The 57,671-nt window shown below is 48.4% G+C and carries 43 protein-coding genes, 1 tRNA gene, 1 other RNA gene and 6 pseudogenes (1 of these 51 running past the window's edge); 27 read left to right on the top strand and 24 right to left on the bottom strand.

The features are described 5' to 3' along the window. On the top strand, nt 1-448 hold the final stretch of the coding sequence (locus tag ATN88_RS00400; RefSeq protein ID WP_067409806.1) for a sigma-54-dependent transcriptional regulator. It extends 992 nt beyond the left edge of the window; the window shows 448 of its 1,440 coding nt (coding positions 993-1,440); its start codon lies beyond the left edge, outside the window; the stop codon is at nt 446-448. A 31-nt stretch (nt 449-479) separates the two neighbouring features. Here the strand turns inward: ATN88_RS00400 and ATN88_RS00395 are convergent, their stop codons facing one another. Beyond that, nucleotides 480-1,424, bottom strand: coding sequence for an NAD-dependent epimerase/dehydratase family protein (locus ATN88_RS00395; RefSeq protein WP_067409804.1), 945 nt, complete (start codon nt 1,422-1,424; stop codon nt 480-482). A 360-nt stretch (nt 1,425-1,784) separates the two neighbouring features. Between ATN88_RS00395 and ATN88_RS00390 the strand changes: the two genes are divergently transcribed. The 17 genes and pseudogenes from ATN88_RS00390 to ATN88_RS00320 all read left to right on the top strand — a co-directional run bounded on the left by ATN88_RS00390 (nt 1,785) and on the right by ATN88_RS00320 (nt 20,046). Further along, on the top strand, nt 1,785-2,801 hold the full coding sequence (locus ATN88_RS00390) for a glycosyltransferase family 4 protein (RefSeq protein ID WP_067409802.1): 1,017 nt from the start codon (nt 1,785-1,787) through the stop codon (nt 2,799-2,801). A 200-nt stretch (nt 2,802-3,001) separates the two neighbouring features. Next, nucleotides 3,002-4,156 (top strand): glycosyltransferase family 4 protein, encoded by a 1,155-nt coding sequence (locus ATN88_RS00385; RefSeq protein WP_232312642.1) that lies wholly within the window; start codon nt 3,002-3,004, stop codon nt 4,154-4,156. Nucleotides 4,157-4,256: 100 nt separating this feature from the next. Continuing rightward, nucleotides 4,257-4,613, top strand: a complete 357-nt coding sequence (locus ATN88_RS26350) for a hypothetical protein (protein ID WP_232312641.1) — start codon at nt 4,257-4,259, stop codon at nt 4,611-4,613. A gap of 5 nt (nt 4,614-4,618) precedes the next feature. After that, nucleotides 4,619-5,392 carry a glycosyltransferase family 4 protein gene (locus ATN88_RS00380; protein WP_232312640.1) on the top strand — a complete coding sequence of 258 codons (774 nt, stop codon included), beginning with the start codon at nt 4,619-4,621 and terminating at the stop codon, nt 5,390-5,392. 2 nt (nt 5,393-5,394) lie between these two features. Beyond that, nucleotides 5,395-6,093 carry a lipopolysaccharide biosynthesis protein gene (locus tag ATN88_RS26345; RefSeq protein WP_232312639.1) on the top strand — a complete coding sequence of 233 codons (699 nt, stop codon included), beginning with the start codon at nt 5,395-5,397 and terminating at the stop codon, nt 6,091-6,093. Beyond that, nucleotides 6,068-6,817, top strand: coding sequence for a lipopolysaccharide biosynthesis protein (locus tag ATN88_RS26340; RefSeq protein ID WP_232312638.1), 750 nt, complete (start codon nt 6,068-6,070; stop codon nt 6,815-6,817). Before ATN88_RS26345 ends, ATN88_RS26340 begins: the two co-directional genes overlap by 26 nt. Next, the gene (locus tag ATN88_RS00370) at nt 6,814-7,650 is read left to right on the top strand and encodes a hypothetical protein (protein ID WP_067409800.1); all 837 of its coding nucleotides are present in this window, start codon (nt 6,814-6,816) and stop codon (nt 7,648-7,650) included. The genes ATN88_RS26340 and ATN88_RS00370 overlap by 4 nt, the downstream gene beginning before the upstream one ends. Further along, complete coding sequence (locus tag ATN88_RS00365; protein ID WP_067409798.1) at nt 7,634-8,170, top strand: hypothetical protein; 537 nt, start codon at nt 7,634-7,636, stop codon at nt 8,168-8,170. The genes ATN88_RS00370 and ATN88_RS00365 overlap by 17 nt, the downstream gene beginning before the upstream one ends. Beyond that, entirely contained in the window at nt 8,167-9,153 is a 987-nt protein-coding gene (locus ATN88_RS00360; RefSeq protein WP_067409796.1) for a DUF4114 domain-containing protein, read from the top strand. Before ATN88_RS00365 ends, ATN88_RS00360 begins: the two co-directional genes overlap by 4 nt. 266 nt (nt 9,154-9,419) lie before the next feature. Then, nucleotides 9,420-11,243: a glutamine--fructose-6-phosphate transaminase (isomerizing) gene (gene glmS / locus ATN88_RS00355; RefSeq protein WP_067409793.1), complete on the top strand. Its 1,824-nt coding sequence runs from the start codon at nt 9,420-9,422 to the stop codon at nt 11,241-11,243. 5 nt (nt 11,244-11,248) lie between these two features. Continuing rightward, nucleotides 11,249-11,977 (top strand): acyltransferase, encoded by a 729-nt coding sequence (locus ATN88_RS00350; protein WP_067409790.1) that lies wholly within the window; start codon nt 11,249-11,251, stop codon nt 11,975-11,977. Beyond that, the gene (locus ATN88_RS00345; RefSeq protein ID WP_067409788.1) at nt 11,967-13,091 is read left to right on the top strand and encodes a glycosyltransferase family protein; all 1,125 of its coding nucleotides are present in this window, start codon (nt 11,967-11,969) and stop codon (nt 13,089-13,091) included. Before ATN88_RS00350 ends, ATN88_RS00345 begins: the two co-directional genes overlap by 11 nt. Further along, on the top strand, nt 13,088-14,521 hold the full coding sequence (locus ATN88_RS00340) for a Wzz/FepE/Etk N-terminal domain-containing protein (protein ID WP_067409786.1): 1,434 nt from the start codon (nt 13,088-13,090) through the stop codon (nt 14,519-14,521). The genes ATN88_RS00345 and ATN88_RS00340 overlap by 4 nt, the downstream gene beginning before the upstream one ends. Before the next feature lie 58 nt (nt 14,522-14,579). Next, the gene (locus tag ATN88_RS00335) at nt 14,580-16,940 is read left to right on the top strand and encodes a hypothetical protein (RefSeq protein ID WP_067409783.1); all 2,361 of its coding nucleotides are present in this window, start codon (nt 14,580-14,582) and stop codon (nt 16,938-16,940) included. A gap of 159 nt (nt 16,941-17,099) precedes the next feature. After that, a complete protein-coding gene (locus ATN88_RS00330) occupies nt 17,100-18,179 on the top strand; it encodes a glycosyltransferase (RefSeq protein WP_067409781.1) in 1,080 nt (359 codons plus the stop codon). Continuing rightward, nucleotides 18,172-19,370: pseudogene (locus ATN88_RS00325) on the top strand (glycosyltransferase family 2 protein). Before ATN88_RS00330 ends, ATN88_RS00325 begins: the two are co-directional and overlap by 8 nt. A gap of 46 nt (nt 19,371-19,416) precedes the next feature. After that, complete coding sequence (locus tag ATN88_RS00320) at nt 19,417-20,046, top strand: sugar transferase (protein ID WP_198158299.1); 630 nt, start codon at nt 19,417-19,419, stop codon at nt 20,044-20,046. Between the two features lie 57 nt (nt 20,047-20,103). Here ATN88_RS00320 and ATN88_RS00315 read toward each other — a convergent pair whose 3' ends face one another. Next, nucleotides 20,104-22,074: an amidohydrolase gene (locus ATN88_RS00315; RefSeq protein WP_083539378.1), complete on the bottom strand. Its 1,971-nt coding sequence runs from the start codon at nt 22,072-22,074 to the stop codon at nt 20,104-20,106. Between the two features lie 119 nt (nt 22,075-22,193). Here ATN88_RS00315 and ATN88_RS00310 point away from each other — a divergent pair, with 119 nt between their 5' ends. Continuing rightward, entirely contained in the window at nt 22,194-23,084 is an 891-nt protein-coding gene (locus ATN88_RS00310; RefSeq protein WP_067409776.1) for a LysR family transcriptional regulator, read from the top strand. An 85-nt stretch (nt 23,085-23,169) separates the two neighbouring features. Here ATN88_RS00310 and ATN88_RS00305 read toward each other — a convergent pair whose 3' ends face one another. Beyond that, nucleotides 23,170-24,378, bottom strand: a complete 1,209-nt coding sequence (locus ATN88_RS00305) for a NupC/NupG family nucleoside CNT transporter (RefSeq protein WP_067409773.1) — start codon at nt 24,376-24,378, stop codon at nt 23,170-23,172. Nucleotides 24,379-24,918: 540 nt separating this feature from the next. Here ATN88_RS00305 and ATN88_RS00300 point away from each other — a divergent pair. The 6 genes and pseudogenes from ATN88_RS00300 to ATN88_RS00275 all read left to right on the top strand — a co-directional run bounded on the left by ATN88_RS00300 (nt 24,919) and on the right by ATN88_RS00275 (nt 29,856). Then, a complete protein-coding gene (locus tag ATN88_RS00300) occupies nt 24,919-26,907 on the top strand; it encodes a type VI secretion system Vgr family protein (protein ID WP_067409771.1) in 1,989 nt (662 codons plus the stop codon). Then, nucleotides 26,907-27,482, top strand: a complete 576-nt coding sequence (locus ATN88_RS00295; RefSeq protein WP_067409769.1) for a DUF6931 family protein — start codon at nt 26,907-26,909, stop codon at nt 27,480-27,482. Before ATN88_RS00300 ends, ATN88_RS00295 begins: the two co-directional genes overlap by 1 nt. After that, nucleotides 27,479-27,778, top strand: a complete 300-nt coding sequence (locus tag ATN88_RS00290) for a PAAR domain-containing protein (protein WP_067409766.1) — start codon at nt 27,479-27,481, stop codon at nt 27,776-27,778. Before ATN88_RS00295 ends, ATN88_RS00290 begins: the two co-directional genes overlap by 4 nt. Before the next feature lie 45 nt (nt 27,779-27,823). Further along, on the top strand, nt 27,824-28,444 hold the full coding sequence (locus tag ATN88_RS00285; protein WP_067409763.1) for a LysE family translocator: 621 nt from the start codon (nt 27,824-27,826) through the stop codon (nt 28,442-28,444). A gap of 159 nt (nt 28,445-28,603) precedes the next feature. After that, a pseudogene (locus ATN88_RS00280) lies at nt 28,604-29,448 on the top strand (enoyl-CoA hydratase/isomerase family protein). A gap of 162 nt (nt 29,449-29,610) precedes the next feature. Further along, nucleotides 29,611-29,856 (top strand): YdcH family protein, encoded by a 246-nt coding sequence (locus ATN88_RS00275; RefSeq protein WP_067409761.1) that lies wholly within the window; start codon nt 29,611-29,613, stop codon nt 29,854-29,856. Nucleotides 29,857-29,919: 63 nt separating this feature from the next. Here the strand turns inward: ATN88_RS00275 and ATN88_RS00270 are convergent, their stop codons facing one another. The 19 genes and pseudogenes from ATN88_RS00270 to ATN88_RS00185 all read right to left on the bottom strand — a co-directional run bounded on the left by ATN88_RS00270 (nt 29,920) and on the right by ATN88_RS00185 (nt 54,266). Continuing rightward, nucleotides 29,920-30,633, bottom strand: coding sequence for a protein kinase domain-containing protein (locus ATN88_RS00270; protein WP_232312637.1), 714 nt, complete (start codon nt 30,631-30,633; stop codon nt 29,920-29,922). Further along, nucleotides 30,630-33,712, bottom strand: a pseudogene (tssM, locus tag ATN88_RS00265) (type VI secretion system membrane subunit TssM). Before tssM ends, ATN88_RS00270 begins: the two are co-directional and overlap by 4 nt. A 379-nt stretch (nt 33,713-34,091) precedes the next feature. After that, a complete protein-coding gene (gene icmH, locus ATN88_RS00260) occupies nt 34,092-35,237 on the bottom strand; it encodes a type IVB secretion system protein IcmH/DotU (protein WP_067409758.1) in 1,146 nt (381 codons plus the stop codon). Between the two features lie 6 nt (nt 35,238-35,243). Continuing rightward, nucleotides 35,244-36,529, bottom strand: a pseudogene (gene tssK / locus ATN88_RS00255) (type VI secretion system baseplate subunit TssK). Between the two features lie 36 nt (nt 36,530-36,565). Continuing rightward, nucleotides 36,566-37,057 carry a type VI secretion system lipoprotein TssJ gene (gene tssJ / locus ATN88_RS00250; protein ID WP_067409756.1) on the bottom strand — a complete coding sequence of 164 codons (492 nt, stop codon included), beginning with the start codon at nt 37,055-37,057 and terminating at the stop codon, nt 36,566-36,568. 1 nt (nt 37,058) lies between these two features. Next, a complete protein-coding gene (locus tag ATN88_RS26335; protein ID WP_232312655.1) occupies nt 37,059-38,072 on the bottom strand; it encodes a type VI secretion system-associated FHA domain protein in 1,014 nt (337 codons plus the stop codon). 12 nt (nt 38,073-38,084) lie between these two features. Continuing rightward, nucleotides 38,085-38,771, bottom strand: a pseudogene (locus tag ATN88_RS26330) (ABC transporter substrate-binding protein); the annotation flags it as partial. A 39-nt stretch (nt 38,772-38,810) separates the two neighbouring features. Continuing rightward, on the bottom strand, nt 38,811-39,941 hold the full coding sequence (locus ATN88_RS00240) for an ABC transporter substrate binding protein (RefSeq protein ID WP_067409924.1): 1,131 nt from the start codon (nt 39,939-39,941) through the stop codon (nt 38,811-38,813). Next, nucleotides 39,941-42,157: an MFS transporter gene (locus tag ATN88_RS00235; protein ID WP_067409753.1), complete on the bottom strand. Its 2,217-nt coding sequence runs from the start codon at nt 42,155-42,157 to the stop codon at nt 39,941-39,943. The genes ATN88_RS00240 and ATN88_RS00235 overlap by 1 nt, the downstream gene beginning before the upstream one ends. Further along, nucleotides 42,154-43,320, bottom strand: coding sequence for an ATP-grasp domain-containing protein (locus tag ATN88_RS00230; RefSeq protein WP_067409750.1), 1,167 nt, complete (start codon nt 43,318-43,320; stop codon nt 42,154-42,156). The genes ATN88_RS00235 and ATN88_RS00230 overlap by 4 nt, the downstream gene beginning before the upstream one ends. A 96-nt stretch (nt 43,321-43,416) precedes the next feature. Further along, nucleotides 43,417-46,029, bottom strand: coding sequence for a type VI secretion system ATPase TssH (gene tssH, locus ATN88_RS00225; protein ID WP_067409747.1), 2,613 nt, complete (start codon nt 46,027-46,029; stop codon nt 43,417-43,419). An 11-nt stretch (nt 46,030-46,040) separates the two neighbouring features. Next, nucleotides 46,041-47,021: a type VI secretion system baseplate subunit TssG gene (locus tag ATN88_RS00220; RefSeq protein ID WP_067409745.1), complete on the bottom strand. Its 981-nt coding sequence runs from the start codon at nt 47,019-47,021 to the stop codon at nt 46,041-46,043. After that, nucleotides 47,003-48,774 (bottom strand): annotated as a pseudogene (gene tssF / locus ATN88_RS00215) (type VI secretion system baseplate subunit TssF). Before tssF ends, ATN88_RS00220 begins: the two are co-directional and overlap by 19 nt. Nucleotides 48,775-48,778: 4 nt before the next feature. Beyond that, complete coding sequence (tssE, locus tag ATN88_RS00210; RefSeq protein WP_067409743.1) at nt 48,779-49,201, bottom strand: type VI secretion system baseplate subunit TssE; 423 nt, start codon at nt 49,199-49,201, stop codon at nt 48,779-48,781. Continuing rightward, on the bottom strand, nt 49,198-50,550 hold the full coding sequence (locus tag ATN88_RS00205) for a type VI secretion system contractile sheath domain-containing protein (RefSeq protein ID WP_067409922.1): 1,353 nt from the start codon (nt 50,548-50,550) through the stop codon (nt 49,198-49,200). Before ATN88_RS00205 ends, tssE begins: the two co-directional genes overlap by 4 nt. 51 nt (nt 50,551-50,601) lie before the next feature. Then, entirely contained in the window at nt 50,602-52,083 is a 1,482-nt protein-coding gene (gene tssC / locus ATN88_RS00200) for a type VI secretion system contractile sheath large subunit (protein WP_067409740.1), read from the bottom strand. Then, nucleotides 52,083-52,592 (bottom strand): type VI secretion system contractile sheath small subunit, encoded by a 510-nt coding sequence (tssB, locus tag ATN88_RS00195; RefSeq protein ID WP_067409737.1) that lies wholly within the window; start codon nt 52,590-52,592, stop codon nt 52,083-52,085. Before tssB ends, tssC begins: the two co-directional genes overlap by 1 nt. Nucleotides 52,593-52,661: 69 nt before the next feature. Further along, the gene (locus ATN88_RS00190; protein ID WP_067409734.1) at nt 52,662-53,180 is read right to left on the bottom strand and encodes an Hcp family type VI secretion system effector; all 519 of its coding nucleotides are present in this window, start codon (nt 53,178-53,180) and stop codon (nt 52,662-52,664) included. 33 nt (nt 53,181-53,213) lie between these two features. Beyond that, nucleotides 53,214-54,266, bottom strand: coding sequence for a type VI secretion system protein TssA (locus tag ATN88_RS00185; RefSeq protein ID WP_067409732.1), 1,053 nt, complete (start codon nt 54,264-54,266; stop codon nt 53,214-53,216). A gap of 835 nt (nt 54,267-55,101) precedes the next feature. Between ATN88_RS00185 and ATN88_RS00175 the strand changes: the two genes are divergently transcribed. Further along, entirely contained in the window at nt 55,102-55,701 is a 600-nt protein-coding gene (locus ATN88_RS00175) for a hypothetical protein (protein WP_067409728.1), read from the top strand. 195 nt (nt 55,702-55,896) lie between these two features. Here the strand turns inward: ATN88_RS00175 and ATN88_RS00170 are convergent. Together ATN88_RS00170 and ATN88_RS00165 are read right to left on the bottom strand one after the other, a co-directional pair. Further along, a non-coding RNA gene (locus tag ATN88_RS00170) (RtT sRNA) lies at nt 55,897-56,042 on the bottom strand. A 44-nt stretch (nt 56,043-56,086) separates the two neighbouring features. Beyond that, a tRNA-Ser gene (locus tag ATN88_RS00165) sits at nt 56,087-56,177 on the bottom strand. 258 nt (nt 56,178-56,435) lie between these two features. Here ATN88_RS00165 and dcm point away from each other — a divergent pair. Next, on the top strand, nt 56,436-57,389 hold the full coding sequence (gene dcm, locus ATN88_RS00160) for a DNA cytosine methyltransferase (RefSeq protein WP_067409725.1): 954 nt from the start codon (nt 56,436-56,438) through the stop codon (nt 57,387-57,389). Nucleotides 57,390-57,671: the final 282 nt, after the last annotated feature.

Below are 57,671 nucleotides of genomic sequence, written 5' to 3'. Positions count from 1 at the left end.
CACGTACGCACAAGAAGAAGGGAAACGCTTCACTCGCTTTTCACCCGAAGCTGAAGTCGTGCTTCGTCACTACCCTTGGCCCGGCAACGTTCGCCAATTGCAAAATGTCATTCGCAACATTGTGGTATTGCATGACGGTGACACTGTAAGTATCAAACAACTGCCACCACCGCTAAATGAAACGCTCAGCGATCAGGAAATAAAATCACTGTCTTTCGCAGCAGCTCCGCCTCAGGTTGAGCAATATATAAGTGACAGTGACGATGAAGACATGGTACCGAGTGATATACCTTCTGACATCCGCCCTCTTTGCGATATTGAACGTGAGGCCATTCAGCGTGCCATTGAGCACTGCGATGGCAATGTATTGAAGGCAGCGGTACTGCTTAAAGTCAGCCCTTCCACGCTTTATCGGAAAAAGCAGGCTTGGGAAACCGACGAGGCTTAACAGAAAAATCCCCTCTTCCGAGGGGATTTTCTTATCCAGCATCTCTGTTAGGGCTACCGCCTGTGATGATGTAATCCATGAGCTCTCGCAACCCTTCCGTGACGCTCGTCTCTGCCACCAGCCCCAAATCTCTTGATGCTCTGGCCGGGCTACCAATCGACATACGCACATCACCACGTCTTGCTGGCAAGTGCTCCATGTTTAAGCTCGCTCCCGCAATGGAGGACATGATGCAAGCAAGCTGGTTGACCGACATCGCCTCTCCTCGGCAAACATTGAAGACTTCCGGTGACACTGACACTTTTTTCATCGAGGCACGTAAGAAGCGCACCACGTCTGATACGTAAACGAAGTCTCTTGTTTGTTCTCCATCCCCGTAGATTGTCAGTGTTCGGTTGTTCAGCACTTTATTGGCGAAAATCGAGATAACGCCTGAATAGGGCGAACGAGGATCTTGTCTCGGACCAAACACATTGAAAAAGCGCAGTCCTGTAGTTGGTACGCCATGAACAAGGCTTGCCACGCGACCGTGAAGCTCAGTACCAAGTTTGTCTGCACCATAAGCGGTGAGCGGGCGAACCGTCGACCGCTCTGACAATGGCGTATCAGCGTTATCGCCATAGACTGCGGCAGATGAAGCATAAACGACCGGTGTTTTGTTTTTCTTCGCAGCTTCGAACACCCGAATGCTGCCCGTTTGATTAATGTCGTGCGTCTCAAGCCAACACTCATTAGATCGCTGAACGGAAGACACGGCAGCGAGATGGAAACAGCCGTCGATGCCTTCCATGGCATCTTCGACTACGCCGGGAATGCAAATGTCGGCGATTCTGACCTCACAATGGCGAGGAACATTCGTTCGCACACCCGTGGAAAGATTGTCTACAACTCTGACGTGGTGACCTTCAGCTAAAAGAGATTCGACCAAGTGAGAGCCAATAAAGCCGCAACCACCAGTAACTAAATAACTTGCCATAGACGCCTCGATAATTTGTAGAGTTCTAGCGTCCACCAAGCAAATACATTGCCAACAAACCTAAATAACAAAATAAAATCTAACTTATCACTTTAATTTCAGTCAGATAGAACTCTCACCAAACCCTGCTACGCTTCTTACATAAAGAAAATGCGAATAAAAGATAAAGTCAGCACATATAGATTGTCAGTGGCACATTCATTCTGATTCTCGGAATGAACAATGTGCCTAAGCGTATTCTCAAATTGACGAATTTATTCTTCATTTTCAGGGATTACCTGCGTTCAAACCTGACTAAAAAGATTGGCACTATCTTTGCTGGTTATCTAACTCGTTGTTCATTTTTTCTTGGGAGGCGTTATGGCAAAGCGTTCGTCAAAAATTTGGATTGTGTTAGATAGCAGCGGATTTGGTGGTATCGAATCTCACGTTGAACAGCTTGCACTGGGACTGAGTCAGTCGGACAACAGCGTGAGCGTTGTTTTTATCCAAAACTATGGCCAACACCCCTTAGAGAAAAGACTTCAATTGCAAGGTGTCGATTGCCTCGTCTTGGATGGCCGGATGGTATCACTGTGGCAGGCTATCAAAACCTACAAGCCTGACATCATTCACACGCACGGTTATAAAGCAGGCATTCTTGCCCGCCCTATGGCTCGCCTAATGGGTATTTCATGCGCTAGCACGTTCCACAGCGGCGAAAAGAAAACGGGCCGATTACATTGGTACGATTGGCTCGACAGAAATACTGCATTTCTGGCTAACCACGTTTACGCGGTCAGCACACCGATTTTAGACACCCTCCCCTGTCCAGCAACGCTGACAAACAACTTTGTCGATACCAATCAACTCCAACCTTCACAAGGCGACAAGATTGCGTTTGTTGGCAGATTAAGTCATGAGAAAGCACCAGAACGCATGCTCACACTGGCCAAACGCTTTCCGCTGATGCAATTTGATATTTTTGGCGACGGCCCGCTTCGCGAGAGCCTGGAATCTGAAGCAACAGAAAATGTCACTTTTCATGGCGCACAAGACAACATGCGTGAGGTTTGGCCGCAGATTGGCTTACTTGTTATCCCTTCTCGTGCGGAAGGTCTTCCTATGGTGGCACTCGAAGCCATGGCGCGCGGTATACCAGTCGCTGCATTTAATGTCGGAGGACTCGGCACGCTCATCGAGCACGGCAAGAATGGTTGGTTACTTGAGCCCAATAATATGGACGCGTTGATCGAATCAATATCGACATGGCGCAACAGCAATGAACGAGACAGACTCGATTGGCGTGACAGTGCTATCGACACCATAGAAACGCGCTTTTCTGCAAAAGCTGTCGTTCCTCTTCTTTTAAAAGACTACGCCATTTTTGCAAAGTGACGGTGACCTTGACTTGCATAATGACAAACCGTCTCAAATTCCCACGTGCCACATAGTGTTCTGAATAGGTAAACCAATACTAATCAATCACTTGAAAGTGTGGCACAGTCTTTGCTCCTCTACTGCTACTATTATGAAATAGGTTTCATCTCACGCAACGAAAACCAAGATGAAACCAATAAAAACATCAGGGGGCGGTTATGAACACAACAACGATAAAAACACAAAACAACGCAAAAAATGTTCTGTTTGTTCACTATGGCGACAACTGGATTCGAGGTAGCGAACGCTGCCTTATTGACCTGCTTAAGCACATCAACAAAGACTGTTTTTCTCCGGTGCTTTGGTGCAACAGCGAGCTACTCGCTCAAGAGGTCAGAATGTTGGGCATCACTGTTTACGTTAGCGAGTTCCCGCTGCTGTTCGGTGAGAGCCACCCACGATTTGATTTTAAAGGGTACAAGCAGCTTGTCCGTGAAGGTCAACGTATTGTTGACGCACACAATATCGAACTGATTCATTCAAACAGCGGTGCGCCGTCTCAGTGGATGAACTTGGTTGCTCGTAGTCGCAAACTGCCATTGGTTCTGCACCTTCACTCTCGCTACCCTCTCCGCGACAGAATCACGCTCGGTCTGCACCATGCAAGCATGGCAGTCGGCGTTAGCCAACCTGTTGTCGACCAACTCCTTACCGACGGTGCAAACGAAGAACGCTGCCGCGTTATCGCAAACGGCATTGACACTGAAAGACTGCTTGATCAACCCGTCGAAGATATTCGCAAATCTCTCAATATTCCAAGCGACGCATTTGTGGCAATGAGCGTTTGTTCTCTCATCGAGCGCAAAGGTGTCGATCTTTTGATTGAAGCTTGCCGCAAGCTTCGCTCAATGCGCCTGCCGATTCATTTCGTCGTTATTGGTGAAGGTGAAGCGCGTGAAGCACTGGAACAGCAAATTGCAGACAACCAATTGCAAAGTCATGTTCATCTGATTGGCGAGCGCAGCAATGTCGTTGGTTTGATGCGAGGCAGTGCTGACATTTGCGTTTCTGGTGCTCGCGAAGAGGTCTTCGGTCTTACCCTTGCAGAAGCAGGCCTTGCTGGCCTTCCTGTTGTCGCACCCATGGTTGGCGGTATTCCTTCTGTTATCGACAACAATGTCACTGGCAAGCTGGTGAAAACTGAAGACGCTCATGCGATCGCGCAGGCTATCTATCATCTTTACGTTAACCAAGATCAACGCATTGCGATGGGACGTGCTGGATACAACCGCATGATGAAAAACTTCACTATCGAAGCACACACCGCGGCGTTTGAAGCCTTTACCAATCGCTACTTGCAGACCCAGCAATGAACGCTCGCTGGCTGAGCCACTGGCAAGTGGTACCGCCTGTCAAAGCATCGTTCAAGTTTGTTCAACGTTACCGTGCTGCTAACCAGCAGGAGGTCGCATTATGAGCAAGCTTAATCATATCCTCATCCTCGACCCTATTGCCTTTGCAGGTGGGTCGAAAGTTTCGACCAAGCATGTGCTGAGCCAATTGGAATCGAAAGACGCACGCGTCACGATTCTTACGGCGGACCCCAAAAGTTGGGCGCAATCTCAGGCTTATGTAAAACCTCTGCATATGCCAGAAAAGCTGGAGAAAGCCGAGCAAGGCCTACTCTATTTTGCTCGCCACGTTGTTATCGCTCTGCAACTCATGTGGCTCCGCCTGTTTATCGGAAAGATTGACACGGCACTCGCGGCATCAGGTCCAGGTGTTGACCTTGCCTCTACTTGGTCAAACCGCTGTTTGGCTACAAACTGATCCAGATGATCCACGGACCCGTCGCGCTTTCTCGCACCATAGGAAGATGCTTGATAGCCGCAGACAACGTGTTTTATCTTGCCTCGACACAGGCATCGTTGGAAAAAGCGTTAGCGGCAGCAGGACACGGTACAGATGTTGCCAACTATGCGCAGTTCCAGACGTTCAAAAATGGTTTGCCGAAGCATGAATGGCCATCGCCATGTCAATACGACTACTCCGTTGTGTTTTGGGCGGCATCGCTACTCAAATGGAAAGGATTGGATGTGCTGGTTCGTGCTATCAGCAGCATCAAACCTTCCATGCGTCCAGAAACACACGTTTGCTACATCAAGCCACAACAAAACAATTTGCCCGTTAGCGAAGCCCCTCAACCTATTAACAAAGTGTTCTGGCACCATGCACCAGAAAACCTTGACCACATTCGCGCCGGTGCCAATGTGTTCATTTCTACCAGCACGAAAGAACCGTTTGGTCTCTCTATTCTGGAAGCCATGGCTGCGGGCATGTGCGTCATTATCCCCGCTGATGGTGCGTTTTGGGATCAACAACTGACTGACGGCGTGAACTGTATTAAGTACACACCAAACGATGACAAAGCACTGGCCGACGCGATTCTCCTAGCCCAAGGCAACATGAATTCCGTTAAACGCATGGGAAAAGCGGTAGCGACTATTGCACAAAGCTACCGTGCAGAGATTTGTTTCTCGGCTATCTGCAGCGCGCTGATGTCTGAGCCAGCTTCCGCATTGAACAGCGTGTCAGGCGAGAGAGCGTAATCATGAAAAAAATGACATCCGCTCTCAGTCAAACCCTACTGTACGGAAGCAGTATTGCTCTGATGAAAGGTATCTCTTTACTGATGTTGCCTTTCATCACGCATTACCTCCCCCAAGCAGAATTCGGCAAACTTGAAATTGTCAGCAGTATCGCAGCACTCGGCAGTATTCTCGTGGGTCTGGGTTTGGAAGATGCACTGTATCGCTTTGTTGGTGGTTGTCAGGACAGCAAAGAACGTAAAACCATGGCTGCGCGCATCTTTACTTTAACCGTCATCGTGGGTGCGTTGCTCATCCCGATAAGCTGGATGCTAGCAGCTGTCCTTCACAGCTATGTTCCGGGCGGATTAACAACGTACCAGATCCAACTTGTGCTTTTGATGCTGGCTTTGGAAGCTGTATCGCCGTTCCTCTTGCTGGCTTCGCATGCAAAACCACGCAGTGGCTTTCTTCTCTGCCGCCGTTGGTCGTGCACTCTTCCAAGCCGCTTTAACCATCATCTTCCTCCTGATGGGGCGCGGCATCGATGGTGTGTTGGAAGCGGGTGTGATTGCCGCGATTACTCAAGGCGCGTTTCTTGGATTCCTGCAAATCAAAGATACTGGGCTGTCTTTTTGCAAAAGCATCGCGAAGCAATCTCTCATCTACAGCTTGCCAATCATGGCGAGCGGTTTAATGGCGTTTACTTTAAATGGTCTTGACCGTTGGGTGCTTGCTGAAGTCGCCACGCTTGAAGATGTGGCGCAGTTTGGCGTTGCGGCCAAGTTTGCACTGGCCGTTGTCCTGCTGCTTCAACCATTTGGCATGTGGTGGATGCCGAAGCGCTTTGATGTCCTGTACGGCGAAAACGGTCATCAGGAAGCCACTCGCTTTACCAGCTATGGCTTAGTTGGTGCCATGGTGATCGCGATAGGCGTAGCCTTCGCGGCACCTATCGCTATCGATGTGTTATTGCCAGAGAGCTATCAGTTTGCAGCCAAACTTACCGCCGTTTTAGTTGCAGCTGCGTTGTTTAAAGAAATGGCAGAGCTTGTCAATTTGGGGACCTACGCAGGCAAAACCTCCTACGCGCAGTTAGTTATCAGTGCGGTTTCTGCCGTGCTCGCTTTTTTGACGCTGTGGTGGTGGGGCGCGGAGTTTGGCGTCTTTGGTGTTCTCGCCGCACTCTTGTTTGCTCAATCCGTTCGTTTCCTGCTCTTTTATTTCGTGGGACAGCGCATTTTTAAACTCCCTTACGCCGCTGTTCCTCTGTGCACACTAGCGGCTATCTGTTTCGTTTGGCTTTACGTCAGCACAATGGACATGGCAACCGTTACGCGTGTCGTCTTGGTCATCGTGGCACCGTTGAGCGTTTGTATCGTTGGTCAACGACTCGGACTGCTACCCGCTTTTTCGACGGATTTATTGAGAAGGCGAACGGCATGAACATGGCCTACGCGTTGATCGTCAAAACGCAAAATTGGATGCTCGCGCCGAGTGTACAAAGGCTGATTGTCCCCATCCTCCTTTGTGTGTCTATCTCGCTGGCTATTCCTTACTTCACGGGAGAAGCCCCTACCGTTGCTGAGTTCGACGCAATTCCCGCCATGTTTAGTTTGTTACTGGCATTAGGACTTATCGCGGGCAGCCCCGTCACCACTGCTTCACGATGGGACAACACCACCGCTGTTGCTCTGGCTGTCTTGTTCGTTTTTCCGAGCTTTCAAACCACATTGTTGGCTTCTTTGCTTTGCGGGTGTTGGTTATTTCTCCGAGGTGATGCGACAAACCGCGGCTTTAGAAATGCAGGGATAATTCTCATCATTCATGCAGTAATGGCATTCACCACCTTTTATTCACTCAAATGGTTTGCCGAACCCTTGCTGGCCTTTGATGCAATGCTAGTCGCGGGATTGCTTCAGGTTGTGACTGGAACAGGTCAAGCGATTGGGAATGTGTATTTTGGTGCTGCCGATCATCAAGTCCTCATGCTGAGAAACTGCTCTTCATTACCTGCTATTTGTAGTGCGATTGCTTGCTGGTTCGCCATTTCACGCTGGCACGGTATCTGCAGTAGTAAACGAGAAGGACTGGTTTTACTGGGGCTTTTTTGCATTTTGCTCGTTTTGAACGTCGCTCGCTTATTCACAATGGGAATCAGTATGCAATGGCATGACTGGTGGCATTCTCCAGAAGGTGAAGATATGTATCTCACGGCGACCGCTCTGACGACGCTTGCTGTCATTTTTGGAGGGCTACGTTATGCAGAAACCAAATAGCCTTTCCGATTGGACAGTCATGAGTCTGATCCTCGGATTATTGCTGGGCGGTCTCTCACTGAGAATCTCAGAGCCACCACCCACGCAAGGCGTGTATCAGGAAGGTTCAGCAGAGCGCACGCTCATCGGCTTTCTAAAGTCGAGAGGCCTTCTGAACTATAAATCAGTCCACTTCACGGAAGATGCGGGCATTAAAGGACTGCAAGTTGCGTTGCCTAAGTGTGATGGTGACTTGGCTTTGCTTGTGCTGCCCGATGGTGATGAATTCGTTGGCCTCTGGCAAACCTTGATCACCAGCGCAGGCTACAGCAGCAAATATATTTTTGATGGCAACACCTACAGTGAATTTCCGCGTGCTGTTTTTTGGCTAAAGACCATGATTCATTCTTTGGCTATGAGGACGGGAAGCTCAAGTTCATTGTACCCGGGGCCGGCTTTTGCGGTTGCTTATCCCAAGCAGTGCGCGTCAGTCGAGCACCTTCCTTTTAATGAAGTCGTGCTGAAAGGGGGTAACCGATGAAGTACGCAATAGGCACCAGTCTCATAGCTAGCTCTATGATGCTGTCTGTCAGTGCTCACGCTAACATAGATGATCCTTTTGAATATACGAGCGAAACACTGAGCGGAATGACAAACCAATCCGTGGACGCGAGTATATTGCAAACGGTCGATGAGTCGCTGCCAGAAGCAAGAAACGTCAACGCTGATTTTTTGAATCCAGCGTATGACCCTTACCTCACCTTAAGCGAAGACGCCAGTGTGTCCGTGACATTCTTGGATGAAGGCGCAGGATACCGAAATAGTTTGGGGTACTTCAGTTTTGGCGCGAACACGTTTGACGGACTGTCTAAAGGTGATATCGATACCGACAGCTCCGGCTATGTATCTTTGTCCGAACTTCAAGCGGTCGACGGTGTGTCCGCGGGCTTCCTTTTCCCGAATGCTTCTAATTATGGTCAAGGTGGCGTTTTGCTCGCCGGTGACACAGTTGATGTCGCAGGTGGGTCTGAACTCACAGCAGGTACCAGCCTCGGCTTCTTCTTGAACCAGAATGCTTGGAAAGGCACGGGTGTCGAAACCGGTGATGCCGGAGGAAGCAGCTACGATACGCAATCATTTTATAGCTTGGACTTCCTGAACCCAGAAGCATCAGCGACATCTACTATGCTCAGCGATTCATCCGATTCTCGACATGTCGCCATGTTGTTCGCTGACAGCAGCCAGGAACAAGTTATTCTCGGTTTCGAAGATCTTAACCGAGTCAACCAGTTCACAAACGACTACAACTACCGCTCAGATGAAGACTTCAACGATGCCGTCTTCACTGTAAGTAGTACACCGTCAGGTGCCTTTGGCGGGTCAAACATTGCGACCGCTCCATTGCCGCCAATGGCTCAAAGCCTTATTGGGCTAGCCATGTTTGCTGGTTTGATTTCAATGGCGAGGAAAAAGGCAGCACGCCAAGAACAACAAATCAATGACCATCAACTGATTGTTGCGTGAAAACCTTTGCCGGAGTCGCCTCCGGCTTTTTTCACCGATGTTGAAAGAAACGATTTCGATCTCCCAGCAAAGGGAGACCAGGTTTTCTCACCCTTGTGATTCAATTTAGGATTTTTGACACTCAAAATGAGAAAAGCACATTGATGACTGCCATACCGAACAGCTAACCATATGAAATTTAACTATTAAAAAAGTTGGCCTACTTCCTGCAATCCTGTCTGTAAAAGGCGACAACACGTTGCCGAATTACAATAAGGAGAGTTGCCATGTGTGGGATTTTCGCTGCTGTTTCAAATGAATCTGTAACGTCGACATTGGTTGGTGGTTTAGGCACCCTTTCTTACCGCGGATACGATTCCAGCGGTATTGTTGTTTCAAACGAAAATGGTCTGGTTCGCCGCCGCGCTGAAGGAAAACTGGAGTCACTCAGCGCACTGCTCAGTGATCAACCCGTAGAAGGTTATGTTGGTATCGCTCACACCCGTTGGGCGACACATGGCGCACCTTCTGTCATCAACGCCCACCCGCACATGACTGACCGTGTTGCTGTCGTGCACAACGGTATCATCGAGAACTACCCTGCACTGAAAGCGTCACTTGAAAAAGACGGTTACGTCTTTGAAAGTGAAACGGACAGTGAGACGATTCCGCAGCTTATTTCACGCAACCTTGATAAAGGCATGTCACCCGCCGTCGCGTTAAAAGACGCAGTTCGTCAACTCGATGGTAGCTATGCCATCGCAGTGGTTTTTGCAGATGAGCCCCAGACAATTTACGCGGCGCGCTATGGCAGCCCATTAGTCATTGGACAAGGTGCCGCGGGCCATTTCATTTCCTCTGACTCCATCGCACTTTCACGCGTTGCACGTAACCTTTGTTATCTCGATGACAATGAAATCGCACAAATCACGGTTGATACGTTGAGCATCACCAATGCAGATGGCATTACCGTAGCAAAAGAAATGAAGCCATTGGTTGTCTCTCAGCAAGATCAAGGTAAACAAGGTTACAAGCACTTCATGCTGAAAGAGATTCACCAGCAACCAGAAGTGATGAGAAACACCCTGAATCACTATTGCGATCCAGCAACCTTCACCCTGAAAGAAGAAGCTTTCCCTGCCAATCTTTCTTCTTTCGAAAGACTGTCTATCGTTGCGTGCGGCACCTCCTACTATGCCGGTATGGTCGCGCGCCAATGGTTTGAACGTTACGCCTGTCTCCCGGTTGATGTGGACATCGCATCGGAATATCGCTACCGAGAGTCACCGCTTTCAACCAACACGCTGGCTTTGTTTATCAGCCAGTCAGGTGAAACCGCAGATTCCTTAGCAGCATTGCGCTACAGCAAGGAACAAGGGCTAACCTGCCTTTCATTGCTAAATGTTGAAACCAGTTCAATGGCAATGGAAAGCGATTGCTACCTTCGTACCCTCGCCGGTGCAGAGATTGGTGTCGCATCAACCAAAGCGTTTACTGGGCAACTGCTGGTGCTGCTGTTGATGTCTTTACAAATGGGTAAAGCCTCTGGCCGTCTCGATAGAGACGCTGAACGCGAGCTGATTAAGCACCTCTTCACGCTTCCTGTAGAGATGGCAAAAGTCATTGATGAAATGGCAAATATCGACACTGTCGCCGCCTCTCTTATGCACAGTGATCACACTATGTATCTCGGACGTGGCATGTCTTTCCCATTGGCACTGGAAGGTGCGTTGAAGTTGAAAGAAATCAGCTATATTCATGCAGAGGCATATCCAGCCGGCGAATTGAAGCATGGACCCATTGCGCTGATTGATAACAAAATGCCCGTCGTCATGATTGCACCTCCGGGTCCAATGATGGGTAAAACACTGTCCAACTTACGTGAAGTGTCATCACGCGGTGCTCAAGTCATTCTTATCAGCAACGGTGCGGGTATTGAAATGGCCAAGCAGCACATCACTCAGGCGATTGAAGTACCAGAGACTGCTCCACTGCTTCAGCCACTGCTGTACACCTTGCCTCTCCAACTATTGGCTTACCATGTCGCCTGCATGAAAGGCACAGATGTTGATCAGCCGCGAAATCTAGCGAAGTCAGTGACTGTGGAGTAAGAACCATGAACCTTCAAGCGACCAAGCAGTGGATCAAAACAAGCCCTAGCCCCTTTGCGAGGGGGCTATTTCGGATGCTGAAAGCCATTCTTAACTTCAGTGTTCCGGCACCTAAAGTGATTTTCACGCCCATGTACCACTTGGTGACGCTTATCGGCTCACTGTGGGCGAGTTTCACCCGTTTGTTTTGGTGGACACCGCTGTTTAAAGGTCGCATCCAGAAGGTAGGAAAAGGGTTTTACCTCTATGGCGGTATGCCTTTTGTTAGCGGTCCTTTAACTATGACATTTGGCGATCAGTGCCGCGTTTCTGGTCAAACAACCTTTTCCGGTCGTACGTGCGGTAACGCGACTCCTACACTGATAGTAGGCAACAACATTGATATCGGCTGGCAGACAACCATTGCTGTCGGCACGAAAGTGATCCTTGGTGACAATGTACGGATTGCTGGGCGTGCGTTCTTAGCTGGCTACCCCGGTCACCCCGTCAATGCAGAGGATCGAGCGGCAGGATTGCCAGAGCTTGATGAACAAGTCGGTGACATCGTTTTGCAACGCGATGTATGGCTGGCAACGGGTGTTTCCGTCATGGCTGGCGTCACCATAGGTGAGGGAACGATTGTCGCGGCAGGCAGTGTGGTAACGAAAGATTTACCACCGTTTGTTGTCGCTGGCGGTGTTCCAGCAAAAGTGCTTCGTCCAATGACCGACGAGGAGAAACGACATGGTGCGTGATTTGATTGTTTTCGGCGAAGACTGGGGCGGATTGCCTTCCAGTACGCAGCACTTGGTGCGTTTTCTTGCTCAAGATCGAAAAGTGATCTGGGTAAACTCCATTGGCCTGCGCCGCCCTACGCTGTCACTGCATGATGTGCAAAGAGCGTGGCGTAAGCTCACTGCGACAAAAATTGCTGAGCCAACACAATCAAACGTCTCTACTCCCGATAACTTTACGATCGTGAACCCAACAACCCTGCCCGCACCGCAAACCGTGTTAGGCAGAAAAATTGCGGCCAACATGCTGAAAAAACAGCTAAGGCCGATCATCCAATCTGCCAATCTGAATGACCCCATTCTCTGGACATCGTTACCCACCGCCATTGATGTCGCTGAACTGCTTGATACCTCCTCTTTGGTCTATTACTGCGGCGATGATTTTGGCTCGCTGGCAGGTGTCGACCACAGCACGGTTGTGCGTCGTGAAGAAGAGCTCGTCGCCAAAGCAGACTTGATTCTGGCAGCGAGCGAAAAGCTACAAGCCAAGTTTCCGAAAGACAGAACACAACTTTTACCTCATGGCGTGGACTATGCACTGTTTTCGTCACCAACATCACGTGCACTTGATCTGCCTTCACCCGACAAACCCGTGGCAGGTTTTTATGGTTCGTTGTCAGAATGGCTGGATTACGACCTTCTGGAACAGGTCATTCAATCGCTGCCCAATTGGCAATTTGTTTTCATTGGCAACACGTGTGACCGCGCAGACCAAATGCGTCGCTTTGAAAACGCCCTGTTTTTAGGCCCGAAACCTCATCACCAATTACCCCAATACAGTCAGCATTGGACGGCAAGTCTGCTGCCTTTCAAAAACAATGCACAAATCAATGCATGTAATCCGCTGAAACTTCGCGAATACCTCGCCGCAGGACGCCCAGTAATCAGCACGCCGTTCCCGGCACTTGAAAGCTACCGCGAGTTTGTGTCTGTGGTAAATGACGCTGAGCAATTTGTGGAAGCCTTGAACAACGCAGTAGACCGCCAACCCAATGCAGAACAACAACATGTATTGGCGAACCAAACTTGGCAATCTCGCGCAGAACAACTTGACCGTTGGTTGGAGGCACTATGAATTCTCTGACTTATAAGCTCCTTATCTTATTGGATGGCGCATGGCGGAGACGCTACGTCATCATGCTGCCGATTTTGATTCTTCCTATCATGGGAACCGTCATTGGCGTGGTCAGCCCGAAAAAGTACAACTCTCACACCAGTATGCTGATCCAAGAAACGTCGAAAATGAACCCATTCTTGGAGGACCTCGCCGTCTCATCCCAAATGAAAGAACGCTTTAGCGGCTTACAAACATTGCTTCACAGCCGCCATATTTTGGGAAAAGTCGCGCAAGAACGCGGCATGATTGAGGAAGACTCTGATCCAAAACTGATCGATGAAACCATCGAAATTCTCTCCAATGGCCTTTCAATGTCCACCATTGGTAAAGACGTGATTCGCATTGATTTTAAATCCAATGATCCTCATGGCATGAAGGAAACGTTGGAATCGGTCAGCAGATATGTCATTGAAGAGCTACTGGCACCTGAACGTTCTTCAATGAAAGATTCCAGCTTTTTCCTTGCAGAGCACATCAAGTTTCGTCGTGAAGATTTAGACAAGGCGGAAGCCGCGCTAGCTGATTTCAGAAGCAAGCATGCTGACGGATTGCCTGAGTTACAAATGGCAAACTACGCGCGCATCGAGCAGCTAAAACAGCGCCTTTCAGAGAAGCAAGCCGAAATGGCGGGGGCTCAAAAAAGCTTGGGCGGCTTAGACCAACAACTTTCAAGCACTAACCCCGTCATCGGTAAAATCGAAGACCAAATTGTACGCCTTCGTAGTGAGTTAGCTTTGCTGAAAGCGCGTTACACCGACCAACATAGCTTGGTACAAGGTGCACTTCGTAATCTGCGTCGTCTTGAAGAGCAGCGCACCCAATTGCTGGCGAGTGCCCAAGAGACGGTCGATACCACCAAGCTTTGGGATATCGCAAGTAGTGCTTCTCTTGAGGCGGGGTTAGAATCCCAGCCACTTCTTATCTCGCAATTGGAAAACCTCCAGCTAGCGCGAAGCAAGGTTGAAACGCTTGAAGAGGAAACCTCAAGCTTAAAAGCCATGATTGAAACCCTTGAACTTAAGACCAGTAATTCCGGCGAGAAAGAGCAGCAAATTCGAAAACTGGAACGGGATCTGGAAGTAAAACGCGCCCTTTTCCATGAGTTATTAGAACGCTATGAAATGGCGCGACTCACCAGCTCTTTGGGTGTATTCGAACAAGACAAACGCATCAAGGTCATCGACAGACCTTATTCTCCTGCGTCACCGAGCAACCTGCCCATCGTCGTCTTCACCATTGCGGGTTTGTTTGGTGGCATCTTCCTCGGTATCGGTCTCGCAATTCTTCTTGAGCTGACAGATACAACGATTCGCCGTATTTCTCGTCTGGAAGCAATCACCGGCGCCCCTGTTTTAACCAGGATCCCGAAAATAGAAAGCGAAACATAACAACAAGGTTCAGCGAAGACTGAGCGAGAGACCCAAGCCAATGCTGTGAGGGAATAAAATGCGCCTTCTTTTACCCGTATTTATGCTGCTTTTCAGTACGCATCTCCTTGCCGATGTTCGACTGAAAAAGTCCGATTTTGTGGACGTACAAGAAACGACCATTCTCGAAGTGAAAGGCAACAACTTTACCGAGAAGAATGTCATTCTTGTTGTGCGTGCCGATGACTCGATCAACCCCGGCTATGCTGACCGTGCCAACATCGAACGTGTTATTCCGCCTGGAGAATACGAGCTTCAAATTCCTTTCGCGAGCTTAAGAACACCAGGCGGCAGGCAATTGGCACTGTCCAAACTGGAGCAAATGATCATCTTCCCCGGCAACAATGAAAGCCGCTTCATGATTTCCTCATCACGCGTTTACACACCAAAACCACTGGCAAAAGGGGTATACGCGTGGGATTTGGGCCCTCAAGGCAGTGCGATTTGGCCGGGTTTCAAGCCAATGACGATTGAGTCTGGCCTTCTTTCAGGTAAAGCACTTCGCCCTATCGATCGAAGCGCAAGAATGCAGGTTGCAGACCCACTCACCATCGATGGAATCCGAGGTATTGATTATGCATCTCTTCCTTTACCCGCTGGCGACTGGCAAGTCACACTGTGGCTCCGTGACAGTGGCGAATGGGAATTTCTGCCTCATCCCCTCAAACGTGAAATAAAAGCGAACGGCCAGCGTGTTTATTCGCAAAATCTCACACCCAGTCAATGGATAAGCCGCGTCTATCTGCAAGGCAAAGAGCACGATGTCACACCCAAAAGTACCAGTTGGGAACACTTCGGAAAAAGAGAAAGTCACCGCGTCACGTTTAACGTCACCAGTGATGGCTCACCGGTAGAGCTTGCCATATCCGGCGACAATGCGGACGCACAATTTGTCAGCGGCATTCTTGCCGTTCCAACAAACAATCCGCTCGTGCTTGATATGCTCACGCGTCAACGACAAACGTGGTGGGAGAAGAACTGGCCGGTCTCAGCGTGGAAAGCTTGGCCAACAGGACAAACCAAGCTTCGAGCTAAAAACCAGCACATTGATGCCGCTGCAGGTACATCTGCTTTTGTCACCTTCGACTTTGAACAGGGCAACGTGCCCGGTTCACCTTTGGTGATGCTGGAGTCACCCAAAATGGCGGGAAGTGCTCTCCCTGCGACCTACCATTGGAGCCAATGGCAACTGACACGCAGTCATCTATCTTCTTCTTTGCTCAAAGCTGATGACAATCGCTTGCGCCACGGCATCTTGCCTGAAAATGATGGTGTCGCAATGCCGCGCAAGCTGGTTGTCCGTGTAGATGTACCCGAAAACACGCCTGCGGGTAAGTATCAAGGCAAGCTCTCGGTGATGTTAAGCGGCCAAAAGCTTCAAGCGCCTTATGCCATAAATGTGCTGGATGCTTCGCTGCCGCCTTTGCACAAACCCGTCGGCGTTTATCTTGAAAAGCCTGTTCATTTTGGCTGGTTTTCCGATTTGGCTCCGTTGGCTGAAGAAGCCATGATGTGCGATTTAACCTTTATGAGAAAGCTGGGCCTCACTGGCGTTTCACCGCCTTATCCGACTCCTTCAACTGACGAACAAGCTTCTGATTTCGAAGTGCTGTCTCAAACCCTGCATAAGCTGGGATATGTCGACTCTATGGCTTATGCACCCGCCAAACGCTTGAGCCAAGCACTAGGCACCAGCTCTGCCGCAAGCGTCGTAGCGGACATTGAAAGTAACCACAAGCAACGGCTACAACAAGGCCCTTATTGGTCAATTGCGGATGAACCAAGCAACCCCGGCAACATTGATTTGTTCAAAGAAATGCATCGTCATTTCTCTTTGACAGCACCCGCCGCCAAACTTGCTGGTCACCTCAACCATGAAGAGGACCGCGAGTACTTAGACATGTTTGACTTGGTGTTGGTCAATGATGGCTTCGGCATCGATAAAGACGAAGTACACAAGACGCAGCAAGACAGCCTCAAAGTGTGGCTCTATAACCTTCCCTTCCCTCGCGCTGCGTCTGGCTTTTACCTTTGGCAATCTGGTGCTGATGGCTTCTTAAAATGGCATGGCCGAATGCCAACCGCAGACCCCTACGATCCGACTGACGGACGCGAATTTGACGTTCAGTTCTTTTATCCCACTGAAAGCCCGTGCCCGAAAGAGCCAGACATTCATGCCGACCTGTATGAAATCGCGCAGGGCATTATCGATTATCGCTGGATACTCTGGCTCGAGCAGCAAGCTCCAAACAACGTTGAAGCGCAAAAGCTACTGGTCGAGTTGCGTGATGATATTCCAGACACTTGGAATGGCATGTTGGACACCCCACCGTCTGAGCTCGACCAATGGCGCAACCGCATCATCAATCTCACCCGATAATTGTCATTCTTATTCTCAAGATGAGAAAAGATGCTCTGTCGGGGTAATTGAAATGCATGAAATCATTATATTTCAATTAGATATTACCGTACTACATGCTGGCACGCGTTGTGCTTCATAAACCACAACAGCATTTAATCATCAGCTTGCGAGGTAACCATGAAAACGATTGTTCAAGTGTTACAACATCTCAAACCTGGCGGTCTTGAAGTGATGGCCCTTAACTTATTAATGTTTTCTAGCCACAAACGCTCGATGAAAATCGTGAGCCTCGAAGGTACTGCGGAAGAAGCCATGGAAAAATGGCCACGCCTTAAGCCATTTGCTGACCAGCTCATTTTCTTGAATAAACAGCCGGGTTTCAAACCTGCGCTGATCAAGCAGCTTGCCGACCTGTTCAAAGAGTTGGATGCGGACGTTGTTCACACCCATCACATCGGCCCTTATTTCTATGCAGGCCTTGGCGCACGCTTAGCCGGCATTCAGATGATTCACACCGAGCACGATGCGTGGCACTACAGCAATAAGAGCCACAAAACTCTGCACAAGATTGTTTCTTCGGTATCAAAACCAACCGTTGTCGCAGACGCAGACGTGGTTGCAAAATCCCTTGGCACACTGCCACGCATGAACAACGTGCAAGTCATTAAAAATGGCGTGGACATTTACACTTTTGTCCCCGGCGATAAAGACAGTGCACGTGAGCAACTGAAACTACCTAAACACTGCAAACTCATCGGTAGTAGCGGTCGTTTAGAAGAAGTGAAAGGACATTGTGTGCTGATCGACGCGATGACACATCTTCCGTCAAGCACGCATCTTGTCATCGCTGGCAGCGGTTCGCTTGAAGAGCAGCTTAAAACGCAAGTCAGACAACTGGACCTAGAAAGCCGAGTTCACTTCCTAGGTTACGTTGAAGACATGCCAACGTTCTACCAAGCACTGGATGTATTTTGCCTACCTTCTTTCAACGAGGGGTTCCCGCTGGCACCACTCGAAGCGCAGGCATGTGGTATTCCGTCCGCGGTCACCAATGTAGGCGGTGCGGTTGAAACGTTATGCCCTGACACAGGGGCAATCATGAAAGCGGGAGATGCCAAAGACATGGCAGAAAAAATTGTTCCCCTGCTTTTTGAACGTCGCCAAGTGAGCCCGAGAGAGCACGTACGAGCAAGCGCAGATATTCGAAATATGGCGAAAGCATACGATGTTCTTGCTGAGGGTCAGGCAAATGACTAACGAATGGATTTTTTGGATTACAGCCACCAGCATCTTTTTGGTGATATACCACCATCTCGGCTACCCCCTCTTGCTGAAGGTGCTGGTGCGCTGTTCTTCTTCAAAAGATGGCATCGACGAAGGCAAAACGCTTGAAGAGAAAGATCTGCCGACCGTGACTGTCCTGATGCCTGCATACAACGAAGCGCGTTGGATTGCAGATAAAATCCGAAACCTAGCAGCACTTGATTACCCAGCGGAAAAACTGGACGTCATCATCGCTTGTGACGGGTGTTCTGATGAAACGGCAACTATCGCAAGGCAAACCGCGCATGAAACGCCGTGCTCCCACCTCAACCTGATCGTTGTTGAGTATGCTGAAAACGAAGGCAAAGTCGCGGTTCTCAACAAAACAATGCCTTTGGCGCATGGCGATTTGGTGGCTCTGACGGATATCTCTGCCTTGATCTCGATTGATGCATTCCAGATAGCAGCGCAGCGTTTCACCGACGAAAGCTTGGTGTGATGAACAGCCACTACTGCCTGCTGGATGCAAATAGCAGCGAGTCAAAGTACTGGGATTACCAAAGCAAAATCAAGCAAAGCGAAGCAAAGCTTGGTTCTTCTTTGGGGTCACACGGCGCGCTATACATTATCCGCCGTGAACTTTACTCGCCACTGCCAGCCGACACCATCAATGATGACTTCATATTACCGATGAACATCGTTGCTAAAGGCTATCGTGCTGACGTAGACACCAACATCCGCGCTGTAGAACTCGAAGCCAGCTCAAACGAACAGGACTTTCGTCGCCGCTTAAGAATCGGTGCGGGTAACTACCAACAGTTAACCAGATTACTTGGTTTGTTGGCACCCACACGCGGTGGCGTTGCATTCACGTTCGCCTCAGGAAAAGGGCTGCGTGTGTTGATGCCTTTTCTGATGATCATTGCCGCCATCGGTAGTATCGCGCTGGCGACATCACATTGGTTTTTTGCTTGCGCCGCAGTTGTGCAAGTCACCATTTATGTAGGTATTCTCGCTTGCCACGTATTTGGCTATGAACCTGAGAGCGGGATTATTAAGACAATTCGATATCTGGTTGCTGGTCACACAGCAAACTTCATCGGCACTTTACGTTATATCGTTGGCTTGGAAAAAGGACACTGGAGTCGTGTGTCTAATATTTCATCCACTTCAAGAAAGGAATGAAACTATGATTATTACAAATATCTTGAAAATGAGATTTGATAACGCCATGGAAATCGACCCAGTAACTGCAAAAACCAAACGCGTTTTCGATATTGCTTTGTCCTTGGTAGGCTTAGGGCTCACACTGCCACTGTTCCCAATTATTGCGCTGGCAATCAAGCTGGATAGTCCAGGCCCAGTGCTTTTCAGCCAAATGCGTATCGGCCGCGCCATGCCTGACCGAAGCCTCATTTTTAACATGCTCAAATTCCGCACCATGCGCACAGACGCAGAAGCCATGTCTGGCGCAACGTGGGCGACGAAGCAAGACCCTCGCGTCACGCGTATAGGCCGCTTCCTTCGCAAAACACGTTTGGACGAACTGCCACAGTTTATCAATGTACTCAAGGGTGATATGTCACTGATAGGTCCCCGCCCAGAGCGCCCAGGTTTTTATCAAAAACTGGAAACTGCCATCCCTTACTTTGCAGAGCGTACTTATGGCGTACTGCCCGGTATTACGGGTCTGGCTCAAGTCAACCAAGGCTATGACACCTGTATTGACGATGTCCGCTCAAAAGTGGGTTTTGACCATTCTTACGCGCTGGCACTGACGTCGCCACTAAGCTGGTTCAAAATGGACTGCTACATCATGTTCAAAACCATTGTTGTTATGGTGTGTGGCCGCGGTCAGTAACCCTCCTCAACCCAAAAAGGCTGCCCGTGGGCAGCCTTTTTTCATTCTGGGTTTTGACTAGTTAATCGCTGGCGACTGATTGCTCATTGCCTGTCCCAAGGCATGTTGCATGAAAAGTGCAGTTCCACAAATATCCCCTTCCTCATGATGATGATGGTGGTGATGACCGCCATGATGGTGATGATTGGCGTTCACTTTCGCCATCACTGTTTTGGTGTTCTCCGTCAGTTGCATACCCGCATTGCTCACATTGATGGGTGCGGGCACACCACGATAAACCGTCGATTCAACCGTAATGTCGTTGATAGCTGTCGGCTCTACTTTGTACGGACTTTCATCCAGTACGACAAAGTTCGCATATTTCCCGATGTCGATACTACCCACCTCACCTTCTAGTCTCGCGGTATACGCGGCATCAATCGTCATAGCGCGCATGGCCTCATCAACAGTGATTCTTTCTTGTGGCCCCATTACCGTCTCACCTGATAGACCAATTCGATTTACAGCGGCCCAAATCAAAGTGAGCGGTTGGGCTGGTGCCATAGGTGCATCTGAGTGTAGAGACAACAATCCACCCGCATCAATGAAAGAGCGACCTCTTGCCATCACTTCCGCGCGTTCTTTACCAACGCCCTGCTCGCTATAAAGCTCCGCAAGTACGTGTGTGTAATAAGGGTTAACGCTGAAATTTGAACCCGTTTCTACTGCACGTGGAATGTCATCAACATCTGTGATTCCCAAGTGATGGAAACCCGTTCTGTGGTCTTCTCTTGGGAACTCATCATTGAGCTTTTCGACGATTTCTACCGCTTTTTCAAAGCCCAGATCGCCGTTAGCATGAATCACAATGGTGTAATCATCGTTCCAGTAAGGACGCATGCTGTCTTCTAGCTCAGCTGGTGTTTGAAGCCATTCACCATGATGCCCGTCGGTATAACCGTCTTTCAGCTGCATCAATTGGCTGTACATCGCACCGTCTGAAAAAAGCTTGATGGATTTTGGCAGCCATTGAATTTGATCTTGTCCAGCATAGTTTCGGGTTTGTGCTTCCGCGATGGCTTTGCCTTTATCCGCATCATAACCACCCATGCTGTAGGTGAAGTTGCCGGCAGGCATCAGCCAGTAATCCATTGGGAACGTATCGTCCAACAGAATCGATACCATTTGGTCGTACATTTCTGGGGTCGCAATCACGCCAGGATCAACCGCAGTGGTAATACCGCCTGCTTGGATATAATCACGTGAACGCTCCATACCTGTCGCGAATCTGCCGCTTTCCACCAAAAACTTCAGCGTGTCGCCCAGAATGATTTTTCCGCCATTCTCGAAGGCATGCCCGCGTTCCCAATCAAGTTGATCGTAAGCCGCACTCTCACCTTGCCAATCTGACTCTTCCCAACCAAGCATGTCTATCGCTGCGTCGTTGAAGAACAGCTCATGGAAACTGCGGTGCCAAACAATCAATGGGCGATCGCCTGCGATATCATTCAGCACAGCTTTGCTTAAACTATTGCCATGAAAGTAGTGGTGATAACCCCAAACAATAAGCGGTTCCCCCTCGGGTGTATTGGCTTCCACTTCTTTCAGACGTTCATAGAACGCCTCTTCGGTCTGCACACCTTCAACATCACCCCACGGCAGTTTCCAATCGCCCGGGGTGACAAACTCGGTACTCATTAAGATGCCACTCATCCAAATATGCAGGTGCGGTTCTACAAACCCCGGTGCCAGCACTTTGTCTTCAAACTGACGGTCTACGCTGAGATTTGGGTGGTTCGCATATTTCGACAACATCTCGCCAGACTCGCCCATATCGAGAATTCGCCCATCCTGAACAGCAACCGCAGAAATGTTATCCGGCGCGACATCTGACATCGTGATAATGTCGTTTGACAGGTAAATCGTGACTGGACTCGCTAACACATCATCAGAAAGCGCGGGTTGCGCATTGTTTTCAACAAATTTGGCACACCCACCAACAACGGCGACAAGAGCGGCAATGGCTGACAGTTTTGTAATTGTTTTCATTGTGATTCCTTCTTGTAAATTGCATCTTTGTGAACTGCATTTCATGTGCACAATTTATCAATGGAATCACGTTCGTAATAATGCATTATGATGGGTAAAAACCATCATTTGGATTATCTATGTTTTCTTACGAACATCTTGCCGCGTTTTGCGCGACCGTCGAGGAAGGCAGCTACAGCAAAGCAGCGCGAAAGCTGGGAAAAGACCGGACGACGATTCGCGAGCAGATTAAAGCCATTGAAGACAGCTACGCAGTAGAACTTTTCCAGATTGAAGGTAAAAAAGCGGTCGTGACCGACATAGGTCAGGCGATTTACCGACAATCCGCCATCATCGTTAAGCAAAGTGCGCGCTTAGACACTCGCTTAATGGGGAGCTATCTCGACCCCATTACCTACTTTGATATTTATCATGATGCGCTGGTACCTGTTGCCTTGATTGCGGATATCGAACAATTTATGGCAACAACCTACCCTTACATTCGCCTCAATTGGCTACACAGAAACCGTGAAAAAGGACTTAAAGCGGTCTCTGAGGGCACCAACCAATTAGCGTTAATGCAGCATCGCATGGTCAATGAAGGGTTATACCCTTTCGGATATGTGAACCTTGGTAGCAGTGATATCGGCGTGTATTGCCATGCCTCTCACAGACTGTGCGCAATGAATGACGTCACAGCAGGAGATCTACAGCTAGAAAAGCAGTACGTGAGTGAAAATTTGTTCAACGCGATGCCGGAGCTGTTTTCCGTATCACCGGATATTCGCGTGATTAGCAACAACGATATCTTGATAGAGCTATTGAAAAAAGACGGTTGGGCTGCGATGAGTGCGAGCATGGCTGAGCCTTGGGTGAAGGCGGGTGAGCTTAAACCTGTCAAAATGCGAGAGCTTTCTACGGCACTGAAAACCGGCATTTCATTTTTCTACCCGGAAGCACGCGAGTCCGCGCCAGAGTTGCTGGCACTGATGGCATATATCAGAAAAGCAGCGAAGAACTATTTTAAATAGCGAGTCTAAAAACAAGAGACCAAATACAAAAACGCCCGCAGTCAAAGCGGGCGTTTTCACATTTATTCAGCGATTGTTCTTGCTATTACAGCGCGATGAACAGACCAGCTAGTGCAGCACTCATCAGGTTAGCCAGCGTTGCAGCAGCTACCGCACGGAAGCCCAGCTTCGCCACATCTTGGCGACGCTCAGGTGCCATCGCACCGATAGAACCCAGTTGGATTGCAATAGAGCCGATGTTAGCAAAACCACAGAGTGCAAACGTCACGATGATTTGCGTGTGCGCAGACATTGCTTCCTTCACGTTTACGAAGTCTAGGAAGGCAACAAATTCGTTCAGAATGGTTTTTTGACCAATCAGTGACGCAGCAGTCAGTGCTTCGTCAAACGGCACGCCAACAACAACAGCCAGTGGGTAGAACAGGTAACCGAAGATAGTTTGCAGTGTCAGACCGTCGAAGCCAAACCATGCGCCTACGGTTTCAAAACCTGCGTTCAGCATCGCAATCACACTCACGAATGCAATCAGCATGGTACCTACTGCTACCGCTACTTTCACACCGTTCATTGCACCTGTTGCCAGTGCATCAACAACGTTCGCGTCTTCGCTTTTCTCTAGGTCGATGTTGTCGTTAACGCGAGACTGTTCGCGCTCAGGCACCATCATTTTTGCCATCAGCAGACCTGCTGGCGCTGCCATGAAGCTTGCTGCGATCAAGTATTTCAGCTCTACACCCAGTGCCGCATAGCCACCCAGTACAGAACCTGCCACCGACGCCATACCGCCAACCATTACCGCGAACAGTTCTGAACGCGTCATGTTCTTCAGGAATGGACGGATAACCAGCGATGCTTCACTCATCGACAGGAAGATGTTGCTCGTTGCAGCCAGTGATTCTACTTGGCTTGTACCCAGCAAACGCTGGATAGCACCACCAATGACTTTGATCAGCCATTGCATTACGCCAAGGTAGTAAAGAAGAGAAATGATTGCAGAGAGGAAAATAATGAGGGGAAGAACGCGAATTGCAAAAATGAAGTTTCCGTTTGCTAGGTCACCGAATACGAATCCAATGCCCGCATCTGCAAACGATAGAACGCTTGAAATGCCGTTGCTTAATGAGCCTAGAACCGACTGTCCCAATGGGAAATACAGAACCAGTGCAGCGAAACCGGCTTGAAGAGAAAATGCGCCGACAACGGTACGCCAGTTAATGTCACGACGGCTTTCTGACAAAGCGTACGCGCAGACTAACAGAGCCAGAATACCGGCCAAACTTAGAAGAATATGCATTATGTTACCTTGCTATGTATCTGGATTTTTTTGCGGACCGAGATATGACGCGCGCAGAGAAAGGCAACACTTATGCAGGTGCTGCAATCAGGTGTCTTACCCTAAGACGACGTATCAAGCCCAAAAAATGCTTCAGTTACGCTGGGCCCTGTTCCTTGGGGCAAGTTTCCATGTTGCAGCCGATTGAAAGCTGGCTATCAACACTTTTTCGTAAAAAGTGTTCGCTCTAACCGGGCGCGGAGTATGCCAACTCAAATTTGCCATGACAAGGGATTTTCGCAGATGAATCGGCATAAAAAGACAACAAACTCAGAATTATCATTTTAATTCATAGGGTTATTCTGATCTTTTTTTTCATTTTTCATCGTCATTGCAAATTAGGTTGATCTTGCGCGCAAAGAACAAGGTGTGAAGAGGCATGGAGAGCGAGGTGTCATAAGATTGATAGGTACTGCACGAGCTAAAACAACATCTAATCAATTAACGTGCTGCATCAGGTCTCGGAGAAGACGCTGATGAAAAGTTTAGGGATAAATTGTTATGGGAAGCGCTTACGAGGTTTCTGTTCGCCCGATAACGGCAACAGTCGATGGCAAAGGACCGTATATCGTCACTAGCCTTAGCATGGATTCACGCCTTTCGGAGGCTTGTACGCTGCGAGCATCCATTGCCAGTGATGAACAAATTACTGAAAAAGCCCTTGGCAAAACACTCTCTTGCGCCATCACCACGCCAAATGAGAGTTCAAAACTGCTCGCGCTCGTCACCGACATCGTTTTTGAAAGCTACAGTGATGAGAAAGAGATTTACTACTACACCGTAAAGGCGGCAGACCCGCTCTCATTGCTCCAATATCGACGAAACCGTAAAATCTACCAGAGTATGACCACCAAACAGATCATCGAATCTGTGCTTAACGACGCGGGAATCAAAAGCTATGTGAAGATATCGGTTTCAGGGTCCGGTACGACCCATGAATACTGCACTCAGCTTGATGAAACAGACTTGGCTTTCGTACAACGCCTGCTCAGCTTTGAAGGCTGGCATTATCACTTTGACCATTCTGGGAGTGCGCCAAGCGTCGCCGTTGGTGATACTAATCAGGCATTTAAAACCGTTTCCAACGACAAATTTACCTTCCAAACACCAAACCCAGAGCCTTCAAGAGAAGTGCCATTCTGGCAAACGCGCACACGCGCTAACACGTCGTCAATTTCTTTGGCCGATCACAGTGCCTCCATTGCAGAAGCCATTTCTAGCGGCGCACAAAAATCATCCAGCACTGCGAGCGTATCAACGCTCACTGCCTATCATTATGGCCAAGGTTTTTCAGACAAATCTGTCATCCGCGATGCCGCGAAAAAACAGATGGAAAGCCAGGATGCATTGAAAATCATCAGCAACGGCTCGTCAAAAGCGACGCCACTGTGTGCCGGCCATAAGTTCACGTTATCAGAGCACCCCGTTTCGTCATGTAATCAGGAATACCTGGTTATTTCGATCTCTGCGTCATACTCTGGCGGCGAGGGCACCCAGCCTTACGAGTGCAATAACTCGTTCGAATGTATTCCGTCTAAAACCACGTTTCGACCCGCTTTTATCGATAAACCTCGAATTTTCAGTGTTCAGACTGCCTCGGTGACGGGCCCGAGTAACGAAGAAATTTACAAAGATAAGTCCGGACAAATTAAGGTTCAGTTCCATTGGGATCTAGACGGTAAGAACGACGAAAACACCTCTTGCTGGCTCCCTGTCGTGCAAGGTACCGCCAGTAACGGCTTTGGTATGCAGTTCATTCCACGTATCGGCGATGAAGTACTGGTGAGTTACATCGAAGGCGACCCTGACCGCCCTGTCGTCTCTGGCTCGATTTATAACACCAAGAACGTACCGCCCTACTCTGCGGCCACTCAAAGCGGGATAAAAACTCGCTCGACACCCAAAGGCAGCAGCAAGAATGGCAACGAACTTCGTTTTGAAGATGCCAAAGACAAAGAACAGGTCTTCTTACACGCCGAAAAAGACCTGATGGTAGAAGTACTAAATGACGCGACGCGCACAGTCACGGGCAAAGAAGCACTTACCGTTGAAAAAACCATCGATATCTCCAGCAAAGAAGCGCACACCCTCAAAACCGATGACAAATACACTGCCAGTGCCAAAGCCGATATGTCTCTGTCCTCGGATAAAAACGTCAAAGTTGACGCGGGTAGCAATGCAGAAATCTCCGCAAGCTCGAAGGTCTCTGTTGATGGTCAAACTGTCGAGATTAAAGGCAGCACAAAGATTTCGCTTGCCGTAGGAAGCAGCAAGATAGAAATCAGCAACAGTGGCATCAAGATTAACGCGCCTCAAGTCAGTATCAATGGCAGTGGTAAAGCAGAATTAAAAGGTGCCATGGTGACCGTAGAAGGGTCAGGGAAAGCAGATATCAAAGGAGCCATGGTCAGCATCAACGGTAGTGCAATGGCGGAAGTCAAAGGCGGTGCAATGGTGCAAATTCAAGGCGCAATCGCGAAGGTGAACTGATGAGTTATGTAAAAATCCCCCACCCGTTCGCTGAGAATATTCTTAAGCTATACGAGCCTCAAGAAGGCATTCTTCCACTGATTGAGCCGGGCATGACACCCGCACAGCTTATACAACGCGCAATGCAGGAAGGTCTCTATGCCGATGCAGTGATCTTTCTTGCCCATGGCTTACCCGTTAGGGAGGCCGTGTGGTGGGGATGCGTCTGTGCCGGTATGCGAGACGATTGGGACGAAAAACAGCTTGGTGCTATTCATGCAGCCAAAGCTTGGGTACATACGCCCGATGAGACCAGTCGCCGCTATGCAGAACAAATGGCAAATGAAGCCACTCTACAAAACGGTGCGGGTTGGATTGCTCAAGCCGTCTTCTGGAGCGGAGGAAGTATTACCGGTCCATCTGATCCCGTTGTTCCGCCGCCAGAATACCTTTACGCACATGCCGTTGGCGGCTCGATCAACCTAACCGCTATATTGCCAGATGGTGCACAAGCCGAAGCGCGATACCACCAGTTCATTGAAATGGGTATTAATATCGCCAATGGTGGAAACGGCAACATAGGGAGTGCCGCATGACGTTACCTGCAGCCAGAGCTGGCGATATGCATGTTTGCCCAATGCAAACCCCAGCGGTTCCACCCATTCCCCATGTTGGGGGGCCGATTCTTCCTCTGCCTTGTACGGTGTTAATTGCCAACATGCCAGCAGCAACCGTTGGGCAAATGTGCACCTGTGTTGGACCACCTGACTCCATCACAAAAGGCAGCGCAACCGTCTTGTTTGGTAATCTGCCCGCTGCGAGAATGGGCGATATGACTGCTCACGGTGGCACCATCGTTGTCGGTATGCCAACGGTACTTATCGGCGGATAAGTATTCTGAGAAAAGCCCTCTAGGACAAAGGTTTAAGGATAAACCATGACGTTAGTTTCCAGTCTTGCACTTTTCAGTGCCTTGCTGCTCTCTGCGATGATTCCAGGACCTTCAGTGTTGGCTGTTGTATCCCGTTCTTTAGCCTTTGGAAAAACGCAGGGTTTTCTCGTCGTTGGTGGTGTCCTCATAGCCGACTACATTTTCATTTTCCTCGCACTTTCTGGCTTGAGTGCTGTCGCTAGTGCGATGGGGAGTTTTGCAGAATACATAAAATACATAGGTGTCGCTTACCTGCTTTGGCTTGCCTACCAAAGCTGGTCAGCACCAACCAATGAAACATTGAATATTGACCAGCAACCGCATTCAAAAAATGCGCTGTCCAGTATCTTCATTGGCCTTGTCACCACTCTCTCCAACCCAAAAGCCATTTTGTTTTACATGGGCTTCTTCCCTGCGTTTGTTGATGTCACAAAAATCACGTCGACCGAGATTTTGCTCGTTGTCACTATTTCCACACTCGCCGTCGGTGGCGTGCTAATGACTTATGCTGTGATTGGCGCGAAGGCTACGGACTATTTCCAGAGTGCCAAAGCTCAAGCAAGGCTAAACAAGCTGTGTGGTGGATTGTTTGCAAGTTGCGGCATCGCACTGCTTGCCAAGGCTTAGTAAAGAAAATCCTCGCTATTTAAACGCCATTTTCAACGTTTTCTAAATACTGTTTAGCCGCAGAGAGCCATTGTTGGTGCGTTTTCCCATTGCTAGCTTAAAAAGCGAACGGCACATACAGGATGTGCCTCAATGCTCACAGAAGCTAAGGAAAACAAAATGGCTTACGAAGGCTACACGACTTTTACGGCAAAACAGGAAGACGGCGTACTCACAGTTACCTTCGACTTTGGAACAGTGAACGTTCAAGGCCAAGAAATGCTTGCTGATCTGAATGGCCTCGCAATGCGTTTGGAACGAGACAGAGACACCAAAGTTGTCGTATTCCAGTCAGCGAATCCCGAAATTTGGGTCTGCCACTACGACACCAATCTTCTGAAAGACATGTCAACCGAAGCCGTTTCTCGCGATGAGGCACAGCTTCTGGATCTTCAATCTGTACTAGAGCGAATCAGTAAAGTCCCACAGGCTACCATTGCAAAACTGGAAGCTTTGCCCGAGGTGGAGGTCATGAGTTCGCGCTAGCGTGTGACATGCGATTTGCTGCCCGTGGCAAGTTTAAGTTTATGCAAATGGAAGTCGGGATGGGCATTTTACCTTGTGGTGGCGGTGCTTCTCGTATGGCACGTCAGGTGGGTCTTGGCAGAGCACTCGAAATCATCCTAAGTGCTCGCGATTTCGATGCGGACGAAGCAGAAGCGTACGGCACCATCAACAAAGCCCTAGAGCCCGATGAGATCGGTGAATACGTCGATACGCTGGCAAAACGTATAGCGAAATTCCCTGCTGAGTCGATCAACGCATGTAAGCAAGCCGTTTACGAGTCTATCGACAAACCAATCGATGAAGCACTGAAAGCGGAAGCTTACTGGCTCTATCAGGCAACCAGTAAAACACCAGCAATCACCCGTTTTACCGTTGCTGATGAACAAGGTCTTGAGCACGACATTGAAAACCAGCGCAACTGGAATGAACTGGTCATGAAGGTTCAAGAAATCAACTAATTTCAGAGCATTACTGAGATTTCGAATATAAAGAGAGCTCCTCTGCAATCGTTTAGTTACATTGCTGGGGAGTTTTGCTGCAGTAAATTCTAAAAAACGCGTCGAATTATCCTTGTGAATGCTTCTAAACTTCCAATAAGGCACAAACGCAAAGAGGTGACTATGTTAGGTGAAAATCATTCGCTCATGAACGAATTTCCAGAGTTTAAAAATCTTATTGAAGAGTTGGCAGGGAGTAACGCCGCATTTGCAAGTGAAATGAAAGAATACAATGCACTAGATAAAAAGATACGCGTTCTAGAGCTGAATGACTCTCCCATTAACGACGACGCGATGCGCCAACTTAAGCATGACCGCGCTGTAATGAAAGATGCTCTGCATCTGCAATTGGTGCAAAGCAGCAAATAGCATTAAGACACGCCTTTTCAACGGCACAAATCTTATGAAAGCGCGCTCCGTTGAGCGCGCTTTTTACATCTGGGTTCCGAGCCACTCCAAAGTACGGTTTAAGTTGTGTCTCGACATTTCCGACACGTCTACTTTGTCCAACTGACGAATCCATCGGATAAGCGCAAACCAATCATCAGATGGATGAGCAGTCCCCTCGCCTGCAGTTTGTGCCTCAGAAGAAAACCCAACGCTAGCATGCCACGAACCGAGATGCTTTCTTGATAAACCAATGGGCATTGCCGCACCAAAATCAATCAATCGAATGGCATTGGTGTCATGATCCCAAAGCACATTAGACGGCTTGATATCACCATGAATCCAACCAGCTTTATGGCAATGCGAGACCGCTTTTAATATTTTTGGAAGGAGAATTGGGAATGCGTCCACTTGCTCTGGTGACAAATCGATAAGTGGTGTCGCATTCGGGTAAAACATGACCGAGAGAAAGCCAGAGGCAGGATACAAAGACAACGCCTCTTGCACGCTGTCTCCCTTGCACGCTTCCAACGCTTCCCACTCTCTTTCAAGGCTGCCTCGCTCAGCACCGGGCGGGCAGCGTCTCAGTACCACGCTTTCGCCAGTTTCAATTTCCGTGGCCAAATATGCATTGGCCACAGGTTTTGAGCTAAGCGGCCGCGTTAACTCGTATTTTCTATCAAGAACTTTGCCTACCTGCCAGCTTTGCTGCATGGACAGAGCTTCGGCAACCATTTTGAGGTCATTTGAGTTCATCATAGGCGTCTCGGTAAAGTGAACTGAGTAAACAAGTCTTTGTTCAACGCAATCGAGCTATCCAGCAAGGTATAATCCAGCACGATTTTTCGACTATCTATCTCATATTTAAGCTTATTTATCCGTCGATCGCTCGTTGCACTCGAATCTCCATCAAAAATAGCTCTAAACAATGCCCACTCACCTGAGTAATTACGCGTGGCGACACGATTATCACCTTCAAAGAAACTCGTACTCAGATAACCATCTAGGCCGATGCTAGGCCACGCGACGTTGCTCCACACACGAGGCCCGTGACGATAGCTGAACACGTTTTCAACCTCGCGCATTTGGAACTCAGTCACGTCTGTGCTCATGGAGCTTGGACGAATAGACACTTGAAGTGCCAGCTCTTGCCCAGCTTTACCAAAGAAGAGCTCTTTAATGTTTCGCGCTTTTTTCAACTGAGAGCGAGTGCTTGAACTGATTGGCATTACCTGACCGTCGATTTCACGCAGTTTGAGAATGCCATTATCCCAATACACAAAAGGCATCAGCATTTGGTCTATAAAGCTGTCTACCTTGCCCTGCGGCTTGAAGAAGCTTGCAAAGTCATCGATCGCCACCTCTCCTCGCCCCTGCAACGAGAATGGGAATCGACCTTCTACCGTCGCCACATAGAAAAGATAAACCCGCTCTTCCCATTGCTGATTTAAATAACCCGCACTGGAAAGAATGACCTGTTGCCATGCCTGACGTTCAACCGAATTGATCCAACCTGCTACTTTTCCTGGTGCTTTACTCGACTCGCGGCCAAACAGCACTAGTGCATCCTGGCTGCCCTGCGCGTGAGCAACAGCGTAATCCATCATTACCTTGCCTGGGTCTGGGCTGGTTAGCGCAGTATCAAAATACGTATTGAGGCTGTCGAATTGGGCGATGAGCTGATCAACAGGTACAGGGCTGCCAACGTCACCTTGTCCGCGCATGTATGTGCCGTAACCAGCAAAGGCTTCATTGACGACATAAGCAGGCTGCAGCTTAAGCAGTTTATCTCCGGCCAAGTTGTTTACTTTGCCCGCTTTCTTAGCCACTTTCGCGACTTTGCCCAACCCCAACGCTTTCGCCGCTTTCTCGGCACCCGCGGTGTCTGTGGTTTCTTCTTTCGCTAACGTGGTGTTGATGACAATGGCATCAAGAAGATCCAACAAAGGCCCACTGGAAGGCTCACGAGACATCCTCAATGAATAAGCAAGATCCGTTGTAGAACTGAAGTTCTTCACTTTGATATTGGTCAGAATATCCTGCCAACGGTAGATGTAATCACTGAAATACAAACGTTGGATCTGTTTGCTCAGGTTGGTCATTTCCGGCAGAGAAACTGGCGATAAATCACCTTGGATGGCACGAAACTCTTGATATTGCTGCTTTAGAATTGGCGACGTTGCAGACAAATCCAAGTTCTCATAACCTTGCTTAGTGAAGACTTCAGGCATGACATAGCCATGGAACCCATCCGTAAACTCAAACAAAATCTCGAATTTGTCCCCGAGCTGGCGGCGAATATCCACTTGGGTTCGATACTCAGGCAGGCTCTTCAGTCTCGCGTAAATCAAACGCTCAGGTGACAAGCCCTCTAAGTTGCTCGACGCCACTGAGATCAGTTCTTCGTTTGCTTTGATGGCATGGTCATATTGGCTGCTAAAGAGATCATCCAACAACAGTGACAGTGTTTGTACATCTTGAACCGAGGCTTCACCTTGATCCTCTAGGTTGTCGAGAAGATAGGCAATCAACGCCTCTTTATCTAATTGCTGTTCGTTAAACAGCATTTTGTAGAATCTCAGGATTTCAAAGATGCGCGTTGGGTTACCCAAACTCACGTAAACATAGAGTTCATTGCTCACCAACTCTTCAACGCGAGGCAACAAGAAGAGATGCAACTGCTCCTCATAAATGCGGTATACCTCTTTGCCCGTGTCAGTCTGGTTGACACTCACCTTTTCATACCAAGACGTTGGAGCAATACCTTCCTTTGCAACATCACGTAACTCGTTAAGTATCGCGATGGTATCGAGGATAGTATGCGGCTCTTGCTCTAATCGCTCAATATCGTTCTTATACAAACTGAGTTGTGTTTGTGCCTCGGCACGCCACGCTTCATCTTTGTCCCAGCTCTGTTTCACCACAGTAGAAACACCTGCGACAAAAAGAATCGCAACTGCGACCATACCGGTTCGAGATAGCAAGTAGCGGGTTTGACGATAGGGGTTCATCGCCGTAATGCGACGCTCTGGCAACAATACGTCGGAAAAAAGACGAGCAGCAAAGTAACCTCTTCGACCCGGCAACTGCTCACGTCGCGATAGCGCATTAAATTCCGCTTTCTCAGCGACAGCTTGCGTCAACAGATCGAGCTCTTTTCCACTTTGCGCACTCGAGACCAGATACACACCACGAATCCAAACAGCATTTCGAACGCGGTTTTCTCTGCCCACGTCAGACATCAAACTACGCGCTTGCTCAAAGAAAACGCGAAGCTGATAAGGCAATGCAACAACAGAGTCGGTACGCTCGTTGCTAACGTTTCGCAGCAGGGTCATCTGCTGTTTAACTAACTCTTTTAGCAGCAGTTTTACTTTTTCATCAAACTGGAGTGCATCGAATCGGTGTGTATCGTCGTTGGATAACGTCACACCAAATGGGTTATCGACATCACGCCCTGAAAAGCTCTCGAAGAAGGGAACGAAGTCTGCAATGGCATCCGCTTGGTGAACACACTGTAAACCGGTAAATCAATGCCAAGCTTTTCACCTAAAGACAAAATGGCATCTTGTAAGGTCGTGGCGAGAGCTTGTCTGTCTTTTTTATCCGCTTCAATGAGTCGGTTTGCTTCAACGACCGTCAAAACACCGTTCAAGCCTTGTCTTGGGCGGTATTTCAGAAGCTGCTGGCAAAGAATTTTCCACAAATCGTTATCGATGCCGTCATGGTCGAAAACACGATGACCCACTTCAATGACCACAGCATAATCATTGCTCCAGAAACGAAGGTATTGCTTGGCATCGTCCTCGTTAAGCTGAACATCGAGCACTGGCTCCATGTCGTTCTGACGCAGCAAGGCACTTTTCGCACTATTTTGTCGTCCAACCAACAGGTACCAAGGCAAGGCATACATACTTGGCAGCTTGCGTTTACCTTCGCCACGAAGTTTTTTCGTCGATAACGCAAAAATGTCTCGGATAGCCTTGGAGTCTTGCTCCAGCAATACTTGCTGGTCATGCTTTTGAATCGACTCTTCTGACTTGGGTCTTGTCAGTAAACCGACAACCAAAACGATAAGGGGTAAAACAACAGCACCGAACAATAGGCTCAGTTTTAAAATGGCCATCTCTTCGGTATCAGGAATCGCCCACCAGCCAATCAAGCACGCGGCGGCGAGAAATAGCGCGAAAACGCCCAATAGAAGTGCTTTTTTCATATTACTGCTGCGCCCTCCGGATTGTTGCGTTTAGTCCATATCGAACATTGAGTTCGTTCTTCAGCTTCTTGATGGCACTCAGGTTTGTGCCCGCATCCATCACAAGCTCAATACCGTGGTCAGTTTCAATAGAGAAGGTGTCATACCCTGATTTATTCAATTCGTTTGAAAGCCTTATGACATCCGACGATTGGGAAAACACGGCGAGTAGAATTTCCCAGTCCACATTCACTGGGGCTTTTTCTGTTACATCCTCTTCAGGTTGTGCCGGTACCAGTGGCTCAAGCCCTACATCTTCTGGCGTACTGACATACACAAGGTCCTGATTTGTCGCAGCAAGATTCACATCTGAGAGGTCCAAAGAAGAAAACTGAGACAGCAACACCGCGCTTCGGTTGTGGTACCAGTATTCAGACGCAACGTAACCGCCCGCCAGAAACAGCGCAGTGATGGTCAGTATTTTGGTGATGCTCAGTGGCTTGGTGGGTTGCTTGTGCTTATTCAAAGGCGGCGTAGTAGGCACAGGAAGACGCGATTCTTCACGGTAATGACGAAGTATGGAGTAAACATCTGACTTCACATCGTGAAGCGCGCTGGGGTCGGCATGGCGATAGCGCCCCTTGAAGCCAAGCATGATCAATATGTATTGAAGCTCGATAAAATCGGCCAATTTTGCTGGTTGCTGGCACGCTTTCTCTAGCAACGCAAAAAAGACCTCACCGCCGTTTCGCTGATTGAAAATCTTACTCAGCAATGAATGGTTTTCCCAGCGCGCCCTTTGACCCCATTCGGTATACAGAATGATTTCATCGAATGCAGCACAAAGCACGAAGCAACTGCGGTCGATAATGCTGGGGTGATAATCAAGATAAAGGCCACGACGCTTGAAGTTAGCAATACCATCCAACACCTGCTGACGAAACCTCTCGAGATCTCGAGGCTCACCTTGTCTAGGCAAAGTGACCAAGGTGCCGAGTAATTCCGTTGCCGCATTCAGAAGGGGGCTGCCATAAACTGCCAAGTTTTCAATGAGCAGTGCGCTATCGCCAAGCTCAGGCATTGCGTCATCTGACGTTTTGGTCTGCTCAAACTCCGTCTGCTGACGTCGAATGACGATGGTTGGTTCTTCGTTAAATAATCCACTCATGTGCGATTACCTGATCACGTGCAGTTCGACAGTGACATTGCCAACAAGCTCATCGATGTGAAGTGCGATTGGCTCGTCGCGCTTGACCAATGCCTGCCACAACTCGGAGTGAATATTGACTTCAAAATAGGCGGCGTTGCTGCGCGATTTAAGCTCAGTGGGTGCGACGGGCAAGTAGCGAAGCTCAACCCCAGACAAGGCGTTGCGCACCAAATCAGCAATATCGCTGTTACCCGCCAACTTCGCCGCTAGTGGGAAATGCTCGCCAAGTTCTACGGCACCCAGTGAATCGGAAGACACCACCATCACGAAGCGGCCATTGTTAAACAGTGCTCGGTCTTTCACTATGGTTCTCAACAGTCGACGTGAAACGAACAGGCTAGTATCCCAAGGTAATGTCGTGACGTTATCGAGCTGAACTTCACGAAGCAGCACCTGCATCTCAGCAAACGCCAAAGAGAAGTTGTCGTACATGCTGTTAGGGTTCCACTTTGGAAACTCTTCGGGCATGCGGCCTTCTAAGCCTTGCATCTGCCCAACCATGGCAATGCACTCGAGATATAAGGCTTCCGATGTCAACGCCCCGTTATCCACCAATGGCGAATTTTAGGCAGCCAACCGCCGAGGGTTTGCAACCAGAGGTAATCTCGCATCAGGGCTTGATAGCTTTTACTTCCACTATCGACTTGGAGACGCGTTGAAATGGTCTGTGCACGGTATTGCATTTGCGCATAAATTTCAGATACGCAGTCTTTGAGATATTCAGAGACATTAAATTTCAAACAGGCGGGTACAAATGCTTTGTTAAGCAGCACTTCCCCTTCAGATTTGTGCTCTGAAACAAACGCGATTGGCAACAAGGTATAATCTTGAAGATCATCCCCTTCCATTTTGAGCACCACGTTCAACTCTGCAATTTCCAGAGCAACGGTTTCGCTATGATCTCGGCTCGTGTCATAGGCGTTGTATTCGACTGGTGTATTTCTTAAATGTACCCCGTCGCCTACATCGACCACACCCGCGCGATAGACTGGAACGGCAAGATATACGCGTTTGTTCAACGTGCCTTTAGGAATGTCCAATACCAGCCCTTGCGTCAACTCAAACGGCGTTCCATCGGGGAAAACCCCTTTTGCTTTCTTAACGCCGACTTTGCCAATTTTGGGCATGGAAGAGTCCATTTCCAGTTCTGACAATCCAAAACTGTCTGGGGCAATTTGCCCGCAATAGGACTTAGTAAAATGTTCAAGATACCGCTCTTGTTGCTGGAAGTGCTGAGGGCTTAAGAACATTCCCTCGCTCCAGACGACCTTTTTCATGTCCACGGCTTATTCCTCTTCGCCCGTCATCGTCAGGTTAATTCCATCCAATTGGAGAGAAAGAATCTGAGAAAAATTACCTAACGATTCGTAAATGACTTTATTGTTCGCTTCCCTGTAATTAGCAAAGGCGACAACGATTCCAACAAACTTAGTTTCTGCGCTCACTGGGATAATTTCTGACGTCGTTTTTCCTGGGAGCACACTCGGTAAATAACGTTTTGAGAGCAGGTCTGCTTTTAATGCACCTTGGTCATCGTTGTAGATTTGAATAAAGTCTGTCTGATTAAAGGCTTCACTGTCTTTTAATTGGTAGACACGCACTTCCACAGGTGATGGGAGACCATCAACATTCGGATTAATATTGCTTGCGGCTTCAACGTCAATTTTAAACATGGGAGCCGTTGGGTCGCTCCACCAATCGAGCGGATTCAATGAAGGCGCACTGCTGCAACCACTTAAAAACAGTGCAGACAAAATGGCGATGACATACTGCTTCATCTTACTTCTCTCCCATTTTCAACATGCGGTAGGACTCTTGGAAATACGCCCCAAACTTAATCTGCCAATCTCTGTTAGTGACCTGACGCTGGAAATAGCGTTTGTACATGTCCCAATATTTAGGCTTTCTCCCAAAGAAAGAAGGTCTTACTAAATCATTGAACATGTGTTCGAGAGAATCCGGCGCAAGCTCTTCTAACAAACGTCCCAACGCGAGCTCCATGGCCTTTTCGACGCATTGTTGTTCATGCTCTCTTGGCGTTAAAAACTCGGCCAAAGAGGTGTGATTGTTTCCAATCGGTTCGAACACATCTTCAGCTTCAGCGGTGAAACTTGGGAAATAGTTATCGCTGTCACCATCCACAAATGGGTCATCCGAGAAATCCTGCATCAACTCATTAGGTGTGGTGTTTTTCTCAGGTGCAGGCGGTGCATCCTGGAACGGGTCATTCGCGTTGATGTCAGACGAAGAAAAGTCGAAATCAGATGAAAAATTGTCTTTCTGAGGCTGAACATTTTGCTGCGGTGCCGCGCCAAAAGGATTGGCTTGATGACCTGGATTGAATGCAGGTGCCGCTCTCGGTGGTTCTTGATAATCTGCGCGCGCTCCTTGGCTCGCGAACGGATCATCGCTGAACGGCGCGTTTTGCGCCCCCACCGCCTCTGGACGTTTCGCGGCCGTTGCTTGTTCTGGCACAAAGCAAGAGACCAACAGACGATATTGGCCAACATTCAACACATCGCCATCGCTTAGCGTTGTTTGATTGCCTTTTCCAAGCGGTTGCGGTGAGCCATTGATAAACAGACCATTGGTGCTGTTATCAACCACTTGATAACCTCGAGGTGACTTTTTGATCATGGCGTGCGTGCCTGAAATTTCACGGCTCGCATCACTTAGTTGCAATGTGGAGCCATAGGCACGACCTATTTCTCCACCCTCTTCAGGAAACTGTTTATTCCACTCAGAAACGGTCTCGCCTGCTGGCGAGCTAATTATTCTAATTGATAGCGGCATAGCTATTCCCATACATTTCTTGGCAGAAGAATTAAAAGCGTCTAAGAATTGCGGGTACTTTTCGGTAAAGGCACGAGAAAAATAAACACCCAGCGGATTGCTCTTTACACGCTTTCTTGAAATTGCTCGGTAGCTGACTCCAAGCTTTTTAATGGTTTCGTCAATGACAGCATCATTTGCCAAAATGGCGCCTACTTCGCCGTTTAACAGAAGCTCTAACAATGCATCTGCCGTTCTTGGTTTTCGCTCGACTTTGTAGCCCTGCTTATGAAGCCAAAACCACTTATTTGAGCCAAACAGGGCAGCAACTTCGATCAGTTCTTTGAACTTCTCACTTCCCACATCGGTTGCATCAGACAGGAAGATCCAACTCCAATTCTGTTGGTCCAACGGTTCAGAAAAAACAGCGTAGGTATCTCGAATGGCATTTTGAGAGGCCAAAAAGAACCCATGCTGGCTCCCTACTTCAACCATCAACTGCGCTTTGTCCCACTTTGTCATTGTCAGTTGATAGGGTTGTTGCAGGTCTTTCATCACACATTTCACGGCCTCAACGCCCGGCCCCTTCATCACACCTTGCTCTTTATACTGATAAGGGAACCACTCTTGCGTTGTCAGCAAGAGTCTCTCGGGGCCTACCGATGCATTCGAGAACGACGACAGCAGTAAACTTGTCGCGACTAAACCCGCTTTGAACAGAGATAGACATTGTTGTCGACGCTTATTGGCGCGCATTCATTATTTCTCCATACTCATGCCCTGAGCGCGGACGATGCTGCCATCATCGGCATAGACATCGCTGGCCATTTCCAAAAACGCCAAAGGCACAGGTTTTTTCAAGCGTTTTGCCTGACGAAAGCTGATAGAAATATCAGGCGGTGAAATCACACCAACAGGAAGATCACCTGCCCTCTCCCCGTCTCTTAAAATACGAATGCCATACAACGCGGCTTGGTGCGCGTTATTCACAAAACTGACCCCCACGGAAATCAACGCGCTGTCCTCACCGCCGTTTACCGCTTCAGGGACGACCGTCAACAACGGCAACTCTGAAGAGAGGGCATTGATCTCGTCCACCCTAGCCAAGAGGCTTGAGCTTCCTGTTAACCAAAGCAAAGACTGGGAAAGGTTGGCGTCTTGGGATTTCATGGCTTGTACTTCGCGTGCCATGACTTGCTCCAATGTTTTGTCTTCGATGTTTTCGTCGACTTCCAACCCAAGAACACGGATCCCTCTGCGTTCCGCTTCCTGCTTCAACGGTAAATACTGGGTAAGATATGCGCTGGCATTGGACCTGGCGTAGAGCACACCAATTTGAGAAAGATCGGGCATGTACCTCAGCAAGAAGCTGAGCGTGACGTTGGAAGGCAAGTTAAGAGAGGTATACGCAAAATTGGAGCCGGAGCCCTCGTAGTCATCTACCAGCCCAAGCAATACCGGGTCTTTGGCGTTAACCGATACAATGGGCAAGTCCCCTTCATACGCCTTGCTCACGGCCACTGTGGCTTTTGAGCCTACAGTGTAAAGAAGGTCTGCATTGCTATCAGCCAATTGGAGCAGAGCATCCAATTCGCCGTCACCACTAGGTAACTTCACGACGCTGAAGCTGACGCTATCGAACTCCTGCTTATAAACATTCAGCATGGTGCTCAGTGCGGTGTCATACGAGGTCGCCTTGCGGGATACGACTACCCAAATATTGGGGTTCTCGCGTTTTGGCATGATCTGCAAGACGCTTTGGTCACCGTTAAATCGCCAATCACTTTGCGCCGTTGTTTTGACCGTTTCACCCAACCATTCTGGCCACTCTTCTGCGTTTGTCGCAGAGATAAACAGTGTCGGTAATAGAAGCAATATCAGTCTTAACATCATGATTTTACCTCCGCCAGTTTTTCACCGTCGAGCAAAAACATCAGAGTGCCAAAGCACGCTAAACATGCTGCGAGCATGAAAAAGCCCGTTTCAATACCAAAGAACGAGATAAAGAAACCAACGAGGATTGCACCAGAAACGTGTCCAAATCGCTCAAGGAAGCGGTACGTTGCTGCTGCAGCACCCTCATCGGCTGAAGGAACATGGTTGATCACATGCGTCACGACTGGTGCGTTAATCAATCCATGTGCCGCACCCAGTATCAGCATCGACAGTGTAGAAAGAACAACCACGAGCGTGTCTGAAGTGCTTTGTAGCGCCAAGCCAATGATAACCAGTGACACCGCCGATAACATGTTGCCCGCGCAAAGAGAGAGCTTTGCATTACCACGCTTGTCGATAAGCGGAGCAACCTTGCCACTAACAAAGAGCACCGCAATGGCATAAGTCATTAGCACCTGACCAATGCTTTCGCTCGCAATGTTTCGTTCAGCGAGGACGAGCGGCGTGGCAAAGAAAACGACACCTGTCATCAGCATTTTTGCTGGCGCACCCACAAAAAAGAGTGCCCGTAAAAAGGCCGACTGAACCATGTAGCGTTTCGCATCCTGCCCCATGGTTTTAACGCCGTATTTCAACAGGCGGTATTTGGAGGAAGCATTCGGCAGGGTTTTGTTCCCCATCTGTTCTGGTAGCCACTGCGCGAAAACAAACATGCCGACACCAATGAGGGCCGATAACATAAAGATGCCATCAACACCGATCATATCCACCAGCAAAGCACCAAATGCAGCCCCAGCGATGAATCCAGCGTTAAAGCAGAACACGATAATGCCTGCCGCCTGCGTTTTGTTTTCTTGATTGCTATGGAACAGAATGTAATGTTGAACCGCTATAAAGATGGCCGCCTGACCCACACCCGACACAAATCGAGCGACAAGAATAATCGAAAGATGTTCGCTAAATATCAACGCGAGGCTACCAACTGCTGACAGCAAGATACCGCCGATCAGAATTTGGCGAGAATCCATAAAGTCAGCGAGTCTTGCCGCAGGCAACAAGGTCACCGTAAAACCAAGGAAATACAAAGAGAACAACAGCGATGCTGTCATCCCAGAGTAACCTGCTCCTGAAACCACCGTCTCGATAAACTCTGGCAGCATTGGCGCCATCAAAGACTCCATCAACACCGTCATCAAAAGGAGGGCTTTGATTTTGTCCAACACGTTTTCACGTCTTGGCTGTCGCTCTTCTCGGCTTAGTAGTTTCACAAACGCAAAACATACAAAGGCACAACCACCGAACAAAATCGCGAAGCTCTTAAGCACATGTAAGAGCTGCTCAAGTAGCACCTCTGGATGGAAGGAAATAGATGTGGTGTTGCCCAAGCTATTGGCACTTTCATATGTCGCCAACTGCGCGAGCCACTGGCTGTGTTCGCTATCTGCGCTGTGTGCGACTTGTGCGCCACCGACGGTCAACGTCAGCGATGCTACTTCTTCATTGGTTTGAATAAAATCAGCCAACATGTCATCCATGCCCATGACCAAAGCAGGATCGATCTCTTCTTGCATGATGGGGGCAATGCGATGGCTGATGATGTCGCTCATTGCTACCGCTTTGTTCTCCAAACTCTGTTTTAGCAGCACCGACACGAGTGCAATCACCAACAGCGTCATGGTTAAAAATACAACGGAGAAACTTTTGAGGTAACGCGAGCCACTTTGTTGAAGCGCAATACTCCACACAAAAAGCGCGATGAGGATAAGTGCCGCCCAAAGCATTACGCCGAAGCTGCTATCTACGCGACCTTTGATTGGGTCATCACTAAGAAGGATTTCCAACGAGCCCGCGACAGAGAATTTGTTGCTAAGCGGAATCGAAACCAGATTTCCTTCAATCACCATATTGGTGTAGCGATAAAGCTCCATTTCTCCAGAGGTCAGACGAATGTCCATCACCGATGGGTCCGTATCGGCGATGGGTGCAAGCAGAGCTTGCAGCCCCGCAATTTCATGGAGTGGCACACCTGAATTCAGAATTTGCTCTATGTTGAGCTTCGCAACTTCAGCCTGCGCCAGAATGGCTTCTCGCGTTTGAGCTTTGTAGCTTTTTAACGTCTGCGCATAGCCCACCACGACAATCAAAAACAGTGAAAGGCTGACGAGCAAAATGCCGAAAAAGATGCGGCTGTTTTTGATGTATTGACTCATGCTCTTCCCCCTTGTTGTGAAAGGGTGAACAGAGAGTCACTGAGGCAATGTGCCAGTGTTGTGGGGCGGTTGCGGTATAAGTACTGGAGTCGATTAAAAATGAGGGACTGAAGAAGTTCCTCGTACTGCATACCTTCCGCCGCCAGCCCAGCGGTAACCAGATTGATTTGATTGCCGCATGGTCTTTTCAGATCTGGCTTTGGGTTCGCCTCCAACACATACAAACGCCCATTGTTGTCCATGCGAAGGTCAACGCGAATCAGTGTTTGCAGGTTAAATGCGGTAAAGATCCGACTAACGATATCCGCAATATCAGCTTTTAGCGATTCGTCGAGCACTGGACGCGAGCGATCTGCCGTAATTGGTCTGACATCCATCGATGTGAAGATATGTTCACCTTCGTCCAATACACGCTGCGAGATAGAAAAGACGAAAGGCTGTTCTTGCTCTTCCAGTTGCGATTCTTTGTATAGCACGCGCCCACATACTGCAGCGACAAACTCAGCCCCAGACAGATAAGGCTCAATCAATACGACGTTATTGGTCGCAGACTGCACACGCTCTACCACTTCTTGCAGTTCACTGCGGTCAAAGACCGGATAAACGTGGATTGACGCTCTTCCGACGACTGGCTTAACGATATACCCTTCGCCAAATTCTTGGTCGATGTAATCCAACGCTCGCTGACAGGAGGCATCGTGTATCGTTCTGCCTTGATCAAGTGTGATAAACGGTGCTGTGGGAATACCCAAGGCAGAAAGCTCGTTTTTCAACATTAATTTGTTGTCGAGCAAACCCGCTGTCATCGGCGTGTGCCCAATATAAGGCACACCACACATTTCCATCATAGAAGGCAGATGGCACATCGAGTCATAGCCCTGTAAGCCACCACTATTGAGGAAAGCCATATCAACATTCTGCGATTTCAGTTGCTGAGGCAGGTGCATGCTTTCCTCTAAAACCTCCAATTGGTCAAATCCTTCTTGCGCCAACGTCGCCACGATATCTTCCGCGACAGTACGATACGTTTTTGTCGAACGAGGGCTCAAATTTTCATAAACATAGTTTTTCGAACAGCTTTTCTCACCGCCACAAATCACCGCGATTTTTACGCGTTTTTTAATCCAATCCATCTGCTCTGGATTAAACAGTGCAGCAACCATGCAATATCCTTTACTTCCTTGTTATTGTTATATTTGCCAGCCCGCACAACACATACGATGAGTGCGGGCTAGCGAGCCTTCACTGGCTTTGTTTACTTATTCGATGTGAAAACCGAATTGATTTCCTTCTGCGCTCACTTTAATGGCAGTAATTGGCTCACCTTCGCTCATGCGCGTAATACATTGGTTGGCCAACTCAGGCATCAAGGTACGGTTGATGATTTGCTCAATCGCTCGCGCACCTGTTTCTGGTGAGTTATTGCGTTGAACCAATTGCTCAATCACTTCGTCGTCATAGCTAAACGTCGCACCGTAGTGAGCGGTGACACGTTTCTCAATACGCTTAAGAGACAACTTCGCAATGGCTGCCATTTCTTCCTCATTAAGAGGGAAATAAGGCACAACGGTCGCACGCCCCAAGAACGCAGGTTTAAAGAACTTTTGAAGTTCTGGGAAAATGGTTTCTGTGACTTCTGGAATGCTTGGACGACCCTCCGCGCAAGCCGAAACCACTGCACTGTCCGCAGCGTTTGAGGTCATGATGATAATGGTGTTTCTGAAGTCTACTTCGCGGCCTTCACTGTCACTGATGGTCCCTTTATCGAAGATTTGATAGAAAAGGTCGTGAACGCCTGGGTGTGCTTTTTCCATTTCATCAAGCAGCAGCACTGAGTAAGGATTTTTACGCACAGCTTCAGTCAGTACACCGCCTTTGCCGTAGCCAACGTAGCCAGCGGGAGAACCCAACAACATCGACACTTTGTGCTCTTCTTTAAACTCCGTCATGTTGATGGTGGTAATGTTGTTTTCACCGCCGTATAGCAAGTCAGTCAACGCCAGCGCAGTTTCCGTCTTACCAACACCACTTGGACCACACATCAAGAAAACGCCAACAGGTTTTCTTGGATCGGTTAGGCCAGCACGCGACATACGAATGGCTTTTGAAATCTCGTCGATAGGCGCAACTTGTCCAATAACTCGCTGACCGATGTGCGCTTCAAGGTTCATCAATCGCTCAACTTCTTCTTTCACCATGTTGCCGACTGGAATACCCGTCCAAAGCGAAATGACTTCAGCAATTGTTTGTTGATTTACTTGCGGAAGCACCAAGGGTTGCTCGCCCTGAAGTTCACGAAGTGCAGACATCTTTTCGTCTAGCTCTTTGCGCTCAGGCAGCACAGTAATGTCTTCACCCGCAACGTACTTTTCATCCAAAGCGTCTTGCAAAGAAAGAATATCAGTCACGAGGGCTTTCTCTTCTTCCCACTGCTTTTCAAGTGCATCGTGTTCTTCTTTCAGCGACTCCAAGCGTGCCTCGGCAATCGCTAATTGCTCGTTTTCTACAGACCACAACGCTGATTCATGGCGAAGAGATGCAATTTCGTTGTTGGTATAACGGATCTGCTCAGCCAGCCCTTCAAGCTGCTGAGGCGTCGCGCTTTGACTGAGACCAATGCGCGAACAAGCCGTATCGAGTAGGCTGATTGCTTTATCTGGAAGCTTACGTTCAGGCAGGTAGCGAATTGACAGGGTCACTGCTGCATCAATCGCTTCTTGCATCACTTTCACGTTGTGGTGTTTCTCAAGGCTGTCTTTGACGCCACGAAGCATTTGAATAGCATCTTCCTGATTTGGCTCATCAACAGATACCACTTGGAATCGACGCGTCAAAGCCGCATCGGTTTCAAAGTACTGCTTGTACTCTGCCCACGTTGTTGCTGCCAAGGAGCGAAACTCACCTCGAGCCAGTGCGGGTTTCAAGATGTTAGCGGCATCGTTTTGACCTGCTGCACCACCTGCGCCAATAAGGGTATGCGCTTCATCGATAAACATGATGATTGGCGTCGGTGATTGTTTGATTTCATTGATGATGTCTTTCAGACGATTCTCAAACTCACCTTTAATGCTCGCACCCGCTTGCAGCAAAGACAGATCAAGGCTTCGGAGTTCAACGTTCGCCAAAGCAGGTGGAACATTGCCATCCACAATTTGCTGCGCAAGGCCTTCGACAATTGCCGTTTTACCTACGCCCGGATCACCCACCAGAATTGGGCTGTTTTGACGACGACGACAAAGAATATCGATTGATTTACGGATTTCACTAGAGCGACCAGAGATTGGGTCAAGCTTTCCGCTTCGCGCAGCTTCGGTGAGATTGTGCGTGTATTTATCAAGTGCCGCTGTACCCACATCACCTTCTGGTGCCATTGATGCACCCGATGCTGCAGCGTCTGACAACGTCCCTTTGGATGCCTCTTTCGCCTTACTTTTTAACCATTCTGACGAGAGGTTTTGTACCCAGGACGCCAGAGGGCCATTGTAGGCACTTTGTGCAATACGCTGCTGAAGCACCAACAGAAGATGGTATTCGTTAATGCTGGCTTGAGATTCATTCAATGAAGCCAATAGCCACGCGTCTTTTGTCAGCTCAATAAGTGCAGGAGAAAGTGATGGAGCCGCATCGTTACCGCGCGCGTAACCTGAAAGTTTTTGATCAAGTTGATCTAACAAGGTGTCTTTCGATGCGTTGCTTTGATTGACCGCTGCATGCCACCCAAGTGTCGAGTCTTTTAAAAGCTGAGAGAACCAGTGCTCCAGCTCAACGGCATAATGCGTGCGAGACATACAATCTCCCGCTGCCGATTCCAGTGACATTTTAAGTCCAGGCGCTAAACGCCTAACAAGATTTTGCAGTTCAATGTTGATCATAGTGAAATCCGTTATCCATTAAGTGGCATTTCGACAAATGTTTGCTTGTTGTCGTGCGTGGTGATCCAAGCCGACTGGCCCAACTGCTGCCCTTTTTCCTTTGTTTCCGCCAAATTCAATTTCGGCAAATATTGACCGTTGACCTTCATCAACAGACGAAACTTTAAATTGACCCCGATGTACTGCTTAACCATCTCATTAATCGATCGGATCAGGCGTTTGTCGCTTCGTATTGCCTGATAGGCCTGATAACTATCTGGCTTAATTTTTACGTCTAGCTTCTGCCCTGCCATTACCGCCGTCTTGCCCACCAGTGCGTCAAATCCCAAGCAACGGTTTCTGCCGCTGCCACCAATGCGCGTCAAGGCATCGGCAGTGATAGGCTGATAGGTCAACCCTGATCGCTCAACATCAAACGGATAACCGAAATAATCCTCAAGAATGAGGCGGAGCGTTTCGGGACAGCTAATTTTCAAGCCAACCAAGCCGGTGTACTGAACAAAGTGGCTATCTGGAATGGTGCTCTCTCTGGCTATTGCACCATGAAGATTGGAGAGCAAACGCGTAATGGATGGGCGATACTGGCTCCAGGAAAACGTTTCTTCTTCCCTTTGAGCAGGAATGTCATGTTTGATTTCTGATTGGCACAACAGCCTGTAATAGCGGTTGTTAAAGCTGTCGAAAAAGTCGAGCAATGCGTGGTTTTCTTCATGAAAAACCGCCTGCATGGCCTCTTTATACATGCCTCTTGGCATCACGCCTTTTGCACCCGACAACGCTTCTAGCGATGTCGTGACTTCCCACTCGTGCCCATAGCTATGCGTGACATTTACAACCGCGGATGGGTAATGCGCTGGCAGTTTCGCCGCTTTAAAGCGAATGTTAGGTCTGGCGTTTTGTGCTTGAGCATGGTGCTTGATGAGCTGCCAGCTGCGCTGCAATGATGCCAAATAGGGATGTTCAACCCAGTTGATCAGAGCAGATTTTTGCATCCTGACCTCCTTGGGAAAATCTTAAACACACCGTCATGCCCCTCAAGCGTGATCTCCACTTGAGTGAAACTATTGAAGCCGGCAAAACAGGCAAAAAAGCGATCTAGAAGATTAGAAAACAGCACCATGCCCCCTACCAAATCCGTTGGATTCAAAGTGACATGCACTTTTGTGCCATAGGCAAAACAACTCTTTCCAGACACACGGATAGGCGCGACAACCTGCTCGGTTTCTATGGAAACGAGGGAGTTGATGTAGGCATTAATCTGTTGGCTTTCGTGGTGGTTGTATAGTCGAAACAGGGATTTCAACTGAGCTACCGGATCCACCGCCCCAAAGATGGCGTGATAATTAAAGTGCAGATGAGACAGCAATACCCAGGTGCTGTTTTTCAAGTCTTTCTTAGGTGCGGGCTGAGTAGGACGGCGTGACAACACGGGTTCGCCAGGAATAGTGATGGTTTCACGGCACTGCAATTTGCTGTTCGTTGTCAGCTTGGCCGCGCGGCGACCATTGGTGCACAGCGCAGAAACGATCCAAACGCGAGGTTCACTGTCCGCACTTTCGTTTCGTGTGTCAGATACTTTGATGCGATATTCGCGGTTACCCGTTTCAAGCTCACGCTCCGCCAGTTGCCAACGATAGCCTGTTTTCGCGGCATGATATTTATCGCTATACAGCTCAGGCACTTGTGTGACGCTTTGTTCATCTACATCTTCTATCTTTTCTACAGAAAACAACGACAAGGCATCTGGTCTACTGGCATCCAGAATCAGTGGATAAGAAGACTGTGAGAAGTCGATGCGCGTAGGCTCTGCTGTGATGGTTTGAAGGTTCACAACAGGCGTACAATGCAGTTCAAAATTATCGGTGGAAAGTGCTCGTGCCACGTCAACAGCAATGTCTTCAATGAACACATTTATCGTGACTTCATGAGCATTAACCTGTTTGAGTGCGTCCCCAAAATTAAATCGAATAGCATGAAAACGCTCAGGGAAGACGAAAAATTCGGTCAGTAGTTTGAAGCCAAAGAAGCTACTCGCAAGGTACGGTAGTGTTGACTGCTCATTGTCGAAGCCTACAACCTCAAGGCAATCTTCACCTAGCACCGCTTCTCCACCCGGCCATGACAACACCACTTGATCGATGCCGGCCATCAGCATGTCATGGAATCGCAGCATCAGGTTTGGGTCTCCCTGTAACTGCATGTCCAAATGCGGAATTCTCAATGTGGAAAAATCGATGCCTTCATCAAACGCTGACAAGGTAAAGCTGACCATCGCTTTTGACTGCTCCGCGCCGCGCGGCTTTTTGACGATATCAAAAGGTGCCATTGCCACATCAAAATCACTCAATGCGATAGGGTTCAACGTCAGAGCTTGAGTGGTTCGAAATACGGCTTCCGCTCCAGATTCTCCGGTTACATCGAACTCCGTATGCCTTGGCAACGTATGTTGCGCGGAGGCGTCATCGCCAACATCAACCCGAAGAATGCTGAATGACGCACAGGCCTTAAATAGTGAGGGAAAAGAAGCCTTAGCAGGCTTTCAGTGAACTCTGGGTAAGTGTCATCCAAGCGTTTTTGCAGCTTACCGTTAAGCAGCGCAACACTTTCAATTAACCTTGCTACTTGAGGATCATCAACCGTTTCTTTGTTTAACCCTAGTGCAGTAGCGGCACCAGGATGGCGCTGTGAGAAAGCCGCCGCTTCTTCACGGATAAAACGCAGTTCTTGTTCAAAATAGGCAAGCAACGAGTCAGACAAGATTGGTCTTCCTTACATCCAGTTTGCTAGTGCTAAAGTCGAGGAATGAATCGAATACAACGGTTTCATCGCCATAATCCGTGTGCATTACCGCTGTGATTCGAAACTCTAATTGATTGTTGTTAGTGGTTTCCTCGTTAACTTCAAGCTCTACGGCCGACAGCCTAGGCTCAAAGGTTTTAATCAGTTGTCGGATTTCTTCACCGACCACTTCGCTGTTGGCTTTACTTTGGGATCGTGCTAGGTTTTGAATCCCCATGGTGACGATGGTACCACCAAGATTTGAGGCATCTTCGCTCCCAACCCAAATGGGTGCGCGCCCTGAGATCAACGACGCAATAAGGGTGGTAATGTCTTCGCGTACATCATCCAAATCATCGCGCCATTGCTCTTTTAATTTCATTGTCAAACTCATGCAGCCTCCCCAACTTCATTCGCGCTAACGGCAGTTGAAAGCACGATCTGCGCATCGAGGATTTCGTACTGGTACTGCGGCTGAAGTTTGATTTCACAGAGATAACGGGTCACGTCTGTAACGTCTTCCGTCAAGGTAATGTCGCAAGACTTCAAGGGGTAGCGTGCCATTACAGCATCATCGCCATAATCAACGGCACTGATGTACTTATTAATCCAGCGTTCAAGGCTTCGTTTACAATCTGCAGCACTGTCAAAGCTGCCCACTTGATCACGCAGTTGCGCTTTGATGTAGTGCCCAAAACGGCACGCCATTAAGTTGGTCTGCAACATGCCAAGAAGCCGGCTAGCTTCATCCGGTGCACGCCAAACGGATTGGTTGGAGAAAAAGCCCTTTTGACCGCTCAAATAAAGGCTGGTCAATGAGACAAACCCTTGCTCGGACCAAAATCCATCTTCTTCACTGAATAGGTCCACTCTTGCATGCAAATCATCATTTTCGAGCACGATAGCCCCGTGGCTTGCCGTCTCGTCATATGCACGCATAAAGCCAAACCAGCTTATGCGGTCGAACTCTCTGAGTACGTTAGATGCAAGAAGATAAGCGGGGTTTCCCCATAACACAGGATCACTTATCGGGTGCTCGTTAAACACGAAGCCTGCTGGGTAGTGCATCCAAGGCATTCTTTGACTGAATTCGGGAAGGACAAGATGAAGAAAACGACTTGAGGCATTTTTTCTCAGCAATTGCCAAGAACGATAATCATCGCTATCTAAAATACGGGCGATTCTTGCGTTGTCGTGCATTTGTCGCTCAGGTTCATCACCGAAAAAGAAAGGATCAACACCAAGCACCATTGGACAAAGCGCACGTTCTCCAACTTCGGAGAGCAATTGCAGGGTATAAAGATCGTCGTAATCGCTGTCTTCACTAAAATCTGGGTGCACGCGATGGTCGACAACCATGAGCCCAAAGGGCTGACCACCAGCAGTATCAAGTTCTTGAGAATAGGTTTTTCGATACAGCACAGATTGCGTGACGCTGAAAGATAAGCTCACGTCATTAGCGACTTCTTTCCACGTCGCATCGAGGAGTTTGATGCGGATACGACGCATCGAAATAGGCAATTCAGTTAAAGACTGGAGGCCGCACCAACTCGATTCGAGCTTTTTAAATTCGGGAGCCTGGATAACAGCAGAGAGCTGTTCGCTGATCTTTTCATCCAGTGCATCGATCAACTTACTTAATATCGCTTTAAACTGCCCGACGTTGTTCGAGCGTGAAGAATCCAGCAGAGCCCGCCAGTGCTCGCTGGTTCCGAAAGGTGTTGCTGAGTTTGGGCTATACATCATAGGCGGCAGTCCAAGTCCTGTGCAGGGGCAAGGTGCCCCCGCAAAGGATTAACCTGGAATGTTGGCAACCATCCGCAAGGAGGTCGTCAACTCTTCCATTTGCAGCCAAGGGCGCAGATATGCAACCGCTGAATACGCGCCAGGCTTACCCGCTTGCTCTTGTACCGTTACTTTGGCCTCAACCAAAGGATGGCGAGCTTTCGCTTCGTTGCCGAGTGCATTTGGATTAACGTACTGGTGAATCCAAGTATTCAGATCGCGTTCCACATCAGACGCTTCGAGGTGTGAACCAATCTTGTCACGGCCCATCACTTTCAGGTAGTGCGCAATGCGGCTGCTTGCCATTGTGTATGGCAGACGAGCGGAAATTGCAGCATTCGCTGTTGCATCTGGGTCAGTGTACGTTTTTGGTTTATGCGCAGTCTGGCCGCCCATGAACACGCCGTAGTTGGTGTTCTTGTAGTGAACCAATGGCAAGAAGCCTAAGTCGCTCAGCTCTTTCTCACGCTCGTCCGTCAGGTTAACTTCTGTTGGACATTGCTGGAGAAGATCGCCCGCGTCGTTCTTGTATGTAAAGTTAGGAAGGTTCTCAACTTTACCGCCATTGTCATTACCACGAATAGCTGTACACCAGCCAAATTGGCGATAAGCGTTGGTCAGGTTCAAACCATAATCGTACGCAGCATTGCTCCACACGAAATCATCTTCAGACTCTGGTACTGCTGAACCGTCTGCACCCGCTTTAAGCTCTTCAAATGCAAAAGACTTCACTGGGATGGTATTTGCACCATATGGCAAACGCGCCAGTGTTTTAGGCAGAGTCAGCGCAACGTAACGGCTGTCATCGCTCGCGCGGAATGCGTTCCAGCTTGCGTAAGCTGGAGAATCAAAGCCTGCTGCGACTGGCTTACCTTCTTGGAAGGTTTGGAACGAATCAAAGTCAAACATGCTTGCATTCGCTGCCGCGACGAAAGGCGCGTGAGATGCTGACGCCACTTCACCCATGTAGCGAAGCAATGCAACGTCTTCATCACCGTAGCCAAAGTCATAATCACCAATCAGCGCACCGTAAGGTTGACCACCTGCAGTGCCAAACTCTTCTTGGTAAACCATGGTGAAGAAGCGGCTACGGTCGATAGCTGGCGCGTCTTCAAACTGCTCCAGAAGCTCATCTTTGGTGTAATCTGCCAGCTTGATTTTCAAATCTGGACCAAGGTCGCTGTTTTTAACTAGCTTTTGCAGACCCAACCAAGTGCCTTCCAGCTTTTGGAAGTCTTTGTTTTTCATCACAGTGCCAAGCTGTTCTGAAATTTTTTCATCGATTGCAATAATCGCTTTCTCGATGGTCAACGTGAGGTTTTTATCCCACGTTACTGTTCCATCAAGAACCTGTGAGGTCAGGTTTGAAAGCAGCTCTTTTGTCGTATCAGGCGGCGTTTGAGTCGTAGCGGTAATGGCGCGTTCAAGGAAACTTGCCTGACCTTCTGCTGCTTCTGCTCCGGCTTGGCCGGCTTGTTGTTCAGTAGACATTACTCATCTCCTTCCTTTTTCACACCCAGCTCGTCTGCCAATCCTTGGATGGCGTCAGTGCTCTGAAGAACTTCTTTCAGCAGGCGTTCGAGATCACGAGAGCGGTCGGCTTTGCTAAGCAGATCTTTCAGCTGGTTACGGGTTTCCACCAACTGCTTCAATGGATCGATCTGCTCAACCAGACTCTCTGGATGGAAGTCACGCATAGATTGGAAGCTAAGGTTCACTTCAAATTGGCTATCATCGTCTGCCAACTTGTTGTCAACTTTGTAGCTGAGTTGAGGATGGATTTGCGTCATTACGGAATCAAAGTTGTCCTTGTCGATCCCTGTAAATTCACGCTCTTCCAAATCTACTTTATCTGAGTCAGGTTTGTGACCGGAGAAGTCACCAATGACACCAACCACGAAAGGCAGTTCCTTGGTTTCCACGGCCCCATTTGTTTCCACATCATAAGTAATACTGACTCGGTTCTTACTTACCCGTTTATGTTGTGCATTCAGTGCCATAACACAATTCCATTTTAAAATTTACGTCACTAAGAAAAAGCGCCGACTACATAAACAGGCGCTTACAAATTACTTAGCACCTGACAGGAGTTTGCCTTGAGGGATGTTGTAGGTAACGATACCGCCATCCTTCATTTCGCCGTCTTCGAGCTCGTAGTTGTGCTTCTGAGAGATCTCAATGTATGACAGAGAGATCTTCTCAATTGGCTGAGAACCGTCACTTCCTTCAACGTTGTAAGAAACCAAACGTGCGTTAGACAGTTTGATTTGGAAGTAAACGATAGCGCCCTGACCACCCGACTCTGGCTTGGTAAACGCAATCTCCACCATTTTTCCTTCTTTGCCTGGGCTAAACAGGAATGAAAGCAGATCTTCAGATGCACCATCAGCTTGCTTGGTAAAGTTCACTTCAGTGATAGCAACCATGCCTGAGTCAGCGTTGTTCGCGTTACCAATGTCCATAGCAACGTTACGTACACCGCCCCACTTGTATGAGCTGATTGCGAACCAACCCGTTCCTTCGAGTCCTTCGATTGTCGCGCCGCCTTTAACATCAACGCCGTCAATGCGCATGTAGATACTTGCCATAATTTCCCCTTTTTATTTAAACGTGTTCCTTCGCTACCAGCGCAAACCAGTTGAACCGGATGAAGTTTTGTTAGTGCTTTCCTGTGGTTTTGCCTTCGGCTCAGAAGCAGCCTGCTGCTCCTGTGCTGAATTTGAGGTGGATTGAGTTGTAGAGGTACCTGATGCGCTTGAGGGTAGCGATACCTGTTCTTCGTTGTCTAACCCAATCAGATTGAAGATTTTGTCCTGTTCATTCTTCCTATCGGACATCAATTCCGTCATCAGTTCTGGAAGTGACATATAGCCCCAGCGAATAGCTTTCTCGAGTAAGAAAGAAACCGGACTATGCGGCTCACTCACGCGAAAATATTCTGAGAGTTCACGGAGTTGAGCGAATGCCTTATCCCTATTCATACTGTTTGTCCTCGCAGCATCTGAAAAATTGGCGGACTGCGAAACCGACACGGAAATGTTGTCTTGAGCCATCACTTCTACCGCCGTGTTTTGTGGCACATCAGTAGGTGAATCGATGGAAGAAGTTTCTGGTGTAGGTGCTGTGGCTGCTGCCTGCTCTTTGGTGGGTTTAAGTCCGGTGAGGAACAAAAGTGCCGTTTGCACTTTGGCAATGAGTGACAGAGCAAAGGTAAAGTTCACACCTTTTACTTGAAGTGGGACAGTGAGTTTATTCACACTCTCAGAGACTGAAACAAGCTGGGACGAGAGTCTGTCTAAATTGTCGATGCGTTGTTGAACATCAGCTTTCTGAGAGGACAGCATCTGCATTGCATCTTGGCGCAGTGTGTTGACTGTCCCTTTGTTCTCCGCGCTTCTGAATTGGAAAAAGGTGATGTCGCCGACCAATGGCAGCATGAGAAGTGGCGCATATATTAAACTGCTGTCTTCACTGTCACCACATATCTGGAAGAATGCTTTGACCTTGGCTTCGTATTGCTGCCTTCTAAGCTCATCGCCTTCACCTGAAAGCTTTTCTTCTGGCAATACTGGGTTTAACGCATCGAATTGGTCATCGACCAAGGTGTTCAACCACTCAATGAGATTAGCTGCACCATTCACTGATTGGTCGACAATAAGCTGAACCGCTAGCATCCAGCCGATTAGTTCGATGTCCCTACTATCGCTTTCAAATGTCTTCTTCAGCGTTGAACCAAGCTGGCTCCATGCCTGATGGTTTTCCTCAAACAGAACCTCAAGTCCGATTCATCAGGATTTTGTGCGAGCTTTCTTAGGGCGGTTTGAGCAACGTTGAACTCATTCCTTAGTGGCCTAAAGGTAGCACGATCGTTCTTTAAGTATTTGCCGCAAGGCAATTCATCTGAAATGGGGGAGGAAAGTGAAAGTTTTACATCTTCCGTGAATACCATACTTGTGCAGTTTCCCTGTAATGTTGCGACATCCTTTCACAACAAAAAGTGAGTTTTTTTTATAATGATCAACCGAACCAGACGCTTGTAAACACTTAGTAAGCAAAGGGTTTTATTCTTTTCTTTCACGTAATTACGTGCATATCCTTTGCTCACAGACTTAGTACATCTCAATTCGGTTTAAAACGCTTCAAAACAAACAAAAACGTCTTAATTTTGTATCACAAAAATGAGATTTATCCAAATATTTAAACATCAGTATCATTTATGTTACATTATTTGATGTCACCGATCACATCTGAGCTCTTTCAATGTCAAAAGATCCTTCAATAGGTTCTTTCGGTGTTTCGCTTGAAATGATCTGCTCTTACTATGAAAAGCAAACATAAGTGTTGTTTCGTGGGTAAGACGCGCTGTCGATTACTTCAATGTAAACAAACAATAAAGTTCGAGTACTTAGGTGTTGTCGTGCTCGTTTGTCAGCACAAAACGGTAGATTGAAAAGGGATATTTCTACATGATAAAAGTTCTAGAGCAGGGAAAGATTACAAAGCCGCTGGATGAAGCAAGAAAGATTTTGGTTGTCCCGCAAGTATGCGGGTTTTTGTTTTGAGCCCAACAAGTTTCCAGACCAAACAAAAACTGTACTGTCTACGACAGGTGTTGGCCCTTGTCACTGCCTGATCATTGTAGAAGACCACTCTGACAGTGTTGTTCTTTGCCACCTAGACGAGAGTTACACAAAAAAGGCCTACGAATACACCACCCGTCTTTTGGAAATATTGAAAGAAGGCAGTGGCGTTCAAAACCCTAAATTCAGTTTATCTCTCGCCACCAGTAGCCCAATCAAAGACACTAAATTGCGCGCTACGAATGTGCTCAAAGCCGCACAAGATTTCTGTAAAAGCGATCTGATGGAAGCACCATTAACTCACACTGTTTGTGGCCAAACTGACCATGCGTTTACCGTAGGCGATCCAACAACAACGCACTACATTGGTGATCTTGACCAAAACAAATACTTCGACAAAAGTGATGGTGTTCCAGGTTGGTCAACCTGGCAGCGTATAGGCGGCATGAGCCCGGGTTTGACAGGGAGACGTATTCGTCTCCTCACCAACCTCAACGTAGCTCCAAAGCACTTTGTTAAGCCAGTTTAAAAACAGCAATATACGAAGACGAAAAAGCCCGCTTGATGAGCGGGCTTTTTGATATTTGTTCGAGAAGAAATTTTCATTAGCGTGATTTTTGCGATCGCTTCGCTCGTTTGAATCCTTGCTAGGCTTCCTCACCTTATCCTTTCGAGTCGTATAAATGCAAAAAGTCCGCTGATTTCTCAGCGGCCTTTTCTAATTTGGCTGAGGGATGGGGATTTACTCGGTCGTTTCACTCCCTTGCCCTTTAGGCCGTTGCTTTTCTGCTTCGCCGGGCAACGTTGTCTCGCTTCGCTCGGCTGAACCTAGGGTCTAGGGTTCTGCATCCCTATCTCCGAAGGTCTATTTCAAATACGAAAAAGCCCGCTCAGTGAGCGGGCTTAATCTAATTTGGCGGAGGGATAGGGATTTGAACCCTAGATACGCTATTAACGTATGCCGGTTTTCAAGACCGGTGCTTTCAACCACTCAGCCATCCCTCCGAAGAGACACGCATACTACTGGTCATTCTTGGCGGTGTAAATAGGAAATTCAGCCTCAAGCGTTCAACTGGTTAATTTGCAACCAAACAATAGCGTAACTCGTTTGCTGTTCGTTGCCATGCGCAGGTTAAATCCGTCGCAAAGAACATATCAGATGCTTTTTTGAGCAGATTTCTTTGCTATTTCTTATAGTTGAATTGGAAATCACCACTGAGGATAAAAAGTGGTGTCGATAAACAACGAGATTCAAAAGGATTTATGTCTTTCAAATTTATCGATCTTTTCGCAGGGATTGGCGGTATACGGTTAGGGTTTGAATCGCAAGGTGGCACATGCGTGTTTTCCTCTGAATGGGACAAGTATGCGCAAAGAACCTACGAAGCAAACTTTGGAGAAAAACCTCACGGCGATATCACCAGCATTGATCCCCATTCTATTCCCGATCACGATGTGCTGCTGGGTGGTTTTCCGTGCCAGGCATTTAGCATCATAGGGAAAATGCAGGGCTTCGAAGACACTAGAGGCACTCTCTTTTTCAGTATCGCTGAAATTCTAAGAGCCAAAAAGCCTAAAGCCTTTATGCTTGAAAACGTTAAGCAATTGAAATCTCATGATAATGGCAACACGTTTAAAGTGATTCTGAAGACACTTGAAGGGCTGGGCTATCATGTCCATCACACTGTTTTAAATGCCCTTGATTTCGGTGTTCCTCAAAAGCGGGAACGCACCTTTATCGTTGGCTTTAGAGATGATGCTAAGGCATTCCGTTTCCCAAAAGGCAAACGGTCTTTCTCTCTTGCCTCCATCTTGGAGGAGGATAGCGATGTCGACAAAGGTTATTTCGTCACAGATGCAATCCGAAGAAGCCGGATTAAACACTTAAAAAAGCACGCGCCTTTCCCCAGCATCTGGCATCAAAATGTCTCAGGCAACATCTCACCCCTTCCCTACTCATGTGCTCTGCGAGCAGGTGCTTCATACAATTATTTGTTGGTTAACGGCATTCGTCGGCCAACAGAGCGAGAGTTACTGAGGCTTCAAGGGTTTCCAGAGTCATTCAAGATAGTTGTGTCCTACGCACAACTTAGAAGGCAAGCTGGGAATAGCGTGGCAGTCCCTGTGGTCGCCGCCGTTGCTAAACAGGTCGTTATGGCTCTGAACGGGAAAGAGTCAACGCAGAAGATAGCGAGAAAAGACCACAAAGCGGCTTAGGAAATTTGGCTTTTCTGCCTCAGAAGACACAAAAGAAGCCCCGCTATTTCTAGCGAGGCTTCGTTGTGTTGGCGGAACGGCCGGGGTCGCGCTCGACTGGGACTCAACGCGCCGGGCTTCCGAACGTGACCAAAGTGCGAAGCACTTTCGGGGGCGCGTATAAGAAAAAAGCCCGACGCTTTCGCATCGGGCTTAAATCGTTGGCGGAACGGCCGGGCTGGCGCACCAGCGGGACTCAAGCCGGAGGCTAGTGAGAGTCCCAATACCAAATTCTATGCATAC

It is taken from the genome of Enterovibrio coralii, assembly GCF_001559595.1.
GTDB classification, from domain to species: Bacteria; Pseudomonadota; Gammaproteobacteria; order Enterobacterales; family Vibrionaceae; genus Enterovibrio; species Enterovibrio coralii.
This window is presented reverse-complemented; position numbering and strand designations above follow the sequence as displayed.

What these genes read in the sequence shown, in the direction of transcription:
- ATN88_RS00315 (WP_083539378.1), bottom strand. Translation starts at nt 22,074, where the DNA reads ATGAAAACAATTACAAAACTGTCAGCCATTGCCGCTCTTGTCGCCGTT.
- ATN88_RS00285 (WP_067409763.1), top strand. Translation starts at nt 27,824, where the DNA reads ATGACGTTAGTTTCCAGTCTTGCACTTTTCAGTGCCTTGCTGCTCTCT.
- ATN88_RS00330 (WP_067409781.1), top strand. Translation starts at nt 17,100, where the DNA reads ATGAAAACGATTGTTCAAGTGTTACAACATCTCAAACCTGGCGGTCTT.
- tssH (WP_067409747.1), bottom strand. Translation starts at nt 46,029, where the DNA reads ATGATCAACATTGAACTGCAAAATCTTGTTAGGCGTTTAGCGCCTGGA.
- ATN88_RS00290 (WP_067409766.1), top strand. Translation starts at nt 27,479, where the DNA reads ATGACGTTACCTGCAGCCAGAGCTGGCGATATGCATGTTTGCCCAATG.
- ATN88_RS00350 (WP_067409790.1), top strand. Translation starts at nt 11,249, where the DNA reads ATGAACCTTCAAGCGACCAAGCAGTGGATCAAAACAAGCCCTAGCCCC.
- tssB (WP_067409737.1), bottom strand. Translation starts at nt 52,592, where the DNA reads ATGGCACTGAATGCACAACATAAACGGGTAAGTAAGAACCGAGTCAGT.
- ATN88_RS00345 (WP_067409788.1), top strand. Translation starts at nt 11,967, where the DNA reads ATGGTGCGTGATTTGATTGTTTTCGGCGAAGACTGGGGCGGATTGCCT.
- ATN88_RS00240 (WP_067409924.1), bottom strand. Translation starts at nt 39,941, where the DNA reads ATGTTAAGACTGATATTGCTTCTATTACCGACACTGTTTATCTCTGCG.
- ATN88_RS00235 (WP_067409753.1), bottom strand. Translation starts at nt 42,157, where the DNA reads ATGAGTCAATACATCAAAAACAGCCGCATCTTTTTCGGCATTTTGCTC.
- ATN88_RS00370 (WP_067409800.1), top strand. Translation starts at nt 6,814, where the DNA reads ATGAACATGGCCTACGCGTTGATCGTCAAAACGCAAAATTGGATGCTC.
- ATN88_RS00380 (WP_232312640.1), top strand. Translation starts at nt 4,619, where the DNA reads ATGATCCACGGACCCGTCGCGCTTTCTCGCACCATAGGAAGATGCTTG.
- ATN88_RS00295 (WP_067409769.1), top strand. Translation starts at nt 26,907, where the DNA reads ATGAGTTATGTAAAAATCCCCCACCCGTTCGCTGAGAATATTCTTAAG.
- ATN88_RS26345 (WP_232312639.1), top strand. Translation starts at nt 5,395, where the DNA reads ATGAAAAAAATGACATCCGCTCTCAGTCAAACCCTACTGTACGGAAGC.
- ATN88_RS00385 (WP_232312642.1), top strand. Translation starts at nt 3,002, where the DNA reads ATGAACACAACAACGATAAAAACACAAAACAACGCAAAAAATGTTCTG.
- ATN88_RS00220 (WP_067409745.1), bottom strand. Translation starts at nt 47,021, where the DNA reads ATGCAAAAATCTGCTCTGATCAACTGGGTTGAACATCCCTATTTGGCA.
- ATN88_RS00205 (WP_067409922.1), bottom strand. Translation starts at nt 50,550, where the DNA reads ATGTATAGCCCAAACTCAGCAACACCTTTCGGAACCAGCGAGCACTGG.
- ATN88_RS00190 (WP_067409734.1), bottom strand. Translation starts at nt 53,180, where the DNA reads ATGGCAAGTATCTACATGCGCATTGACGGCGTTGATGTTAAAGGCGGC.
- tssC (WP_067409740.1), bottom strand. Translation starts at nt 52,083, where the DNA reads ATGTCTACTGAACAACAAGCCGGCCAAGCCGGAGCAGAAGCAGCAGAA.
- ATN88_RS00275 (WP_067409761.1), top strand. Translation starts at nt 29,611, where the DNA reads ATGTTAGGTGAAAATCATTCGCTCATGAACGAATTTCCAGAGTTTAAA.
- ATN88_RS00270 (WP_232312637.1), bottom strand. Translation starts at nt 30,633, where the DNA reads ATGATGAACTCAAATGACCTCAAAATGGTTGCCGAAGCTCTGTCCATG.
- ATN88_RS26340 (WP_232312638.1), top strand. Translation starts at nt 6,068, where the DNA reads ATGGCGTTTACTTTAAATGGTCTTGACCGTTGGGTGCTTGCTGAAGTC.
- ATN88_RS00320 (WP_198158299.1), top strand. Translation starts at nt 19,417, where the DNA reads ATGGAAATCGACCCAGTAACTGCAAAAACCAAACGCGTTTTCGATATT.
- tssJ (WP_067409756.1), bottom strand. Translation starts at nt 37,057, where the DNA reads ATGAAGCAGTATGTCATCGCCATTTTGTCTGCACTGTTTTTAAGTGGT.
- ATN88_RS00360 (WP_067409796.1), top strand. Translation starts at nt 8,167, where the DNA reads ATGAAGTACGCAATAGGCACCAGTCTCATAGCTAGCTCTATGATGCTG.
- ATN88_RS00335 (WP_067409783.1), top strand. Translation starts at nt 14,580, where the DNA reads ATGCGCCTTCTTTTACCCGTATTTATGCTGCTTTTCAGTACGCATCTC.
- ATN88_RS26350 (WP_232312641.1), top strand. Translation starts at nt 4,257, where the DNA reads ATGAGCAAGCTTAATCATATCCTCATCCTCGACCCTATTGCCTTTGCA.
- glmS (WP_067409793.1), top strand. Translation starts at nt 9,420, where the DNA reads ATGTGTGGGATTTTCGCTGCTGTTTCAAATGAATCTGTAACGTCGACA.
- ATN88_RS00340 (WP_067409786.1), top strand. Translation starts at nt 13,088, where the DNA reads ATGAATTCTCTGACTTATAAGCTCCTTATCTTATTGGATGGCGCATGG.
- ATN88_RS00230 (WP_067409750.1), bottom strand. Translation starts at nt 43,320, where the DNA reads ATGGTTGCTGCACTGTTTAATCCAGAGCAGATGGATTGGATTAAAAAA.
- ATN88_RS00390 (WP_067409802.1), top strand. Translation starts at nt 1,785, where the DNA reads ATGGCAAAGCGTTCGTCAAAAATTTGGATTGTGTTAGATAGCAGCGGA.
- ATN88_RS26335 (WP_232312655.1), bottom strand. Translation starts at nt 38,072, where the DNA reads ATGCCGCTATCAATTAGAATAATTAGCTCGCCAGCAGGCGAGACCGTT.
- ATN88_RS00310 (WP_067409776.1), top strand. Translation starts at nt 22,194, where the DNA reads ATGTTTTCTTACGAACATCTTGCCGCGTTTTGCGCGACCGTCGAGGAA.
- ATN88_RS00300 (WP_067409771.1), top strand. Translation starts at nt 24,919, where the DNA reads ATGGGAAGCGCTTACGAGGTTTCTGTTCGCCCGATAACGGCAACAGTC.
- ATN88_RS00395 (WP_067409804.1), bottom strand. Translation starts at nt 1,424, where the DNA reads ATGGCAAGTTATTTAGTTACTGGTGGTTGCGGCTTTATTGGCTCTCAC.
- ATN88_RS00365 (WP_067409798.1), top strand. Translation starts at nt 7,634, where the DNA reads ATGCAGAAACCAAATAGCCTTTCCGATTGGACAGTCATGAGTCTGATC.
- icmH (WP_067409758.1), bottom strand. Translation starts at nt 35,237, where the DNA reads ATGAGTGGATTATTTAACGAAGAACCAACCATCGTCATTCGACGTCAG.
- dcm (WP_067409725.1), top strand. Translation starts at nt 56,436, where the DNA reads ATGTCTTTCAAATTTATCGATCTTTTCGCAGGGATTGGCGGTATACGG.
- tssE (WP_067409743.1), bottom strand. Translation starts at nt 49,201, where the DNA reads ATGAGTTTGACAATGAAATTAAAAGAGCAATGGCGCGATGATTTGGAT.
- ATN88_RS00175 (WP_067409728.1), top strand. Translation starts at nt 55,102, where the DNA reads ATGAAGCAAGAAAGATTTTGGTTGTCCCGCAAGTATGCGGGTTTTTGT.
- ATN88_RS00185 (WP_067409732.1), bottom strand. Translation starts at nt 54,266, where the DNA reads ATGCTAGCGGTTCAGCTTATTGTCGACCAATCAGTGAATGGTGCAGCT.
- ATN88_RS00305 (WP_067409773.1), bottom strand. Translation starts at nt 24,378, where the DNA reads ATGCATATTCTTCTAAGTTTGGCCGGTATTCTGGCTCTGTTAGTCTGC.